This is a genomic window from Paraburkholderia caffeinitolerans, from assembly GCF_902859945.1.
In the GTDB taxonomy this organism is placed as follows: Bacteria; Pseudomonadota; Gammaproteobacteria; order Burkholderiales; family Burkholderiaceae; genus Paraburkholderia; species Paraburkholderia caffeinitolerans.
In genome coordinates, this window is sequence record NZ_CADIKL010000023.1 from 1 (window position 1) to 57,671 (window position 57,671).

At 65.0% G+C, this 57,671-nt stretch carries 47 protein-coding genes and 1 pseudogene (1 of these 48 running past the window's edge); 36 read left to right on the forward strand and 12 right to left on the reverse strand.

Annotated elements, in window-relative coordinates; translation table 11 throughout:
* Positions 1-272: 272 nt before the first annotated feature.
* The gene (locus HV773_RS21375) at positions 273-500 is read right to left on the reverse strand and encodes a hypothetical protein (RefSeq protein WP_175196555.1); all 228 of its coding nucleotides are present in this window, start codon (positions 498-500) and stop codon (positions 273-275) included.
* Between the two features lie 215 nt (positions 501-715).
* On the opposite strand from HV773_RS21375, the gene HV773_RS21380 reads away from it, so the two are divergent.
* Both HV773_RS21380 and HV773_RS21385 read left to right on the forward strand, forming a co-directional pair.
* Positions 716-1,552: a fused MFS/spermidine synthase gene (locus HV773_RS21380; RefSeq protein ID WP_175196556.1), complete on the forward strand. Its 837-nt coding sequence runs from the start codon at positions 716-718 to the stop codon at positions 1,550-1,552.
* A 29-nt stretch (positions 1,553-1,581) separates the two neighbouring features.
* Complete coding sequence (locus HV773_RS21385; RefSeq protein WP_175196558.1) at positions 1,582-2,349, forward strand: YoaK family protein; 768 nt, start codon at positions 1,582-1,584, stop codon at positions 2,347-2,349.
* 13 nt (positions 2,350-2,362) lie between these two features.
* On the opposite strand, the gene HV773_RS21390 is transcribed toward HV773_RS21385, so the two are convergent.
* Complete coding sequence (locus HV773_RS21390) at positions 2,363-3,763, reverse strand: GntP family permease (protein ID WP_175196560.1); 1,401 nt, start codon at positions 3,761-3,763, stop codon at positions 2,363-2,365.
* A gap of 192 nt (positions 3,764-3,955) precedes the next feature.
* Between HV773_RS21390 and HV773_RS21395 the strand changes: the two genes are divergently transcribed.
* On the forward strand, positions 3,956-4,564 hold the full coding sequence (locus HV773_RS21395; RefSeq protein ID WP_246282349.1) for a BON domain-containing protein: 609 nt from the start codon (positions 3,956-3,958) through the stop codon (positions 4,562-4,564).
* A gap of 88 nt (positions 4,565-4,652) precedes the next feature.
* A complete protein-coding gene (locus HV773_RS21400) occupies positions 4,653-4,931 on the forward strand; it encodes a hypothetical protein (RefSeq protein WP_175196562.1) in 279 nt (92 codons plus the stop codon).
* 69 nt (positions 4,932-5,000) lie between these two features.
* Here HV773_RS21400 and HV773_RS21405 read toward each other — a convergent pair whose 3' ends face one another.
* The gene (locus tag HV773_RS21405) at positions 5,001-6,191 is read right to left on the reverse strand and encodes a helix-turn-helix transcriptional regulator (protein WP_175196564.1); all 1,191 of its coding nucleotides are present in this window, start codon (positions 6,189-6,191) and stop codon (positions 5,001-5,003) included.
* 429 nt (positions 6,192-6,620) lie between these two features.
* Here HV773_RS21405 and HV773_RS21410 point away from each other — a divergent pair, with 429 nt between their 5' ends.
* The 3 genes from HV773_RS21410 (at position 6,621) to HV773_RS21420 (ending at position 9,164) form a co-directional block, all read left to right on the forward strand.
* Positions 6,621-6,848, forward strand: a complete 228-nt coding sequence (locus tag HV773_RS21410; RefSeq protein WP_175196566.1) for a hypothetical protein — start codon at positions 6,621-6,623, stop codon at positions 6,846-6,848.
* A gap of 144 nt (positions 6,849-6,992) precedes the next feature.
* The gene (locus tag HV773_RS21415; RefSeq protein ID WP_175196568.1) at positions 6,993-7,289 is read left to right on the forward strand and encodes an H-NS histone family protein; all 297 of its coding nucleotides are present in this window, start codon (positions 6,993-6,995) and stop codon (positions 7,287-7,289) included.
* Positions 7,290-7,562: 273 nt separating this feature from the next.
* On the forward strand, positions 7,563-9,164 hold the full coding sequence (locus HV773_RS21420; RefSeq protein WP_175196570.1) for a peptide chain release factor 3: 1,602 nt from the start codon (positions 7,563-7,565) through the stop codon (positions 9,162-9,164).
* A 65-nt stretch (positions 9,165-9,229) separates the two neighbouring features.
* On the opposite strand, the gene HV773_RS21425 is transcribed toward HV773_RS21420, so the two are convergent.
* Positions 9,230-10,429 carry a GGDEF domain-containing protein gene (locus tag HV773_RS21425; RefSeq protein WP_175196572.1) on the reverse strand — a complete coding sequence of 400 codons (1,200 nt, stop codon included), beginning with the start codon at positions 10,427-10,429 and terminating at the stop codon, positions 9,230-9,232.
* 240 nt (positions 10,430-10,669) lie between these two features.
* Here HV773_RS21425 and HV773_RS21430 point away from each other — a divergent pair, with 240 nt between their 5' ends.
* Entirely contained in the window at positions 10,670-13,048 is a 2,379-nt protein-coding gene (locus HV773_RS21430) for a GNAT family N-acetyltransferase (protein WP_175196574.1), read from the forward strand.
* 83 nt (positions 13,049-13,131) lie between these two features.
* Here the strand turns inward: HV773_RS21430 and HV773_RS21435 are convergent, their stop codons facing one another.
* Positions 13,132-13,677: a hypothetical protein gene (locus HV773_RS21435; protein ID WP_175196576.1), complete on the reverse strand. Its 546-nt coding sequence runs from the start codon at positions 13,675-13,677 to the stop codon at positions 13,132-13,134.
* 160 nt (positions 13,678-13,837) lie between these two features.
* On the opposite strand from HV773_RS21435, the gene HV773_RS21440 reads away from it, so the two are divergent.
* On the forward strand, positions 13,838-15,895 hold the full coding sequence (locus HV773_RS21440) for an O-linked N-acetylglucosamine transferase, SPINDLY family protein (protein ID WP_175196578.1): 2,058 nt from the start codon (positions 13,838-13,840) through the stop codon (positions 15,893-15,895).
* Positions 15,896-15,915: 20 nt separating this feature from the next.
* Here HV773_RS21440 and HV773_RS21445 read toward each other — a convergent pair whose 3' ends face one another.
* Positions 15,916-16,752, reverse strand: a complete 837-nt coding sequence (locus HV773_RS21445) for an IclR family transcriptional regulator (protein WP_175196580.1) — start codon at positions 16,750-16,752, stop codon at positions 15,916-15,918.
* 284 nt (positions 16,753-17,036) lie between these two features.
* Between HV773_RS21445 and HV773_RS21450 the strand changes: the two genes are divergently transcribed.
* The 9 genes from HV773_RS21450 (at position 17,037) to HV773_RS21490 (ending at position 26,232) form a co-directional block, all read left to right on the forward strand.
* Positions 17,037-18,122: a sugar ABC transporter substrate-binding protein gene (locus HV773_RS21450; protein WP_175196582.1), complete on the forward strand. Its 1,086-nt coding sequence runs from the start codon at positions 17,037-17,039 to the stop codon at positions 18,120-18,122.
* An 8-nt stretch (positions 18,123-18,130) separates the two neighbouring features.
* On the forward strand, positions 18,131-19,732 hold the full coding sequence (locus HV773_RS21455; protein WP_175196584.1) for a sugar ABC transporter ATP-binding protein: 1,602 nt from the start codon (positions 18,131-18,133) through the stop codon (positions 19,730-19,732).
* The gene (locus HV773_RS21460) at positions 19,695-20,801 is read left to right on the forward strand and encodes an ABC transporter permease (protein ID WP_377730396.1); all 1,107 of its coding nucleotides are present in this window, start codon (positions 19,695-19,697) and stop codon (positions 20,799-20,801) included. Before HV773_RS21455 ends, HV773_RS21460 begins: the two co-directional genes overlap by 38 nt.
* A gap of 16 nt (positions 20,802-20,817) precedes the next feature.
* Positions 20,818-21,156: a UxaA family hydrolase gene (locus HV773_RS21465; protein ID WP_246282351.1), complete on the forward strand. Its 339-nt coding sequence runs from the start codon at positions 20,818-20,820 to the stop codon at positions 21,154-21,156.
* 61 nt (positions 21,157-21,217) lie between these two features.
* Positions 21,218-22,525, forward strand: a complete 1,308-nt coding sequence (locus HV773_RS21470; RefSeq protein WP_175196588.1) for a UxaA family hydrolase — start codon at positions 21,218-21,220, stop codon at positions 22,523-22,525.
* A 40-nt stretch (positions 22,526-22,565) separates the two neighbouring features.
* Positions 22,566-23,627 (forward strand): aldo/keto reductase, encoded by a 1,062-nt coding sequence (locus tag HV773_RS21475; RefSeq protein WP_175196590.1) that lies wholly within the window; start codon positions 22,566-22,568, stop codon positions 23,625-23,627.
* Between the two features lie 13 nt (positions 23,628-23,640).
* Entirely contained in the window at positions 23,641-24,501 is an 861-nt protein-coding gene (locus HV773_RS21480) for an amidohydrolase family protein (RefSeq protein WP_175196591.1), read from the forward strand.
* A 48-nt stretch (positions 24,502-24,549) separates the two neighbouring features.
* A complete protein-coding gene (locus HV773_RS21485) occupies positions 24,550-25,302 on the forward strand; it encodes an SDR family oxidoreductase (RefSeq protein ID WP_175196593.1) in 753 nt (250 codons plus the stop codon).
* Between the two features lie 81 nt (positions 25,303-25,383).
* On the forward strand, positions 25,384-26,232 hold the full coding sequence (locus HV773_RS21490; RefSeq protein WP_175196595.1) for an ureidoglycolate lyase: 849 nt from the start codon (positions 25,384-25,386) through the stop codon (positions 26,230-26,232).
* Between the two features lie 94 nt (positions 26,233-26,326).
* Here the strand turns inward: HV773_RS21490 and HV773_RS21495 are convergent, their stop codons facing one another.
* The gene (locus tag HV773_RS21495) at positions 26,327-26,764 is read right to left on the reverse strand and encodes a PaaI family thioesterase (protein ID WP_175196597.1); all 438 of its coding nucleotides are present in this window, start codon (positions 26,762-26,764) and stop codon (positions 26,327-26,329) included.
* A gap of 159 nt (positions 26,765-26,923) precedes the next feature.
* Positions 26,924-28,009, reverse strand: a complete 1,086-nt coding sequence (locus HV773_RS21500; protein ID WP_175196599.1) for an AGE family epimerase/isomerase — start codon at positions 28,007-28,009, stop codon at positions 26,924-26,926.
* Positions 28,010-28,240: 231 nt separating this feature from the next.
* Between HV773_RS21500 and HV773_RS21505 the strand changes: the two genes are divergently transcribed.
* The 5 genes from HV773_RS21505 to HV773_RS21525 all read left to right on the forward strand — a co-directional run bounded on the left by HV773_RS21505 (position 28,241) and on the right by HV773_RS21525 (position 32,068).
* Positions 28,241-28,927 carry an MgtC/SapB family protein gene (locus HV773_RS21505; protein WP_175196601.1) on the forward strand — a complete coding sequence of 229 codons (687 nt, stop codon included), beginning with the start codon at positions 28,241-28,243 and terminating at the stop codon, positions 28,925-28,927.
* Positions 28,928-29,119: 192 nt separating this feature from the next.
* Positions 29,120-30,313 carry a hypothetical protein gene (locus tag HV773_RS21510; protein WP_175196603.1) on the forward strand — a complete coding sequence of 398 codons (1,194 nt, stop codon included), beginning with the start codon at positions 29,120-29,122 and terminating at the stop codon, positions 30,311-30,313.
* Between the two features lie 223 nt (positions 30,314-30,536).
* Positions 30,537-30,692 (forward strand): hypothetical protein, encoded by a 156-nt coding sequence (locus tag HV773_RS21515; RefSeq protein ID WP_167556505.1) that lies wholly within the window; start codon positions 30,537-30,539, stop codon positions 30,690-30,692.
* A 326-nt stretch (positions 30,693-31,018) separates the two neighbouring features.
* The gene (locus HV773_RS21520) at positions 31,019-31,633 is read left to right on the forward strand and encodes a flavin reductase family protein (protein WP_175196605.1); all 615 of its coding nucleotides are present in this window, start codon (positions 31,019-31,021) and stop codon (positions 31,631-31,633) included.
* Positions 31,634-31,768: 135 nt separating this feature from the next.
* On the forward strand, positions 31,769-32,068 hold the full coding sequence (locus HV773_RS21525; protein WP_175196607.1) for a hypothetical protein: 300 nt from the start codon (positions 31,769-31,771) through the stop codon (positions 32,066-32,068).
* Positions 32,069-32,080: 12 nt separating this feature from the next.
* Here HV773_RS21525 and HV773_RS21530 read toward each other — a convergent pair whose 3' ends face one another.
* Positions 32,081-33,259 (reverse strand): porin, encoded by a 1,179-nt coding sequence (locus HV773_RS21530; protein WP_175196609.1) that lies wholly within the window; start codon positions 33,257-33,259, stop codon positions 32,081-32,083.
* Positions 33,260-33,597: 338 nt separating this feature from the next.
* Between HV773_RS21530 and HV773_RS21535 the strand changes: the two genes are divergently transcribed.
* Positions 33,598-36,147, forward strand: a complete 2,550-nt coding sequence (locus HV773_RS21535) for a penicillin-binding protein 1A (RefSeq protein WP_175196612.1) — start codon at positions 33,598-33,600, stop codon at positions 36,145-36,147.
* Here HV773_RS21535 and HV773_RS21540 read toward each other — a convergent pair.
* Positions 36,144-36,578 (reverse strand): HypC/HybG/HupF family hydrogenase formation chaperone, encoded by a 435-nt coding sequence (locus tag HV773_RS21540; protein WP_175196614.1) that lies wholly within the window; start codon positions 36,576-36,578, stop codon positions 36,144-36,146. The two genes, HV773_RS21535 and HV773_RS21540, sit on opposite strands and share 4 nt — an antisense overlap.
* 422 nt (positions 36,579-37,000) lie before the next feature.
* On the opposite strand from HV773_RS21540, the gene HV773_RS21545 reads away from it, so the two are divergent.
* The 11 genes from HV773_RS21545 (at position 37,001) to HV773_RS21595 (ending at position 54,729) form a co-directional block, all read left to right on the forward strand.
* Positions 37,001-37,960 (forward strand): peptidylprolyl isomerase, encoded by a 960-nt coding sequence (locus HV773_RS21545; protein ID WP_175196616.1) that lies wholly within the window; start codon positions 37,001-37,003, stop codon positions 37,958-37,960.
* 217 nt (positions 37,961-38,177) lie between these two features.
* Positions 38,178-38,858: a VIT1/CCC1 transporter family protein gene (locus HV773_RS21550; protein WP_175196618.1), complete on the forward strand. Its 681-nt coding sequence runs from the start codon at positions 38,178-38,180 to the stop codon at positions 38,856-38,858.
* 81 nt (positions 38,859-38,939) lie between these two features.
* The gene (locus HV773_RS21555; protein WP_175196620.1) at positions 38,940-40,604 is read left to right on the forward strand and encodes a Na+/H+ antiporter; all 1,665 of its coding nucleotides are present in this window, start codon (positions 38,940-38,942) and stop codon (positions 40,602-40,604) included.
* Positions 40,605-40,701: 97 nt separating this feature from the next.
* Positions 40,702-42,027, forward strand: coding sequence for a DUF2254 family protein (locus HV773_RS21560; protein ID WP_175196622.1), 1,326 nt, complete (start codon positions 40,702-40,704; stop codon positions 42,025-42,027).
* Positions 42,028-42,671: 644 nt separating this feature from the next.
* The gene (locus tag HV773_RS21565) at positions 42,672-45,491 is read left to right on the forward strand and encodes a type VI secretion system Vgr family protein (RefSeq protein WP_377729822.1); all 2,820 of its coding nucleotides are present in this window, start codon (positions 42,672-42,674) and stop codon (positions 45,489-45,491) included.
* Between the two features lie 118 nt (positions 45,492-45,609).
* Positions 45,610-47,691 (forward strand): T6SS effector phospholipase Tle3 domain-containing protein, encoded by a 2,082-nt coding sequence (locus HV773_RS21570; protein WP_175196624.1) that lies wholly within the window; start codon positions 45,610-45,612, stop codon positions 47,689-47,691.
* Positions 47,688-49,367, forward strand: a complete 1,680-nt coding sequence (locus tag HV773_RS21575) for a type VI lipase adapter Tla3 domain-containing protein (protein WP_246282353.1) — start codon at positions 47,688-47,690, stop codon at positions 49,365-49,367. Before HV773_RS21570 ends, HV773_RS21575 begins: the two co-directional genes overlap by 4 nt.
* A gap of 39 nt (positions 49,368-49,406) precedes the next feature.
* Positions 49,407-50,939: a type VI lipase adapter Tla3 domain-containing protein gene (locus HV773_RS21580; protein ID WP_175196626.1), complete on the forward strand. Its 1,533-nt coding sequence runs from the start codon at positions 49,407-49,409 to the stop codon at positions 50,937-50,939.
* A 51-nt stretch (positions 50,940-50,990) separates the two neighbouring features.
* On the forward strand, positions 50,991-51,254 hold the full coding sequence (locus HV773_RS21585; protein ID WP_175196628.1) for a PAAR domain-containing protein: 264 nt from the start codon (positions 50,991-50,993) through the stop codon (positions 51,252-51,254).
* A gap of 176 nt (positions 51,255-51,430) precedes the next feature.
* The gene (gene tssF / locus HV773_RS21590) at positions 51,431-53,281 is read left to right on the forward strand and encodes a type VI secretion system baseplate subunit TssF (protein ID WP_175196630.1); all 1,851 of its coding nucleotides are present in this window, start codon (positions 51,431-51,433) and stop codon (positions 53,279-53,281) included.
* Between the two features lie 86 nt (positions 53,282-53,367).
* Complete coding sequence (locus HV773_RS21595; RefSeq protein WP_175196632.1) at positions 53,368-54,729, forward strand: hypothetical protein; 1,362 nt, start codon at positions 53,368-53,370, stop codon at positions 54,727-54,729.
* A gap of 84 nt (positions 54,730-54,813) precedes the next feature.
* Here HV773_RS21595 and HV773_RS21600 read toward each other — a convergent pair.
* Positions 54,814-55,038: pseudogene (locus tag HV773_RS21600) on the reverse strand (LysR family transcriptional regulator); the annotation flags it as partial.
* A gap of 115 nt (positions 55,039-55,153) precedes the next feature.
* Between HV773_RS21600 and metE the strand changes: the two are divergent.
* Positions 55,154-57,460, forward strand: coding sequence for a 5-methyltetrahydropteroyltriglutamate--homocysteine S-methyltransferase (metE, locus tag HV773_RS21605; RefSeq protein ID WP_175196634.1), 2,307 nt, complete (start codon positions 55,154-55,156; stop codon positions 57,458-57,460).
* A 26-nt stretch (positions 57,461-57,486) separates the two neighbouring features.
* Here metE and HV773_RS21610 read toward each other — a convergent pair whose 3' ends face one another.
* Positions 57,487-57,671 carry the end of a heavy metal translocating P-type ATPase gene (locus tag HV773_RS21610; RefSeq protein ID WP_175196636.1) on the reverse strand. It continues 2,497 nt past the right edge of the window, so only the last 185 of its 2,682 coding nucleotides appear in the window; its start codon lies off the right edge, out of view; its stop codon occupies positions 57,487-57,489.

Here is a 57,671-nt window from a genome sequence, read left to right on the forward strand (position 1 = left end):
CCACGAGCTTTCTCAGGTGGGCTTGGGTGGCTCCATCCAGTTTTCGGGCATCAGGTTTTGTCTTCATGCCCATATAACGCACCACGCACTATTTGGTGCACACGTCAGTAAGTGCCATCATTCATTTCGAGTGCCGATGAACCGGGTTCATCCACGCATTCCATACGATCCCGCAACTTCCCCATGACAAACGGTCCGGCGCTTTTGCGCCCGGACCGTCAAATCCAGACCCTTCCGCTATACCGCTCGCGCCCTGAAAACAGCATCAGAATCTATTTCTGGCTTTTCAGGTAAGCCCGGCCAGCCGCCGTAATCGAAACACCGGAACGTCCACCTGACGGGAAGGTGATGAAGCCGGCGCTGATCAATTCCCGCGAGACCGACCAGCCGAGCGCTGGCGCGTCTCTCCCATAGCGAACTTCAGAGAGGCGTTCCAGTGCCCATGCCGCGGACGCGGAAACGGACGCGGGCTGGGGATCGGGCATATCGCAGTCGCTCATTGTTTTTCCAAAGGTCGGAGAGTTCCGCGGCAGCGCGCGCTGGCGATCGAAACCGGGCCCATCGGCCCGCAGGTTCGATGGAAGGCGGCAACCATGTGATTATAATATGAAGATAATACGATGTGCATTGTATTATAATGCGCCGAGCGCCATCAGGCACCCGGACGGATGCCGCCAGTTTCATGCGCGTGTTTGACTACCAGGGTATATCGAGAATGGACGGCGACCAGACATCGAGTGATGCACTCCTCGAATTCCCTTCAACGCCGTTGAGCGACAGGCGGCCGTTCGTGCTGGAAACGCAGCACGCGATATCGTTGCACTTCGATCACCTTGCCACCCAGAGTTGCATGTCGCTTCGCGCGCCGGACCGGCTCACGCTCGGCTATACGCGCACGATGATGGGCTTCCTGCTGCTGAAGCCCGACCCTCAGCGCATCTGCATGATCGGGCTGGGTGGGGGATCGCTGGCGAAGTACTGCTATCGGCACTTGCCTGCCGTCGATATCACCGTGGTCGAGATCAACCCCGAAGTCATCGCGCTGCGCGACGTCTTCAGGATTCCTGCAGACGATGCGCGCTTCAAGGTGGTTTGCGACGATGGTGCTGACTACGTCAGGAACGAGGGCGTTGCGAAGGACGTCATTCTGGTTGACGCATACATGGCGGGGGGAATCTCGAGCCAGTGCGCGGATATCGAGTTCTTCTCAGCGTGTCGCGAACGTCTGGCGGACACGGGTGTTCTTGTCATCAACTTTACCGATGACGAGCCGGCGCTGGCCATCTACGTCGATCTGGTGAAGGCCGTGTTCGGTTCTTCGTACGCGGTGGTTCGATGCGCGGACGACAGCAATTTTGTCGTTTTTGCGTGGAACAGCCGATACCGCTTACCGTCCGTACGCGTCCTGCTCGATCGCGCCATCTCATACGCGTGGGCGGATGACCTGAGGCTGTCCTCTATTGCCCGGCGCCTGAAAGGCGGGGAAGACGTGGATTCCGGGCAATTGATCTGGCAAACGCACGGCCATGCGCACTGGGAACTCGACGTTTGAGCCGTCGCCAATGATTGAGTGAAGAATCCATGCCCGCGCAGTACTTTCGAAGCCTGACAGGAAAACATCGTAGTGCGACCGCAAACCGTCAGCTCGGGTTTTCGCTCGCCTTCGTCGCGGGGGCAACCAATGCCGGTGGGTTCCTTGCAGTCAGGCAATACACGTCGCACATGAGCGGCATCGTGTCGGCGATCGCGGACCAGGCGGCGCTCGGGGATATCCGGCTCATGCTTGCCGGCGTCGGTTCGCTGGCATCGTTTCTTCTCGGGGCGGCGTGTTCGGCGGTGCTCGTCAACTGGGGGCGGCGGCGCAGCCTGCAAAGCCAGTATGTCCTTCCGTTACTGGTCGAAGCCGCGCTGCTACTCCTGTTCGGCCTGCTCGGCAGTCATCTCGCGCTATGGGAGGCGTTTTTTGTTCCCGTGACGGTCATTCTGCTGTGCTTCATCATGGGGCTGCAGAACGCGCTGATCACAAAGCTGTCGGGCGCCGAGATTCGCACGACGCACATGACCGGCATCGTGACCGACCTCGGTATCGAACTGGGCAAGCTCTTTTACTGGAACCGGTCGACGGACGCTGCGGATGCCCATGCGGTCATCGCCAACCGCATGAAGCTGCGGATCCACGGCACGATGCTCGCGTCGTTCTTCGTGGGCGGCCTGACCGGCGCCATTGGCTTCAAGCATGTGGGCTACGTATCGACCGTGCCGCTCGCCGGCGCGCTTGTCACACTCACGGTCGTGCCTCTTGTCGACGACGCGCTGACTTACCTCTATCGGCTCGATCGCAGGCATTAGCCTGGCACCTATCTCAAACAACCCCCGTCGCGTAATAAACCGCGATCACGAAAAACACGGCCATCGTCTTGATGACCGTGACCGCGAAAATGTCGCGATACGATTCGCGGTGCGTGAGCCCCGTCACGGCGAGCAGCGTGATCACCGCGCCATTGTGCGGCAGCGTATCCATGCCGCCGCTGGCCATCGCCACCACGCGATGCAGCACATCAAGCGGAATATTTGCAGCCTGCGCGCTCTTGATGAAGAGATCCGACATGGCGGCGAGCGCGATGCTCATGCCGCCTGAAGCCGAGCCGGTAATGCCGGCCAGCGAGCTCACCGAAACGGCAGCGTTCACGAGCGGATTCGGAATGCTCTTGAGCGCGTCGCTCACCACGAGGAAGCCCGGCAGCGCCGCGATCACGCCGCCGAAGCCGTACTCCGAAGCCGTATTGAGCGAGGCGAGCAGCGCGCCCGCCACCGCGGCCTTCGTGCCGGTGGCGAAATGCTCCTTCACGCGCGAGAACGCTGTGATGACAACGAACGCGATGCCGAGCAGCAGCGCGCCCTCGACCGACCAGATGCCGACCAGTTGCTTGACCGTCGTGGTCACGGGCGCGTGAATGCCGGGCAGCATGTCGGGCGTGATCGTGTAGGTGTCGCCGTACCAGCCCGGAATCCAGCGCGTCAAAAAGAAGTTCGACACGCCCACGAGCACGAGCGGCGTGATCGCGAGCAGCGGGTTGGGCAGATGATCGGTTTTCACGCGGTCCGGCTCGTTCACAAGCGAGGTGCCGTAGCCTTCGCCCTTGGCCATCGCGCTGCGGCGGCGCCATTCCAGGTACGCGAGGCCCACCACGATGATGAACAGCGAGCCGATGATGCCGAGCGCCGGCGCGGCCCACGCCGTGGTCTTGAAGAACGTGGTGGGGATGATGTTCTGGATCTGCGGCGTGCCGGGCAGCGAGTCCATCGTGAACGAGAACGCGCCCAGTGCAATGGCGCCTGGCATGAGGCGCTTGGGAATGTCGCTTTGGCGATAGAGCTCGGCGGCGAACGGGTACACCGCGAACACCACTACGAAGAGCGAGACGCCGCCGTAGGTGAGCAGCGCGCACACGGCCACGATCACGGCGTTCGCGCGCGAGCGGCCGATATAGCGGATGGCTGCGTGTACGATCGCCTCGGAGTAGCCTGATAGCTCGATCACCTTGCCGAACACCGCGCCCAGCAGGAACACGGGGAAGTAGAGCTTCACGAAGCCCACCATCTTCTCCATGAAGATGCCCGAGAACACCGGGGCGACAGCGGAGGGATCGGTGAGCAGGACCGCGCCGAGGGCGGCCACCGGTGCGAAGAGGATCACGCTGTAGCCGCGGTAGGCGGCGAGCATGAGAAAGGCGAGGGCGGCTAGAACGATAACAAACGACATGACGTCTCCTGTGATCCCATGCTTCGCGGTCGATCGCGGCCAGCCGTTTTACTGCGTTTTTATTGCGTAGACTGGTGCATGGTGCGTCGCAGCGATTGTATCGAAACACCCAGGTACGGCTTCGCAGACTGCGCAGTCCTGGCTTGACGCGAGCGGGTGGTCATCGTGCGCGATGCCTGGAAGGAGGTGGAGATGCGGGAAATCGAGGCAAGGCGGGAAGGGCGGCAATGCCCTCGCACGCAGCGGGGCGCGTGGTCGGTGGCGTTCGCCGTGGTTATCGCGCAGATCGTTGCGCCGGCAATTGCGGCATCCGGTGTGGCAGCCGGCGCCGCCACGGCAAGCGGCGCGAGCGCGTTGAGCGTCGATCCCGGCGAAATCCGTAACTGGTACAACGATCCGTTCTTCGCTCTATCGAGTGCGCCGGGCGCATGCCCGCAGCCGCTCGGCCCACGCATGACGAAGGCCGAAGCCGACGACGACGCCCACTACCGCGTGGAGCGCGGCACCACCTGCTGGCTCGCGCACAAGTGCACGAAACCGAACTCCTATCTCTATGATGCGGATATCGCCAAGGCGATTCGCGAGAAGTTCAAGGATGCCGCGGCGCTCAATGGCACGAGCGTGTGGATCACGGTGCAGCGGCGCTTCGTCTACGCCGAAGGCTGCGTCCCGGCGGCCTTCGACCGGGCGGCGCTGGAGCGCGGCCTCGCGGCGATCCCCGACGTCGACCAGGTGTTCGTGCGCCTGCGCGCCGATCCGCACACACGTCCCCCCTACAAGACCTTGCCGCCGGCGCGCTGACACTTCGACTCGTTTGCGCGCCGCTCACGCGCCGTCGGGCATGGCACAATCGCAACGTCGAAAAACTAGAAGGCCTTCGGGGTATCCCATGATTCGTTCCGGTTCGTTGTTTTCCCGCTTTAGCAGGCTGTCGTCCACGGCGGGTGTCTGTGCGTTGCTCGCGGCGCTGTCGGCATGCAGCAGCGGTCCGCCGCTGTTCCTCTCGGATGGCCGCCCGACGATTCCGGTCCAGTGCTCCGCCGCCGGCGACCACGATTCGTGCAAGCAGCAGGCTCTCCAGCGATGCGGGGGCGCCAGCTACGACACCGTCGATACGTCCAAAAGCGGCGATACCTACACCCTCGTCTTCGCTTGCCAGGCGAAGTAACGGGCACTCGCGTTGCGCGCCGCCAGACGGTGGCATCGTTTGACCGGCCCTGGTTGTTCTCAGTCGCTCTCAGGAGCTGCCGTCCGCGCCGCCGCTGCGGCAGCGCGTGGGCAGGTTCATCAACAGGCGCAGCAGGTCGGGCTGGCGCCGCGTGGCGGTCTTCAGGAAGATCGACTGTAGTTGCTTGCGCACCGTGTCGTACTGAACGCTCACCTGCGTGGCGATTTCCTTCGGCGTGAGCCCGTCCACCAGCAAATGCACGATCCGGCACTCGGCGGGCGAGAGCTCGAAGGCCGAGGCCAGCACCTGTTCGTTCACCGCCGGCGCCGAGCGCGGGTGGTAGAACGTGAGCGCCGCCATCGCGCGCAGCCCGGCGGCCTCGCCGGTCGTGACCACGTTGTAGAAGGCATAGAGCACTTCCGGGCCGCCCGGCAGCGGCGCGGCCCGGCTGCGCTCGCCGTCCGCGGCAACGGCCTCGTCCACGATGCGCAGCGCGCGAAAGCGCGCCGCGGCGGCCCGCGCGCCGCTCGCGCGGTTTTTCAGCCGCGCCTCGTTGATCGCCACGTCCTCCAGAAAGCGCGCCTGATAAGGCGCTGCGAACACCAGCCGCTTGCCGCGCGCGCGCACGAGCGAAGTGGCGCGCAGCAGCCGTTGCGCGGCTTCGTTGCTGTGCAGGACTTCGCCGCTCGCGTTCACTAGCATCGCGGGCGGGCGCAGGTTGCGGGTGAGCGCGTCGGCGTCGGGCAGGAGGCGGCGCACGCTCAGGCGCAGCGCGCGCACCAGATGCGGCGCCAGCCGTTCGAGCAGCGCGCGCGTGGCTGGCGGCAGGGGGGCGTCTTGCGCGCTGCCCCGACACGCGATCATGGCCGTGAGCGTGCCGCTGTCGATCAGTTTGCAGATGGAAACGAAGCCCCCGCCGGCCGCGAGCAGGTCAGGCTCGAAAACCGGGTGGCCGTCGCAGGTTTGCGGGTTCGCGCCGCAATGGAGCCATTTTCCAGGAGGAAACGTGCGCAGCCATTCGAGGCGCGCATCGCCGCGATAAAGCGGGCGGATGAGTTCCAGCGGCTCCGTTTCCCGCACGCTGAAACCGTCGGCCCATGAAAAGAGTTCGCGCTGACGATCGAATACGCAAAGGTGAACCGAGGCAACGCCAATCGATTTCCTGAATTGCGCGCAAAAATCCTTCCATTCCGCTGGGTGCTCGATTGTTGCGTAAATCGCGTGAAGCAGGCTGTCGTGCTGAAAATCGCTCGAATTCACACCGTTCTCGTTATCAAAATCCAATTCGGCTCGCTTGCCGCGAAAATGCGGCATGCATATTTCCTGCACAAATGAGGAATATACAGGCGCGATTTTCGCCGTTAATCTTCGATTCTTTCGATGGCTTACAGCCTTCAATGTGGACGAGGCGCCCGTTGTCTTCCGTGCGGTAGGCAACCGATAGGGCGCCCTGCGGATCTTATTCTCCGGTGGCAAGACGCGCTGAAATCTCCGCACCGTGAAAAATCGACGCCGGAAATATGGCGGTAATAAAGAGTGTAAAGGCAGAAAAATGAACGGGACGACTGGTGATTAGTCTGGTGGCATTGACGTAATGCAGCGGATCAAGCGCCTTTCGTTATTGGATATTGTGTATGCAGACGCCATGGCAGCGGCGTCTTCCAGAAGTTGAGGTATGCCGAGGGGACCATGAATCATCATCAACTCGAAAAGGACATTGAACATCTCGAGCAGGTCATTGCGCGGCTTTCAGGCAACGATCGCATTCCGCTTTCCTATTGGCGCAACCGCATCGAATCGGTGTCGAACGCGAATCTGGTGCCTTCGCAGATACAGCGCGTGAAGCGTTTGGCGCAGGCGCTGGGCGAGTTGGAGATGCGCGTAAAAGAGGGTTCGTCACACGAAACAGTTCGCTAGGCCAAGACGCCGCCGGGGTATGGAGCGTGTGTTAAAAATCGCAATAAATTGGCTCGCGCCGATGAAAAAAGCCGGTCATTCGGCACTCTTTGACGCCGGAACGGTCACAATACGCTTGTGTGACTGAACTGGAGATCATTGTTCATGGCGAGCTACAAGCAACTGACTGCCCAACTCGAAAAGCTGCATAAGGAAGTCGCGGCCGCGCGCGAGAAGGAAGTTGAGCAAGCGATTGCCGATATCAAGGCAAAGATCGCGGAGTACGACATCACAGCGGAAGAACTCGGTTTCTCCAGCTCGCGTCCCGCGAGCGCGCGCAAGAAGCCGCTACCCGCGCGCTATAAGAACCCGAAAACCGGCGAGACCTGGAGCGGCCGTGGCCGCGCGCCTGGCTGGATGGCGGGCGTGAAGAATCGCGACCGTTTTCTGATCAGCGAGTAAAAGTAAACAGGGTTCAAGCGGATTTCGGGCAGGCTCCCGGCCACTCCCGTAAAACCTCACCTTAGGCGCGCAGTTCACCGCGCTCCGGCGGGCGCTCCCCGTTCGTGCGCGTGGCGATCTCGCCGCGCGCCGCCGTTAACTTTAGTCGTGTGCGGTAATGCCGTGTATCATTCGTCCCCGGCGCCTTGCGCCGCGCACACCGGTTGGCCGCACACGCAACGCCCGCCGCGCGGCTGGTTGCCCGATTTCATCAGCGATACCCCTCCTCCAGCCATGTCAGTAGCCGAACTCAGACGCCGCCGCACGTTCGCGGTCATTTCTCACCCGGACGCGGGCAAGACCACGCTCACCGAAAAGCTCCTGCTATTCTCGGGCGCGATCCAGATCGCCGGCACCGTGAAGGGCAAGAAGAGCGGCCGCTTCGCGACGTCCGACTGGATGGAAATCGAAAAGCAGCGCGGCATTTCGGTTGCGAGCTCGGTCATGCAGTTCGAGTACGGCGACGCCGTCATCAACCTGCTGGACACGCCGGGCCACGAGGACTTCTCCGAAGACACCTACCGCGTGCTCACGGCGGTGGACGCGGCCGTGATGGTGATCGACGGCGCGAACGGCGTGGAAGCACAAACGCTCAAGCTGCTCGAAGTCTGCCGCAGCCGCAAGACGCCGATTCTCACGTTCATCAACAAGCTCGACCGCGAAGTGCGCGAGCCGCTCGACCTGCTCGACGAAATCGAGCAGCACCTCGGCGTGGCCGCGGTGCCGTTCACCTGGCCCATCGGCATGGGCAAGGAATTTCAGGGCGTGTACGACATTCAGCGCGATCAGGTGCGCGTGTTCCGCGCGGGCGAGCAATCGCTGGGCGGTGCGGTGGAAACGCTGCAAAACATCAGCGACGAAGAAGGCGAAGCGCGCTTCGGCTACCACTGGAAGCGCACCAAGGAAGAAGTCGAGCTGATCACGGGCGCAACGCCCGCGTTCGATCGCGACGCCTTCCTCGCGGGCGAGCAGTCGCCGGTGCTGTTCGGCTCGGCGATCAACAACTTCGGCGTGAAGGAAATTCTCGACGCGCTCGTCGATCTCGCGCCGCCGCCCTCGCCGCGCATGGCCGTGCAGCGTCCGGTATCGCCCGAGGAGCCCAAGTTCACGGGCGTCGTGTTCAAGGTGCAGGCCAACATGGACCTCGCGCACCGCGACCGCGTGGCGTTCATCCGCGTGTGCTCGGGCCGCTTCGAGCGCGGCATGCAGTTGAAGGTCACGCGCAACAACAAGACCTTCCGCGCGAACAACGTGGTGAGCTTTCTTTCGCAGCGCCGCGAGACCGTGGCCGAGGCCTACCCCGGCGACATCATCGGCATTCCTAACCACGGCACGCTGAGCCTCGGCGACACGCTCACCGAAGGCGAAGACCTGCAGTTCACGGGCCTGCCGTTCTTCGCGCCGGAAATTTTCCAGACCATCGAAGTGGTCGATCCGATGCGCGCGAAGCAGCTGGGCGAAGCGCTCAAGCAGCTCGGCGAAGAGGGCGCGATCCAGGTATTCCGTCCGCTGCACGGCGGCGCGACGATTCTGGGCGCGGTGGGCCAGCTGCAGTTCGAAGTGGTCTCGCATCGCCTTTCGGCGGAATACAAGGTGGACGTGCGCATCATGCCCGCGCGCTACCGCCTCTCGCGCTGGGTCACCTGCGACGACGCCAACGAGCTGCGCCGCTTCACCGACTCGTACGAGGCGCGCATGGCCTACGACGCATCGAACGCGCCCACCTATCTGGCCTCGCACGTCTCCGAAATCGAAGTCGCGCAAAAGGCGTGGCCGAAGATCGTGTTCAACGAGTTGCGCGAGCATTCGGGCGCGCCGTTCCGCAAGAACATGTAAGTCTTGCCTTGGCCGCTCGCGGCCATCGATGCATTCCGATCGGGCCGCTTTATGCGGCCCGAACTTCATGCGTTCTGGGAACGCTCGGCGCGCCGCGCCAACTCCAGCCGGTTGCCGCCGAGCGCCTTCGCGCCATAGAGCGCCGCGTCGGCGGCCGAAAGCAGGTTGGCCAGCGCGGCCGGCGCGTTGTGCGCTTGCATACCTTGCTGCGGGTCGCTCTGCGCGAGCCCGATGCTGACCGTCGCGCGCACGCCTCTACCGTCGATGTAGTGTGCTGTCGTTTGCGCGAAACGCTCCGCGATGCGCTCGCCGACCATCCGGGCCCGCTCGCTGTCGCGGCCCGCGAGCAAGGCCGCGAATTCTTCCCCACCGATGCGCGCGAACACCGCGTCCGGCCCCATCTCGCCGCGCGCGACTTCGGCGAAGGTCTTCAGCACGGCGTCGCCGGCCTGGTGGCCGTAGCGGTCGTTGATCGCCTTGAAGCGGTCGAGGTCGAACGCCAGCAGCGCCACGCGCTCGCGTGTTCCCGCGCGGTTCAGCACGCGCGCGCCTTCCTCGAAGAACCAGCGGCGGTTGCCGAGCCGGGTCAGATAGTCCGTTTGGGATTCGTGCAAAAGCCGGCCATGCGTTTCGTCGCGCACGAGGCGCAGCAGCGTCATCGGCAGCACGACCGAATACAGCACCCCCTCGTACATCGTGATCGTGCTCACGAGCGGCAGCAGGGCCGGCCCGTAGCGCGTCGCGAGCCACGGCAGCACGCCCGCGCGAAACGCGTAGAGCACGGCGTGAACGCCCGTCACGATCACGGCGATACGGCGTGCCTGCGCCCATTGGAGGCCGTCGTGGCGCAGCAGCTCGCGCGTCGCCATGGCGGAGGCCAGGGAAATGGGGATCGCGCTGAAGTAGAGCCACATGGCGACCTGGCCGCTCGCGCCCGCGATGACCCATGCGAGCGCGAGCAGAACGAGGATGACTGCGGAGGCCGTGCGGTATTGCCGCCCGTTCATGACGGCGAGCCCATGCGCGACCCGCAGATAACCGGTCACGATGACCAGATTGCTGATGGCGCCGCCCCACGCGCCGGGCAGGAGGTGCCGCCAGATGGCGAGTGCGACGCCGACGCCGAGCGTGGCATAGCCGCCGGCAAGGATTTTCAGTTCCTGGCTGCGTTCCGGATGCGCGCGGTGCTCCCAGAGCGTCATGCCGGCGCTGGCGAAAAGCGTTCCGATCGCGAGGGAATAAAGGGTGAGAAGATCGACTTGCATCGCGGACGTTAGGGCGTGTTATTGGCGTGAACAGGCCTTGGGGTGCTGCGCCGGCGAATTGCGGCGGCGTCGCGCATTCTACGTTGAAAGTCCGCTTCACGATGAAGGGCGTTGGCTGGTGGCTCAGGTGGCGAAATCGGGTAGCGAAATCAGGTGGCGAAATCAGGTGGCGAAATGCGCGCAACGCGGCAGCAGTTCGCCTATCCTGAGCGCACAGTGAACGCACAGCGAGGAGGAGCAGTGACCGTACGCAATCTCGATGCGATATTCCAGCCGAAATCCGTAGCGGTGATTGGCGCTTCGCAGCGACCGGGCAGCATCGGCCAGATGGTGTGGCAGCGTCTCATCGAAGGCGGCTTCGCCGGTCCGCTCTGGGCCGTCAATCCGCGCCACGCGGGCGAACTGGAGAGCTTCGACGGCAAGCCCGTGCTGGCCGATGCCGGCGACTTGCCCGAAGCGCCCACCGTCGCGCTCATCTGCACGCGGCCTTCCACGTGGCCCGCGCTCGTGCATCGCCTCGGCGGCATGGGCACGCGCGCGGCCATCATCGTGGGCGAAGTGCGCACCGAGGAAGACCGCGCCGACCTGCGCCACGCGCTTGCGGCGGCGCGCCCGCATCTGCTGCGCATTCTCGGGCCCGGCACGCTTGGCGCGCTCACGCCCGCGCTCAACGCGCAGCTCGGCGCGGCCGCCACGGTCGCGCGCAGCGGCGGCGTGGCGTGGGTCTCGCAGTCCAACGCGCTCACCAATGCGGTGCTGCGCTGGGCCGGCCCGCGCGGGCTCGGTTTCTCGCACGCAGTGGCGCTTGGCGACGAAGCCGATGTCGATGTCGGCGACGTGCTCGACTATCTCGCGAGCGATCCGTCCACGCGCGCGATCCTGCTCGAAGTGGACAGCATCGGCGCGGCGCGCAAGTTCATGTCGGCGGCCCGGGCGGCGGCGCGCAACAAGCCAGTGCTAGCGCTGCGCAGCGGCCGCGACGATCCGGGCGACGCGCTCTACACGGCGGCGTTCCGGCGCGCGGGCATCGTGCGCGTGGATACGCTCGACGACCTGCTCGACGAAATCGAAACACTGGGCGTGGGGCGCGTGGCCGCGAGCGACACGGCCACGCTCATCACGAGCGACCGCGGCGTGGCCACGCTCGCGCGCGACGCGTTCATGAAGGCCGGCGACACGCTTGCGCGCTGGAACGACGAAGCGCACGCGGCGCTGGAGACGGCGTTGGAAGCGGCGCTGCCGCGCGCGCAGGCCGGCAATCCGCTGGTGCTCGGCGACACCGCCAAAGCCGAGCACTTCGGCCTCGCGCTGCAAGCGCTCGCTTCGCAGCGCTCGACCGGCACGGCGTTTGTCGTACACGCACCCACGCATAGCGCGCCCGTGGCCGAGGTCGCGCGCACGCTCATCGAGAACCAGCGCTTTGCGTATCGCGGCATGCTCGCGTGCTTCTTCGGCGGCGTGGACGACACCACGCGCGACGCGCTGCACGCGCACGGCATCCCCGTGCATACCACGCCGCGCCGGCTCGCGCGGGCGTTCGCGCGTCTCGTCGATTACCGCCTTGGGCGCGAGCTCCTGATGCAAACGCCCGAGAGCATGCCCGCACAAGGCGCGGCGGCCATCGAGGCCGCGCAGGGCGTGGCGCATGCGGCGCTGGCGGCGGGGCGCGCCACGCTGGAAGGCGCAGAGGCGGCGCGGCTGCTGGCCGCGTTCGAGCTACAGACGCTAGAAAGCGCGGAGCAGCGGTCGGCCGAGGCTGTCGTCGACGTGAACGTGGAGTTTCGCGACGACGAGAACTTCGGCCCCGTGTTTCATTTCGTGGCGCCGTCGCCGGACGGCTTCTCGCCGCCGCTGCGCGTCTACAGCCTGCCGCCGCTGAATCCGGTGCTCTCGCGCGACATCGTCGAGCAGTCGCCCTACGTGCGCCATGCCGCGCCCGAGCCCATGCTCGAGGCGCTTACCGGGATTTCGCAGGTGGTGTGCGAGGTGCGAGAGATCGTCGCGATGCAGTTGACGCTGCGCGTGCTGCCGCATGCGGTGATGCTGGTCGCGCCGCGCCTCACGCTCGCGGAAAAGCGCAGCCGCTTCGCGATCGTGCCGTATCCGCGCCGGCTCGAAGAGACGCTCGACTGGCACGGCGAGCGCCTGACGATCCGGCCGATCCGGCCCGAGGACGAGGAGATGCATCGCGCGTTCATCGACACGATGACGCCCGACGACTTGCGTCTGCGCTTTTTCTCGGCCGTGCGCAGCTTCGATCACACGCAGCTCGCGCGCATGACGCAGATCGACTACGACCGCGAAATGGCGCTGATCGCGACCGTCGAGGGGGAGGATGGCAAGCCGCGCACGCTGGGCGTGGCGCGGGCGGTGGCCGACCCCGACAACGAGACCGCCGAGTTCGCCGTGGCCATTCAGTCCAATCTGAAGCGGGGCGGCCTTGGCCGCCTGCTGCTCACGCGCATGATCGACTACGTGCGCTCGCGCGGCACGCATTGGCTACTGGGCGAGGCGCTGCGCGAGAATGCGCCGATGATCGGGCTCGCGCGCGCCTGCGGCTTCACAGTGACGCCCACGGAGGACCCGGGCGTGGTGGGGTTCAGGATGCCGCTGGAGTGATGCGGCGTGCCCCGGCGGCGTGCCTGGTGGCGAGGGATTGCGCGGCATGATCATGCCGCGCTGCCGTCAGTCCGATGCCGGAATCAGGCGGCGATTTTCGCGAGTGCGTCGTCCACTTGGGCGCGCGTGACCGCGAGCTCTTCGAGCCAGTCCGCCGCGTATTGCGCGCCGGTTTCCTTTTCCAGACGCGCGATGGTCGCGGCGCAGCGCGCGGCGTCCTTCGGCGTGGCGATGAACGCCTTGACCGACTGGCCGCCCTGGAACGCCTCGAACAGCGGCATGCGGATTTCCTCGGGCAGCGCGCGCGTGGTCCACTGATGCGTCTTGCCGTTGAAGGTCAGCGAGGGCGGCAGCACGCGCTCCTTGCGGGTGGCCGGGATCAGGCCGAAGTTGCGCGCGGCTTCGGCGATCTGCTCGGCCGTGAACAGTTCGTCGGGCGTGATCTCGAACTGCGCGATCGCGGTTTCGACGGTCTTCATCGCGTTCGCGCGGTCGTCGCGCTTTTGCTGCGCGCGCGCGACGATATCGCGCAATTCGTCGGCTTCGCCGCTCGAAATCGTGAAGCTGGCCTGTTTCTGCTGTAGCTCGGAAAAACGCTGGAATTCTTGATCGGTCAGAAGTTTCGCCATGAGGTATGCGTGCACGCCCGGCACGCGTGGCGCACACCGGACGGTATTTTGAGAGGGCCGCCATTCTAACCGTTTTGCGCGCCGGGCTTCCAGTTGCAACCCTGGAACCGGAGCGTGCGCAAGCGGCCGCTGCATGCCACCGCAAACCAGGAACGCTCTGATGGTCGCACCCCATCACGCTTCCTACGATGGCGTGATGAAAATCTCCACACCGACTCCGTCCCCTCGTTCGGACGACTTGCTCAAGCGCGGCATCGATCGTCTGAACGCCGAACAGTATTCGCTCGCCGAGACCCTTTTTCGCGAAATCCTGGCGCAGGATCCGCAGCACGTCGACGCGTGGCATCAGCTTGGTGTGGCGCTCGCGCGCCAGTCGCACTACGCCGAGGGCGAGCAGGCGATCCGCAAGGCGCTGGCGCTGCGCGAAAGCGGGCTGCAGCAGCGCGACCTCGCGTGGACGCTGCTCTGGCAAGGCCGCGACATGGAGGCTATCAACGCCTACTTCGCGGCCATCAACCTGGGCGTGCGCGAGGCGCGGATGTTCAACAACGTGGGCAACCTGCTCAAGAAGCACAACGACATCGAGCACGCCGAGGCCGCGTATCGCGCGGCTATCGAGACCGACCCCGGTTATGCCTTCGCGCACGGCAACCTCGCGGTCCTGCAGCAGGACGCCGGCCAATACGAGGCCGCTGAAGCGAGCTTCAAGCGCGCGCTAGAACTCGATCCGAAGTCGATGCACTTCTGGCAATGCTATGGCGGCCTGCTGGAGCGCCTCGACCGCCTGGAAGAGGCCGACGAAGCCTATTGCCGGGGCGGGCGCTGGGAGTCGGCGCAATACGTGCGGCGGCGCGTGGCGCACTGGCTCGATCTGGACAAGATCGACCGGGCCACCCTGGAGATGGTTGCCGCGGGCGCGGTGGAGAATCTCACGCCGTGGGGGCTGCTCGGCATCCCGGCGCTCACGCCGGCGCTGCACCGCGAAGCTGGGCGGCGCTTCGCGCAGTCGCGCTGGCGCGGCGAGCTGGCCGCGCCGCCGCTGGTCGAGCGCGGCGCGGGGCTGGCCGACGCGCTGGCGGCCTACGAGGCGGGCGCGTGCCTGCGCATCGGCTATCTTTCCGCCGATTTCCACGATCACGCCACGCTGCGCCTGCTCGCGGGCGTGCTCGAACTGCACGACGCCGCACGCTTCGACATTCATCTCTATTCGTATGGCGACGCCGCGCCCGATGCCGCGTGGCGCGAGCGGCTCGCGGCGCTGCCCGCCACGCTGCATGAAATCGGCTCGCTGACCGACGCGCGGGCGGCCGCGAAGATCGCAACCGACGGCATTCATGTGCTCGTCGACCTGAAGGGCTACACGACCGGCACGCGGCTCGGCATCACGGCGCTGCGGCCCGCGCCCACGATCGTGAGCTGGCTCGGCTATCCGGGCTCGCTCGGCGCGCCGCGCCTCGCCGATTACGTGATCGGCGACCCGGTGGTGACGCCGCCCGCCGCCGCATCGTTCTATAGCGAGACACTCGCGCTGATGCCGCATTGCTATCAGCCCAACGATCATCGGCGCCAGTGCGCGCCACGGCCCACGCGCGCCGCGGCGGGCTTGCCCGAGCGCGGCTTCGTGTTCTGTAGCTTCAATCAGACCTTCAAGCTCAATGCGCGGGTAGCGTCGGTCTGGTGCCGTCTGCTCTTGGCGACGCCTGGCAGCGTGCTATGGCTGCTCGACCCTGGCAGCGAACGGGCGCGCACGAACCTGCACGCGTTTTTCGAAGAGAAAGGCGTGGAGCGCGCACGCGTGATTTTCGCGCCGCGCCTGCCGCAGGAGGCGCATCTTGCGCGGCTGCAACTCGCGGATCTCGCGCTCGACACGCTGCCGACCGGCTCGCACACGACCGGCAGCGACGCGTTGTGGGCCGGCGTGCCGATGGTGTCGGCGCTGGGCTCGCTGTTCGCGGGGCGCGTGGGCGCGAGCCTGCTGCACGCGGTCGGTCTCGACGAGCTGGTTGCGCGCGACCTCGACAGTTATTTCCAGATCGCACTCGCGCTCGCGAGCGATCCGGGCTGGCGTGCACAGATCCGCAAACGGCTCGCGGCGGCGAAGACCGATGCGCCGCTCTTCGATACGGCGCGGTTCACGCGCGATCTGGAGCGGCTGTTCGTGGCGATTGTGGCGCGCGAGGTGAAGGGCGGTGAAGGGGCAGTGGTTCTGAAGGAGTGAACTCGCGGGAGGGCGCGCGCTTACCCTTCCTCCTCCCGAAACATCGACAACGCCTGCACGGTCTCGCCCAGCATCCGGGTGGCTTCGTCGAGCGAGGGCGCGACGTATTCGTCGATGCGTTTGAGGAACGGGCAGGTGAGCGCCGCGATTGCCTGCCCCGACGGCCCGAGCACCGGAAACGTCACGTCCGTCACGCCGAAAATCTGCTGGCTGTCCTTGCGCGAAAAGCCCGCACCGCGGATCTGCTCACAGACCGCTTCGAGCGCGGCATGGTCGATGGCGACTTCGCCCTTCACCTTCGTATGCTCCGCGAGCATGTGCGCGCGCTGCTCCGCGTTCTGGTACGCGAGGATCGTGCGCCCCGAGTTCGTGTCGACGAGACCCACGCGCGCGCCCAACCGCACCGCGATGCCCCACGTGCCCGGGCCGTCCACCTGCGCGATCACGAGCAGGTTGCCGCGGTCGTACACCGCGAGGTGGCACGACTGCTCCGCGTCGTTGGCGAAGCGCTGCATGAGCGGCAGCGCCTCGGCGATCAAACGCTCCATCGGCGGATGCCGGTGCGCGAGCGCAAACAGCTTGAGGCTCAGCGCGTAGCGGTCGCCGGCCTCCGAGCGCATCACGTACTGGCGCGCTACCAGCCGCTCCAGCATCCGGTAAATCTCGCTTGCGTTGCGCCCCAGCGCCTTCGTGATCTCCGCACGCGTCAAGCCGCCGCGCTGCTCGGCGAGCAGTTCGAGAATGTCGAGTCCCTTGTCCAGTGCAGGCGCGCGATAGCGGTCGCCGTCGTCCTTCTCGTCCGGCTCCGGCTCGCCCGGCAGCGCATCGGTCCGCGGTTTGCGTGCGTTCGTGTTCATTTTTTCCTTGCTTGTTATCCCGTCCCAGATCCTGAGCAGCCCAGGGAAATTCCGGACCTTTGCTGCATTGCACATTCCTTGACCTTGGATCGTGCGTATATGAATAATAGGTTCACTGGTGAACATATGCCAGCGGCGTGCACATGGATAGGTCAACAACGACAGAACCAGCTTTGCATGGGATCGCACTAAGAGCTTTGCATGGGACCAGAGTAACGCGCTGAAGCGCGAACTCTGATCGACAGCTAAAGCGCCAAGTGCGACCGACAGATTAGGAGACAGACATGGCGTTCGCATCCGGGCTGATCGAGGCCCGCCGCTTCACTGAAACCCGCACGCCGCGCGCGCGCGCTTTCTCGCGCGCTGCCGCGAAGACGCTGTGCGCCGTGGCGGCCTGCGCCGCCGCAATAGGCGCGCCAGCCTCGGCGCAGGCCGCCGAAACCGGCAAGGTGGGTCTCGGCCTGCCGCTGCTGACCTCGCCGTTCTGGCAGTCGTACAACAACTATCTGGGTACGTACGCGAAGCAGATGGGCGTCGATGTGCTCGCGCCCGTCAATTCGAACAACGACCCCGCGCAGCAGATCACCGACATGAACAACATGATCAATCTGGGCGCGAAGGGCATCGTCGTGGGGCCGATCGATTCGGCCGCCATCAGCCGCGCGCTCGAGAGCGCCGCGCAGAAGAACGTGAAGGTGGTGGCCGTGGATGTCGCGCCCACGCAAGGCGCCGTCGCCATGGTCGTGCGCGCGGACAATCGCGCCTATGGCGAGAAGGCGTGCAAATACATCGGCGAACACGTGAAGTCGGGCAAGGTCGTGCAGATCATGGGCGATCTCGCTTCCGTGAACGGGCGCGACCGCTCGGAGGCGTTCCGTGCGTGCCTGAAGAGCTATCCGAATCTGTCGCTGCTGGAGATTCCAGCGGGCTGGAAGGGCGACGTGGCGGCCAGCGCGCTCGACAGTCTGCTCACCGCGAATCCCGATGTGAAGGGCATCTACATGCAGGCGGGCGGCGTCTATCTCTCGCCCACGCTGCAAACGCTGCGCCGCAAACAGTTGCTGTTTCCCGTGGGCGATCCGAAGCATATCGTGATCGTCTCCAATGACGGCATTCCGCAGGAATACGAAGCAATCCGCAAGGGCGAGATCGACGCCACCGTTTCACAGCCCGCCGATCTCTATGCGAAGTACGGCCTCTATTACATCAAGGCCGCGCTGGAGGGCAAGACCTTCAAGCCGGGCAAGACCGATCACGACAGCACGATCATCCAGTTGCAGCCCGGCATTCTCGAAGACCAGTTGCCGGCGCCGCTCGTGACGAAGCAGAACGTCGACGACAAGAACCTGTGGGGCAACACGATCAAATGAGTGATCGGATGAGCAGCGGTTCGGACCTTCAGCAAGCGGGCGTGCCGCCGCGAGGCGGCGCGCCGCACCCGGCGGCACTGGCGCTGCAGCCCGCGGCAGCCGTTGGGCTGCCGCCAGTCGTGGAGGCGAGCGGCGTGACCAAGCGCTTCGGCTCCACGGCGGCGCTCGCGAATGTGAGCCTGCGCGTGATGGCGGGCGAGTCGCACGCGCTCGTGGGCCGCAACGGCGCGGGCAAGTCGACGCTCGTCTCGATCCTCACCGGCCTGCGCAAGCCCGACGAGGGCGCCGTGCACTTCAACGGCGACCCCGCGCCGCCCATCGCCGACCGCGATGCGTGGCGCGAGCGCGTTGCCTGCGTGTATCAGCACTCGACGATCATCCGCGACCTCACGGTTGCGGAGAACCTGTTCATCAATCGCCAGCCGCTCAGGCGCGGCGTGATCGACTGGAGCACCATGCGCCGCGACGCGCGCGCGCTGCTCGATCACTGGCGCATCGACGTGCGCGAGGATGCGCGCGCGGGCGATCTCACGGTGGAAGCGCGCCAGCTCGTCGAGATTGCGCGCGCGCTTTCGTACGGCGCGCGCTTCATCATTCTCGACGAACCCACGGCGCAGCTCGACGGCGACGAGATCAAGCGTCTCTTTCGCCGCATCGACGAATTGCAGCGCGAGGGCGTGACGTTTCTCTTCATTTCGCACCATCTGCAGGAGGTGTACGAGATTTGCCAGGCGGTGACGGTGCTGCGCGACGCGCGCCACATCGTCAGCGCGCCGGTGGCCGAGTTGCCGCGCGAGCGCCTGATCGAGGCGATGACGGGCGAGCACGGCGGCCTGAACGTGGCCGATGCGGCCGCGCGCCCAGCCTTGCCCGCCGACGCGAAGATCGCGCTCGACGTGCGCGGTATTTCGGGCGCCGATTACCGCGACGTGTCGTTCCAGGTGAAGCGCGGCGAAGTCGTGGGCATCACGGGCGCGACCAGCAGCGGGCGCACGAGCGTGGGCGAAGCCGTTGCGGGGCTCGCCGGCCAGCAGGCGGGCGAGATTCGCGTGAACGGCGCGCGGCTGTTGCCCGGCGACGTGCCCGCCGCGCTCGCGCAGGGCGTGGGCTGCGTGCCGAAGGACCGTCATCGCGAAGGGCTCGTGCTCACGCAGTCGGTGGCCGAGAACGCGTCGATGACGATTGCGGGCCTGCTCGGGCGGCTCGGCTTCGCATCGCCCGCGAAGAAAAACCAGGTGGGCCAGCGCATGATCGAGGCGCTCGGCATCGTCGCACAGGGGCCGGACCACGTGGTCTCGGGGCTCTCGGGCGGCAATCAGCAGAAGGTGGTGATGGCGCGTGCGCTCGCGAGCACGCCGCAAGTGCTGGTGCTGATCGATCCCACGGCGGGCGTGGACGTGAAATCGAAGGAGGCGCTGCTCTCGGTCGTGGACCGCGTGCGCGACGAAGGCAAGGCCGTGCTCGTGGTGTCGAGCGAACTCGACGATCTGCGCACCTGCGACCGCGTGCTCGTGATGTTTCGCGGCGGCGTGGTGGCGGAATTCGCGGCGGGTTGGCAGGACCACGAACTGATTGCATCGATTGAAGGAGTCGATCTTCATGAAGCATAGCGTTAATGGTGGTCCAACTGCGGGTGGTGTCCCTGCGGGTGGAGTATTCGCGGCGGTGCAGCCCGATACGGCCCAGGGCGCTGCTGCCGGACGCGGTGCGCGCAGGCGCATCGAATTCGCGCGCCTGCGCGAACTCGCCCTGGTGCCCGCGCTGCTGCTGCTCATCGTGATCGGCGGCTTCGTGAGCCCGAGCTTTCTCACCAGGGCGAATCTCATCAGCGTGCTGGGGGCTTCGGCGGCGCTCGCGCTCGTCGTGCTCGCCGAATCGCTGATCGTGCTCACCGGCAAGTTCGATCTCTCGCTCGAATCGACGGTGGGCATCGCCCCCGCCGTGGGCGCCATGCTCGTGATGCCGGCCGCATCCGCTGGGTTCGGCACACAATGGCCCGCCTTTGCCGGACTCCTTGCGATTGTGGTCGTGGGCGCGCTGATCGGCTTCGTCAATGGTTTTCTGGTCGTGCGCCTGCGTCTGAATGCGTTCATCGTCACGCTGGCCATGCTGATCGTGCTGCGCGGCATGCTGGTGGGCGCGACCAAGGGCGGCACGCTGTTCGACATGCCCAACTCGTTCTTCGCGCTCGCCACCACCATCGTGCTCGGCTTGCCGCTCTCGGTGTGGCTAGCGGCCGCCGCCTTCGCGTTCGCTGCGTTCATGCTGCGCTACCACCGTGTAGGCCGTGCGCTCTATGCGATCGGCGGCAATCCCGACGCCGCGCGCGCTGCGGGCATCCGCGTGGAGCGCATCACGTGGGGCGTGTTCGTGCTGGGCAGCATCCTGGCCGCGCTGGGCGGGCTGATCGTGACGGGCTACGTGGGCGCGATCAACGCGAACCAGGGCAACGGCATGATCTTCACGGTGTTCGCGGCGGCCGTGATCGGCGGCATTTCGCTCGACGGCGGCAAGGGCACCATGTTCGGCGCGCTCTCCGGCGTGCTGCTGCTCGGCGTGGTGCAGAACCTGCTCACGCTCGCCCAGGTGCCGTCGTTCTGGATTCAGGCGATTTACGGCGCGATCATCCTCGGCTCGCTGATGGTGGCGCGGCTGGCGGGCGGCGATGCCCAGAACTGAACGGCGGAGGCGAGACTTGAGTTCTATCGTGAACAGCGATGCACCGCATACCGATGCGCGCCTGATCCTGCTCGCACCGGAGGACAACTGCCTGATCGCGGCGGCGCGTCTGCCCGCCGGCGAGACGCTGGAGATCGAGGGCGAGCGCGTGACGCTCGCGAAGACGATCGACCTCGGGCACAAGGTGGCGCGCCGTGCGCTGGCGAAGGACGAGAAAGTGCTGCGCTATGGCGCGCCGATCGGCCATGTGACGGCGAACGTGGCGCGCGGCGAGCATCTGCACACGCACAACCTCGAAAGCGATTATCTGCCGACTTACACGCACGACACGGGCCACGAGTTCGTATCGCACTGATCGCACTGATCGCACTGATCGCACTGATCGCACTGATGCCGATGAATGCAGGACGAATGCCATGACTGAAACCCAACTCAACGCCAAAGCAGGAAGCGCGGCCGAACCGGTGCTCGAAGGGTGGCTGCGCAGCGACGGACGCAAGGGGATCCGCAATGTGGTTGCGGTGGCGTACCTCGTCGAGTGTGCGCATCACGTGGCGCGCGAGATCGTCACGCAGTTTCGCGAGCCTCTCGATGGTTTCGACGATCCGCATGCCGGGCCGCCCGTGCATCTGATCGGCTTTCCGGGCTGCTTCCCGAACCGCTACGCGGAAAAGATGATGACGCAGCTCACCACGCATCCGAACGTGGGCGCGGTGCTGTTCGTCTCGCTCGGCTGCGAGAGCATGAACAAGCACTATCTCGTGGACCAGGTGCGCGCGAGCGGACGTCCCGTGGAGGTGCTCACGATTCAGGAGAAGGGCGGCACGCGCAGCACGATTCAATACGGCGTGGACTGGGTGCGCGGCGCGCGCGCGCAACTCGCGGAACAGCAGAAGGTGCCGATGCGGCTGGACGAGCTCGTGGTGGGCACGATCTGCGGCGGCTCGGACAGCACGAGCGGCATTACCGCGAATCCCGCTGTGGGCCGCGCGTTCGATCATCTGGTGGCGGCGGGCGCGGCGTGCGTGTTCGAGGAAACCGGCGAGCTGGTGGGCTGCGAGTATCACATGAAGAATCGCGCGGCGCGCCCCGAATTGGGCGACGAGATCGTTGCCTCGGTGGCGAAGGCCGCGCGCTATTACTCGATTCTCGGGCACGGTTCGTTTGCCGTGGGCAACGCCGATGGCGGGCTCACCACCCAGGAGGAAAAATCGCTGGGCGCGTATGCGAAGAGCGGCGCGTCGCCTATCGTCGGCATCGTGAAGCCGGGCGATGTGCCGCCCACGGGCGGGCTCTATCTGCTCGATGTGGTGCCCGATGGGGAGCCACGCTTCGGATTCCCGAATATTAGCGATAACGCGGAGATCGCCGAGCTGATCGCGTGCGGCGCGCACATCATTCTGTTCACGACGGGGCGCGGCTCCGTGGTGGGGTCGGCGCTTTCGCCCGTCGTCAAAGTCTGCGCGAATCCGCAGACCTATCGCAATCTCTCGGGCGACATGGATGTCGACGCAGGGCGCATACTCGAAGGCCGCGGCACGCTCGACGAAGTGGGCCGCGAAGTGTTCGACGTCACGCTCGCGGTGTCGCGCGGGGCGCGCTCGAAGTCGGAGATGCTCGGCCACCAGGAGTTTATTCTCACGTACAAGACCTTCGAGCCGGTTGGCCCCGCATGCCTGCCCGCGAGCGCGCGCGTGCCGGTGCCGGTGGTCGCTTCGCATTGATGCGCGCGCTCAAATTCACCGGATCGAGGAGACACTTCGCATGGCGCAGGAGCCGTACCCGCCTCATCAGTACGATCAGCACCGTCCGCAGGTCGCGCAGCGCCGCCGCATTGGGCGCACCGCGCTCGAAGTGAGCGCGCTGAGCCTGGGCACCGCGCCGCTCGGCGGTCTGTATCGCGATCTCACCGACACAGAGGCGCAGGCCACCATCGATGCCGCCTGGGAAGCCGGCGTGCGTTTCTTCGACACCGCGCCGCATTACGGCCACACGAAGGCCGAGCATCGGCTCGGCGCTGCGTTGCGGCGCTATCCGCGCGGCGAGTACGTGCTGTCGACCAAGGTGGGCCGCCGCTTCGTGCCGCGCACGCATCGTTACGACGGCAGCGAAGGCTGGCAGAATCCGCTGCCGTTCGAGGCCATTTACGACTACACGCGCGAAGGCATCCTGCGCTCGTTCGAGGATAGCCAGCAGCGGCTCGGCATCGTCGATATCGACATCCTGCTCGTGCACGATATCGGCCGTCTCACGCACGGCGAGCGCAACGCGCATTACTGGCGGCAGCTCACTGCGGGCGGCGGGTTCCGCGCGCTGGACGAGTTGCGCGCGTCGGGCGCGGTGAAGGCCATCGGCCTCGGCGTGAACGAGCGCGAAGCGGTACTCGAAGCGATGCGCGAGTTCCAGATCGATTGCGCGCTGCTGGCGGGCCGCTACACGCTGCTCGAACAGGGGCCGCTCGACGATCTGCTGCCCGCCTGCGCGGAGCGCGGCGTGAGCATCCTGCTGGGCGGCGCGTTCAATTCGGGCATTCTCGCGCGCGGTCTCGCGGGCGAGCGCAAGTTCAATTACGGCGACGCACCGCCCGAGGTGGTGGAGCGCGTTGCGCGTCTCGAAGCGGTTTGCCGCGCGCATGACGCGCCGCTCGCGGCGGCGGCGCTGCAATTTCCCTACGCGCATCCGGCCGTGGCGACGGTGCTAACCGGCGCGCGCAGCGCAGCCGAGTTGCGCGAGAACGTGGCATCGTTCGAGACGACGCTGCCGCCCGGGCTCTGGCGCGCGTTGCGCGACGAGGGTCTCGTCGATGCGCGCGCGCCGCTTCCTTGAGAGCGCCCATACCATGACCCGGCCAACCGCAATCGCGCGGATCGACGCGCATCAGCACTACTGGGACCCCGCGCGCGGCGACTACGGCTGGCTCACGCCCGCGCTGGCCGAGCTCTATCGCCCGTTCGGCCCCGCCGATCTCGCGCCGCTGCGCGCGCGCTGCGGCGTCGCGCGCACGGTGCTCGTGCAGGCCGCGCCCACCGTCGACGAAACCTGGTATCTGCTCGATCTCGCGCGTCACGACGACTCGATCGCGGGCGTGGTGGGCTGGGTGCCGCTCGACGACCCGCTCGCGCCGGAGCTGATCGCCGAACTTGCGCGCGAGCCGAAGCTGCGCGCGGTGCGCCCGATGCTCCAGGACCTGCCCGACGACGACTGGATCGCGACAGCCGATACGGCGCGCGCCGTCGAGGCCCTGATCGCCCACGACCTCGCATTCGATGCGCTGATCTTCGCGCGCCACGCACGCGCGCTCGAAACGTTTCTCGAGCGCCATCGCGCATTGCGCGTGGTGATCGATCATGGCGCGAAGCCGCCCATTCGCGAGGGTGCGGAGGGCGCCCCGGGTTTCGACGCGTGGTCGCACGCCATCGCGCGGCTGGCGCACTTTCCGCAGGTTTATTGCAAGGTGTCGGGTCTCGCGACCGAGGCCGCGCCGGACTGGAGCGACGCCACGCTGAGCCCCTGGATCGAGCATCTGCTTGCGAGCTTCGGCGCGCAGCGGCTCATGTGGGGCAGCGACTGGCCCGTGCTCAATCTCAACGGCGACTATGAACGCTGGTACGCGAGCGCCGAGCGCCTGTTCGCGCACCTCGGCGAACGCGAGCGCGCCGCTGTGTTCGGCGGCAACGCGGCGGCGTTTTATCGAATCTAAACGCGGTTCTGAATACGGCAAGCCAATTCGAATCAACGGGAGTGGCCGATGGTACAAACGACACAAAGACTGGCCGGCAAGACGGCCTTGATCACGGCGGCGGGCCAGGGCATCGGCTATACCGCCGCCGAATGGTTCGCGCGCGAGGGCGCACGCGTGATCGCCACTGACATCCGCATCGACGCGCTCGCGTCCCTGCCGGTCGAGGCGCGCAAGCTCGACGTACGCGACGGCGCGGCCATCGCGGCGCTCGCGCGCGAGCTCGGCGCGATCGACGTGTTGTTCAACTGCGCGGGCTTCGTGCACGCGGGCTCGATTCTCGAGGCGAGCGAGGAAGACTGGGACTTCGCGTTCGACCTCAACGTCAAGGCGATGTACCGGACCATCCGTGCTTTTTTGCCCGCGATGCTGGAGGCGGGCGGGGGCTCGATCATTAACATGTCGTCGGCGGCGTCGAGTGTGAAGGGCGTGCCCAACCGTTTCGTGTACGGCGCATCCAAGGCTGCTGTGATAGGGTTGACCAAGGCCGTGGCCGCCGATTTCGTGACGCGCGGCATCCGCTGCAACGCGATCTGCCCCGGCACCGTGGCCTCGCCCTCGCTCGAAGAGCGCATCGCCGCGCAGGCGGTGGCGCAGGGCACGAGCGTGGACGCGGCGCGCGCGGCCTTCGTCGCGCGGCAGCCGATGGGGCGCGTGGGCACGACCGACGAGATCGCGGCGCTCGCGCTCTATCTCGCGTCCGACGAGTCGGCGTTTACGACCGGACAGACGCATGTGATCGATGGCGGGTGGTCTAACTAGTTAGACCCATGCGATGATGGCCGCAGTGCTGTACTGCACGCGGCCGTACGCATCACACAAGACTGACAAGGAATAGAGACAATGAAATTGCTTCGCTATGGCCCCAAGGGTCACGAAAAGCCGGGCCTCCTCGATGCCGAGGGCCGTATTCGCGCGCTCTCGGGCGCCGTTGCCGACATCGCGGGCGATGTGCTTTCCGACGCGGGCCTCGCGCAACTGCGCACGATCGATCCGGAAACGCTGCCACTGGTTGAGGGCAACCCGCGCCTCGGGCCTTGCGTGGGCCATGTCGGCAAGATGGTGGCGATCGGCCTGAATTACGCCGATCACGCCGAAGAGGCGGGCATGCCGGTGCCGAGCGAGCCGGTGGTCTTCAACAAGTGGACGAGCTGCATCGTCGGACCGAACGACGACATCGAAATCCCGCGCGGCTCGAAGAAGACCGATTGGGAAGTCGAGCTTGGCGTGGTGATCGGCAAGTATGCGAAGAACGTGAGCGAGGCCGATGCGCTGAACTACGTGGCGGGCTACTGCGTGATCAACGACGTATCCGAGCGCGAGTGGCAGATCGAGCGCGGCGGCCAGTGGGACAAGGGCAAGGGCTTTGACACTTTTGGCCCGATCGGCCCGTGGCTCGTCACGCGCGACGAGGTGGCCGATCCGCAGAATCTCGCGATGTGGCTCGAAGTGGACGGCCACCGCTACCAGAACGGCAGCACGCGCACGATGGTCTTCACGGTCGCGAAGCTGGTGTCGTATCTCTCGCAGTGCATGAGCCTGCAACCGGGCGATGTGATTTCCACGGGCACGCCGCCGGGCGTGGGCATGGGCGTGAAGCCCGAGCCGGTGTATCTGAAACCGGGTCAGACCGTGCGCCTGGGCGTCGAAGGGCTCGGCGTGCAGACGCAGAAGACGCGCGCAGCGGACTGAGGACTGAGCGCGGTTTTTTCGACCCCGTCGCAATGAACAAACGGCCGCGCATTGAATGCGCGGCCGTTTGATTTTGTGCCTTTATCCCACTGCGTTATGCGTGCGCGTCGGCCGTGCCCCCGTTTTCGCCCATCCGGCTGACCGTGCCCTGCGCGAGCGCCACGAGCCGCTCGTCGCCGTTTTCCATCACGAACACGCTGCATTGGCAGGTGGCCTGCTGGCGTCCCGCGTGCACCACACGTGCCCGCGCGACCAGCGTGCCGGACATGGCGGGCCGCAGGTAATTGATCTTGTATTCGCTCGTCACCACGCGCGGGCCGAGCGCCAGCGCGCCCGCGAACGTGAGGGCGTTGTCGGCGAGATAGCTGATCACCCCGCCGTGCACGAAGCCGTGCTGCTGCTTGAGTTCGTCGCGCACGGGCAGTCGCAGCGTCAATTCATTGGCCCCGACGCTCATGAGTTCGGTGCCAAGCAGCATGCTGAACGGTTGCGCATGAAGCGCGCCGCGCGCGCGATCCACCAGATCGGTCATGTTCGGATTCCCCAGGGCCACGCCCGCATAGTTGCCTAACCACTCTAGGAAGAGCCGTGCGGCGGCGCAAGGTGAATCGTCAGGCTGCTGTGCCTGAATTTTTGCGAAAAATGATGGGAATCGCGCAAGGCCCGAGGGGGCGGCGGATTCCCCGGCACGTCAGGGCAGCGCGCGGTACGCCGTCAACAGGTGATACGGCGTGGTCGAGGGCATGTCCGCGCGGGCGATTTCCCCGCTCGCGCTTCGACACTCCACCCAGCCTTGCGGCGTGAGAAAGCGTTGCGCGAACTTGCCGATTTGCGCCTCCAACGTTGCGCGCACAACCGTATCGCCATGCGTGGCGAGCGCGCGCAGATACTCGGTCTGCGCCCAGATGCGTTGCGTGGCGTCGGTCACGCGGCCCTGTTCGTCGAGAGCCGCCGCCACGGCGCCCGTGGCCGGATCCACGCCGTGCTTCACTGCGAACGCGAACGCGCGCGCGAGCGCATCCTGAAGTCCCGAAGCGCCGAGCCGTTGCGCGCCCGCCTGCTGCACGAGCCAGAACCACTCGAATTGATGCCCGGGCTCGAGCCGATTGTCCGGCGCACCGAGCGGCAACTCGGCGATGCAGCCCGTGGGCGCGTGGAGGAAATTGCGCGCCACAGCTTCGGCGAGCGCGGTGATGGCCGTGTCGAATGCGGCGTCGCCGGTTGCCTCGCGGGCCACGAGCCACGCTTCGGTCAGATGCATCAGCGGATTTTGCAGCGGCCCGCTCGTGACGCTCGCAAATGACGCATCGAGCGCGGCGTTCAGCAAGCCGTCGCGCGCCTTGAAGCGCTCGACGATCAGCGCCGATGTCTCGCGCGCGGTGTCGAGCGCTTCCGGTACGCCAAGACGCTGGCCGTATGCCGCGCACGCGAACACCACGAACGCGTGCGTATAGAGATCCTTCGTGGTGTCGAGCGGCGCGCCTTGGGCATCGACGCTGTAGAACCATCCGCCCTGCGTGCGATCGGCGAAGGTCTGGCACAGCGATGCGTAGAGCGTGTGCGCATGCTCGGCCTCGCCGGCCTGCGAGAACACGAACAGCTGGCGGGCGCAGGCCATCGCGCGATAGCGCACGTCGGGCAGCGGCGTCGTGCCCGACGCATCGAGCGCTTCGTGCGCGAGGCGCAGCGCCGCGTTGAAGCCGGGGCCGCGCCACAACGCCAGGATCGTGCGGTCGAAATGATCGCGCAGGCTCGCTGCGCTGGTGAGAGCGTTCATGGGTGACTTGGGCGCACTAGGCGCCGGCACGAGAAAACGGAGTGCCAGCGATTGTACGCTGGGGCCAATCCATCTCTGTTATGCGGCGTACGATGCAAACATGCGCTGGCACGTTGCGTCTGGCACAGCACATGCGGGGGTGGCGTGGGGGGCGCTTGGCCGCGGCAATTCCGGCAACTGGGTGGCCTGCGCAAGCGGTGCATATCCACGAAAACAAGGAGCGCGAGAACGATGCTTGGCAACTGGGAACTCATTTCGCGGCTGGTGCTGGCCGCCGCGCTTGGCAGCGTGATTGGCTTCGAGCGCGAGCGTCTGTCGTGGGCGGCGGGGTTGCGCACGCACATGCTCGTTTGCGTGGGATCGGCGCTCATCATGATCGTCTCCGCGTTCGGCTTTGCCGATGCGCTCGGCGGCGAGCACGTCGTGCTCGATCCTTCGCGGATGGCCGCCCAGGTGGTCTCCGGCATCGGCTTTCTGGGCGCCGGGTCGATCCTGCTGCGCGGCGAGATCGTGCGTGGCCTGACGACGGCCGCGAGCCTGTGGTCGGTGGCTGCCATCGGCCTCGCGGTGGGCGGCGGTCTCTATACGGCGGCGATCGCGGCCACCATCATCATTCTCATCATTCTCGCGGGCATCAAACCGCTCGAGCGGCGCTTCATCACGTTTCGGCAGCGCCGGCGCATCTCGCTGCTCGTCGATCGCGGCGCGCTCACCTTCCATTCGCTGCACGACGCGCTGGGCACGTCCAGCCCACGCGTGAAGCAGTTCGTGGTGCAGCAGAGCGACGACTCGCCCGAGCTCGACGTGGTGATGATCGTGCTGAGCCGCGTCTCGTCGATGGAGTACGAGGCGATCTGTGCAGCATTGCGGCGTCTGTCCGTCGTCAAGGAGTTTCGCGAGGATGACGAACAAGGTTGATGCGTCATCCATGGTTCGCATTTGAGGGGGCTCTCAGGTTTAACGTTTGCCGCTAAGATGCCTGACCAGCGGCGCGCTGCTTTCGGGTTTGAAGGACGCGCGCCCAAGGAGCGAAACGCGGCGGTCACGCTGCGGCCAGGCGTGACCGACGTGCGACGCGAGTTCACCTGAAGCGAGTCTCATCGTCGATCCATGGCCGAACACGTAGAACACGCACCCTCGAATACCGGACGCGCCGCACGCAGCGCGTCGTCGCGGCGTCGCTCGCCGACGCCACCCGCCGATACCGACGCCACACAGGCGGCGGACGCCCAGCCGGGCGCGCTGGGTGGCGAACCCATGCTCGATCTTTTTGGCAAAGAGCCCGAACCGGCGCTCGAACTCGAAGCGGCCGGTGCGGCGCAGGACAGTCAAGCGACGCCGGCGCGGCCTGAGGCGCGCACGAACGCGACCGAGCCCACGGCGGATGCCGTGAGCACCGGCGGCAACCTGGACGAATCGAGCGATCCGACCGATTCGAACGCCCGTGCGGCGGCGGATGGCTTGCCGGGCGAGGCGCAGGAATCCCCGCAAGAATCTCCCATTGCTGCCGGGATCGAAGCGCCGGAGCCTCATGGGCCACCCGGCACGCAAGCCTCGGAGCTGGCGGCTACGGCATCCGATCTGCCGGCGCCGCAGGAGCAGGGTGAGGCGATTGCGACCATGGTCGCTTTGGCGGCCACCCAGGCCGAAGCGCCGCCGCAATCCGAAGCAACGGCTGCGCCGAAGCAACCCGAGCCATTGCCCGACGCCCCATCTGGCGCGCTCGCCAGCGGCCATTCCTACGCGCCGACCAGCGCCACGGGCAACGCGGCGCGCATGATTTCGGCGGTGCACGCCGCCGATGTCGGCGCGGTGGTCCACGGCCAGGCGCCCGAGCGCGCCACGGCGGCACTGCCCGCCGAGATCGTCGCGACCATGACGGCCCAAATGGCGGCCCAGACGCGCAGGACCAAGTGGCTGCTGACGGCCGCCGTTGCCGCGCTGGTGGTCACGGCGGGCGTGGCGATCGCCCAGACCCTGGTGCTCGCGAGCCTCTCGGCCGATGCGACCGCGCAGCAGCAACGCCTGGACGTGCTGATGCAGAACCAGCAGGCCGCGCTCGACAATATGGCGTCGCGCGTTGCAGCGTTGACCGTCGCTGCGCCGGTTGCAGCGGCCATGGCGCCGGCAACCGCTGCGACCAGCACGGCCCGGGAGCCGGAGAACCCGACGCCGCCACGCCGTCCCGCGCGCGCCGCCAAAACGCCGAAATCGACGGAAAAGCCCGCAACCCATACGACGGGCAGCAAATCGTCCAAGGCTCACTCGCAGCCGTCCACCCGCCAGGCGGCGACAAAAAGCTGACGCCGCTCTCCCTCTCCCCCGGCCCCTCTCCCTCAAGGGAGAGGGGAGGTCGTGCAGGCTATCCATGTGTTGTGTTGATGCAACGCATGGATAGCCTGCGGCCAAGCTGCGACACGACGTCGCAAATTTCTTGTTGCACTGCACTGGCGTTCATCTAGGGAAAACCCTATAATCGTCTCATTCCTAGGGAAAACCCTAGATTCATGTCTAACCGGGAGTCGCCATGAGCTTTATCCTTGCCATTCTTCAAAAGGTGAACGACCTCTTCGCCTCGCCGTACCTGCCGATGGATGCCGAATACTCGTACGCAGCGCGTCATCGCGAAGCAGAACGCATCCGCCGCTCGCACTACAAGCCGTTCCACCTGCCGCGCGACTAATCTCGCCGCAGCTGCCAGGGCCACAAGTAGCCGGGGCGGCTTCAGCAAGGGTGACATCGAACAAAGCCGGTTCTCGCAAGAGAACCGGCTTTGTTGCGTCTGGGCCCGGCCTGGCTTCCCGGGCGGCGTGGAGCAGTGCGAAACCGCCTGCCGAGGCAGCCTCTGCGCACGAAGCAGTCTTCCTTTGGCAACAAACACTTGGGTGAATCGCCCAGAGCTTGTCCACAGGGCTCTCAACAAAATCTGTGGATAAGCGCCCGTGCCGCGTCAGCGCTTTCCAGCGCCCCGTGCCATAGTGTGAGCCGCAAGAACCTCCATCGCTCACCATGTCCGACACCTACTTCTACGATCCCGCCACCGGTCACGGCTTGCCGCACGACCCGTTCAAGGCGATCGTCGCGCCGCGCCTGATCGGCTGGATCTCGAGCCGCTCCGCGCAAGGCGTGCTGAACCTCGCGCCATACAGCTTCTTTGGCGCGTTCGCCACGTCGCCGGCGGTGATCGGCTTTTGCAGCGAGGGCCGCAAGGACAGCATTGTCAATATCGAGGCAACCGGCGAGTTCGTCTGGAATCTCGCGTCGCGCCCGCTGGCCGAGCAGATGAACCGGAGCTCGGCGCCCGTCGCCGCCGATGTCGACGAGTTCGCGCTGGCGGGACTCACGCCCGCGCCGGGCCGCAACGTGGCGGTGCCGCACGTGGCCGAGGCGCCGGCCGCGCTCGAATGCAAGCTGTTGCAGATCGTGCGGCTCAATGGGCTCGACGGCGCGCCCATGAATAACTGGCTCGCGCTCGGCCAGGTCGTGGGCGTGCACATCCAGCCGCAGTATCTGAAGGACGGGCTGTTCGACACCCATGCCGCGCAGCCCATCATGCGCGCGGGCTATCGCGCGGACTACGCGCAGATCGGCGAGATGTTCCAGATGGTGCGGCCCACGGCCTGAGTGCATGACACTCGCGGCCGCGTTGCCGCTGCCGGCTTGCGCGCCGATAATGGCCCGCAAATCGCCTGCGAATGCGCCACACAGCGACCCGCACGGTGACCCACACAGCGCGCGGCGCGCGAGAGGAGACAGTCAATGCAATCTCCGACCGGATCGGTCGTAGCGCTCAGCTCGGCGGCATCGACAATGTTTTCCATCGGCATGATCTTTCTCGGCTACTGGGGCCTGCACGAGCCCGTGCCGTGGCACCTCGGCGACCGCGTGATCGTCGTGCTCGCGCTGGCGGGCTTCGCCTGTCTCGGCAGCGTGCCCTGGCTCGCCACTTCACCCGCGAAGCCCGGCGACGAGTCGCGCTTCCTGCTCGCGCGTCGCTGCTTCCTCGCGGGCGCGTGCTCCGTCTGGATCTCAATCGCGCTGTCACTCGTCCTCGTTTAGCGCCGCGCGTCGTCAGAAGCGCGCGCGCAGCCCCACCGTGCCCACCACCTGGTTCGCCGTCGACGAGGCGCCGCCCGCCGTGTTGATGAACGCCACGTAGTTGTGGCCCGTGGCGTGCTGGTACATCGCTTCGCCGTAGAGGTCGGTGCGTTTCGAGAGGCGATACACCACCTGCACATTCACCTGCTGCCACTTCGGATCGGCGCCCCAGGCCGTGCGGTCCACGTGGCCATCGGTGTAGGTGTAGGCGAGTCCGAGGCTCCAGGCCGGGTTCAACTGATACTTGCCGTTCACTTCATAGTTGTTGAAGCTCATGTCGCCGCCCTGCGAGCCGAACGCGTTCGTGCCCGCATACTCGCTGCGCGTGAACACGAAGCCCGCCGTGGCCGGACCGAAGCTGTAGTTCAGGCCGCCGCCGAAGGAGCGCAGGCGCTGCGCGCCGAGCGAGAAGCCGCCCTTGCCGTTGGCCGCAGACTCGGCGAGGTCCACCGCGCCCGGGCTGCTCGCGTTCGCGCCTTGCGTGCCGTTCAACTGCAGATAGCCGGCGGCCACGGCGAGCGGGCCGTTGTTGTAGCTCGCGCCGAAGCTGTAGGCGCGGTTGGCCGCGAAGTCGGGCTGGTTCGAGAACGCGTACAGCGCGCCGAACTTGAAGCCGCCGTAGCTATTGCTCGTGTACTTGACGGCGTTGCTGATGCGCAGCGAGTGGTTGAGGTTGTCGTTGTCGAACGGATGCGCGAAGCCCGCGTCGCCGAAGGTGCCCGCCGTGGCCGAGAGCGGCGCGACGAAGTCCACCAGCGAGTCGTACTGGCGGCCCAGCGTGAGCGTGCCGAACCGGTCGCTCGCGAGTCCCACCCAGGCCTGGCGGCCGAACATGCGGTTGTCCTGGCCGAGCTTGCCGTTCTGCACGTTGAAGCCGTTTTCGAGCACGAACACGGCGCGCAGGCCGCCGCCGAGGTCCTCGCCGCCGCGCAGGCCGAAGCGGCTGCCGTTGATGTTGCCGCTGGTCGCCTGCCAGAGCGCGCCGCCCGTCTTGCCGCCTGAACCGGCCACGTTGTTCGTGTACATGATGCCGGCGTCGATGAGGCCGTACAGCGTAACCGAGCTTTGCGCGTGCGCGACGCCAGGGGCGAGCGCGCCGGCGAGTACGACGGCGGTGGTGACGGTGGCAAGCGGGGGGACGTTCTTTTTCACGTGTGAAGCTCCTGATGCGGTGTTCTCGTAGCGTTTGGAAAAGGCCTGCTGCGGGCGAAGGCCGGCAAGCAGCGTCAGGAGTGTAGGGATCGATGACCGCCGGAAAATCGGCCTGCGGTGGAGAAGATTCTTCCGTGCGCCGGAATGAATTTTTCATCGCAATGTCATGAAGCAGGGCAGTGGCGCGGTTCGCGCGGCCATCGGCGCGATAAAAGCCGTGCCCGGCAGTTTTGGTACGATGCACGCTTTGCCAGCCGATCCTTAAGTCCCGCGTGAAGCGTTCCGTGTCGTTGATCCGCGCTCAAGCCGCGAAATGGTCCTCCCGCCTGAAGCCCCTCATGTCGCGCCTGTGCGCGTTCGTGCGTCCGTGGCTCGGCAAGGGGCTACATCATCTGCGCCATCCCACCCGGCGCGGCATCCTCATCGCGATCGGCGCGCTGCCCGCGGCGCTCGTGCTCTACGTGATCGTGCTGATTCCGTTCACGCCGGGCATCGGCGACATCCGCAAGGCGCGCGTGGACCAGCCCGCGCGGATTCTTTCCGCCGACGGCAAGCTGCTTGCCGAATTCAAGCCCTCGAACCGCGAGTGGGTGCCGCTTTCGCAGATCTCGCCGCACATGGTCGACGCGCTCATCTCGACCGAGGATCATCGCTTCTACGAGCACCACGGCATCGACTTCAAGCGCACGGCGGGCGCGGCGCTGCATACGTTCTCGGGGGATCGCCAGGGCGGCTCGACCATCACGCAGCAGCTCGCGCGCAATCTCTACCCCGACGAGATCGGCCGCGCGCCCACGCTCACGCGCAAGATCAAGGAGGCGATCACCGCGTTCAAGATCGAGGCCGTCTATAGCAAGCCGCAGATTCTCGAAACCTATCTGAACACGGTGCCGTTCCTCTACAACGCGTTCGGCATCGAGATGGCGGCGCGCACCTACTTCGGCGTTTCCGCGGATCAACTGACCGTGCTGCAGGCCGCGACGCTCACCGGCATGCTCAAGGGCAACGCCTACTACAACCCGGTGATCAATCCCGAGCGCGCGCTCGCGCGGCGCAACACCGTGCTCGCGCAGATGGTGAAGTACGGCAAGCTGACCGACGCGCAGGACGCAACGCTCTCGAAGAAGCCGCTGCGCCTGGATTTCGAGCGGCAGACCGAGCCGCCCGGCCCCGCGCCGCATTTCGCGCAGCAACTGCGCAAATGGCTGATCGCGTGGGCCGACCGCAACGACTACAACATTTACTCCGACGGTCTGGTTGTACGCACAACGATCGATTCACGTCTGCAGGCGATGGCTACCGCCGCGCTCAAGCAGCAGGCCAATCAGTTGCAGGGCAGCGCGAACGGCGTGTGGAGCGGGCGCAACGGCTGCACTGTCGGCAACGACCTGTTCAAGACCTTCATGCGCGAGACGCCGGACTACAAGAGCGCGCGCGACGGCGGGGCAAGCGACGAAGACGCGCTCAAGAAACTCGCCGCCGACCGCACCTTCATGCGCGCGCTGTGCAAGGACAAGACCACGGTGCAGGCGGGCTTCCTCGCGATCGACCCGCGCAGCGGGCAGATCAAGGCGTGGGTGGGCAGCCGCGATTTCGCCGGCGAGCCGTTCGATCACGTACAGCAGGCGCGCCGCCAGCCGGGCTCGACGTTCAAGGCGTTCGTCTATGGCGCGGCATTCGCGGCCGGCGCGAAGCCCAGCGACACGATCGTCGACCAGGCGGTGGAAATGCCGCTCGAAGGCGGCGAGATCTGGCGTCCCAACGACGACGTGCCGCCCAGCAACAAGCCGATGTCGCTGCGCGACGCGCTCGCGTTCTCGCGCAACCGCATCACGGCGCAGGTGATGCAGGCGGTGGGCCCGGACAAGGTCGCGCGCCTCGCGCGCGCGATGGGCGTGCGCGACAGCGAGCTGAAGCCGGTGCCGTCGCTCGCGCTCGGCACGAGCCCGGTCACGTTGAAGGAGATGGTGTCGGCGTATAGCACCATCGCCAACGACGGCGAGTACATGGAGCCGCGCATGGTCACGCGCATCGAGAACAGCAAGGGCGACGTGCTGGCGGAATTCGCGAGCGCCTCGCCCGAGCGCGCGCTGTCGGCCTCGGCGGACCGTACGCTGCTCGACACCATGCGTGACGTCGTGAATCGCGGCACGGGCGCAAGCATCCGCTCGCGCTTCGGCATTCGCGCCGACGTGGCCGGCAAGACCGGTACGACCCAGGACAACGCGGACGGCTGGTTCATCCTCATGGACCCGCAGCTCGTGGCGGGCGCATGGGTGGGCTTCGACGACGGGCGCGTCACGCTCCAGACCGAGGGCGCGCGCAGCGCGCTGCCGATCGTCGGCGACTTCTTCTCGCGCGCGTTGCGGGCGCGCATCGTCGATCCGCGCGCGCGCTTCGACACCGAAGTCCAGCCGGGCGCATTCGAGACCTTCCGCGACCGGCTCAAGACGTGGATGGACGGCCTGTTCGCTTCGAAGACGCCCGCCGTTGCGCCGCGTGCGCCGGCTCATGCACCGGCGTCGCGAGCGGCCGGGCCCGTGGTCGCGCCCGCGCCCGAACCGGCCGAAGTGCCGCCTTCGAGCGGTGTTGCGCAAGCGGGCGCGGCAGCGGCGTCGGGGGCATCAGCGGCGGCATCGGGAGCGTCGGCGGCTGCCGTGCCGCCGGATATCGCGCGCATGTTCGGCCAGCCGCCGGTGCTTGGGGCTTCCAGTAGCGCTGGCGCTTCGGCGCCGCCGCCCGCGCATCAGGATCAGGCGCCCCAGCAGGCACCCTACCCGCCGCAAGAGCCGATGCTCGCGCCCACGCCCACGCCCGACGATTCCGCTGGCGGGAATAGCGCGGGCGCGCAATACACGCCGCCGACGCCGCAGCCGCAAGGCAACTAACCCGGCGCGCGGCGCTTACCGTTCCCAGCCGCGCGTTCCCGACCGCGCTCCTGAACGGAACGGCAAGCGCCGCCGTGACGATTCACGGCCGTGAAGTAATGCGCGAGCCCCAGCGAGGCATGTGCGCCGTCGAGCTCGCCGCTGGCGATGGCTTCGAGCGTATCGAGTGTCGCGTCGATGTCGCGGGCGCGTTCGGCGTCGATGACCGCGCGCGCCACGCCGCGAAACGCGAGCACCCAGGCGCCAGCCGGCAGCGAGCCGGTGCGTGCGAGATCGATCGCGCAGGCGCCGTGGCGCGTCACGGCCTGGGCGGCCAGGCCTTCCGCGCAGACGATGCGGGCGGGAAGGCCGATCGACATCGGCCGTTCGGCCTTCGATGATTGCGGCGTGCGCGTGGCCGCGAACGTGTGCGGACGAGTGAATCGGGTCATGGCAATCCTGAATACGGTGAATCTGCGGCTTGATTGACGGCTTGGCCAGCAACGACGGCGCACGGTAGCAGCGTCTCATTGGCCTGCGGCCAGGCGGCATCGGCACGATTGATCGCGCACAAGCGACCTTGGGTGCGGAGGGTTATCCCCAGATTTCGTGGAAAGGGCTGTGGACAACCTGTCCGCATTTGTGCCAAGGCGTTGATCTTGAAAAGAATTATCGTGGCGGCCACGAAGCAGGCCGATTTTTGTGCTGAGTTGCGTCAAAGCCGGGTTTGTCGGCCCGTGATTTTGACAAGAATTGACGGTTTTCTGTTGAAACATCCGCTAGATTGCGGCGGATCGGCTTTTTGGCTCAAGCAGGCGATAATGCGCGGCGGGCCAGCCGGCCTGACCCATTGGAGTGAATCGAGATGTCCCGCATGTCCCCCCTGTTCCGCACGCTGCGCAAGAGCGCCTTCGTCCTGGTCGCGCTGAGCGTGGCGCTGCCCCGCCTCGTGCAGGCCCAGCCGCTTCCTGCCGACGTCGTCACCACGCCCGCGCCGCCGCCGGCGCTCTCGCTGGCGCCGGCTTCCACGCCGGCAACCGCGCCCGCGCCGGCATCGACCTCCCCGGGCGTGCCCGCCGGAGCGATCGCCGTGGTCAACGGCGTGGCGATTCCGCAGTCGGCGATGGACAGCGCGGTGAGCACGGCGGTGAGCCGCGGCAACGACGTCGATACGCCCCAGTTGCGCGCGGCGCTCAAGCAGCAACTGATCATCCGCGAGGTGGTGCGCCAGCAGGCGGCGCGCGCGCACTATGACCAGCGCCCCGAGGTGCAGCAGGCGAGCGATGCCGAGAAGGTGGACGTCGAGATCCAGTCGTGGCTGCAGGACAACGTGCATGCGCAGGAGCCGACCGAGCGCCAGATCCGGGCGCGCTACAACAACGTGAACGCCGAATTAGGCAAATACGAGTACAAGCCGCAGTACATCGTGCTGGCCGATCAGGCCGTGGCCAAGGGCGTGATTGCGCAGGCGAAGGCCGGCAAGCCGTTCGACGCGCTCGCGCGCAAGTTCAGCATCGTCCCCTCGAAGGAAAACGGCGGCGAAATGCCGTGGGTGAGCTTCAAGACGCCGGTGGTCGAGGGCAAGACGCGCGGCGTGCCGGTGGAAGTGGCGCGCGCGCTCGCGAAGTTGCCGGTGGGCGGCGTGGTGCAGCAGCCGCTGCAGTCGGGCCAGGCGTGGGTGGTGGTCAGGCTCGAAGACAAGCGCCCCATGAGCGTGCCGTCGTTCGACACCGTGAAGGATCAGATCCGCCGCCAGATGATCGCGGAGTCCATGGATGCGGGCGCCGCAAAGCTCGTGAAGTCGCTGGTGCAGAGCGCGACCATCGTGCAGTAACGCCCCGCGCGGGCCGATCAAGAAAAAGCCGGACGGCGCATGACGCGCCGTCCGGCTTTTTTGCATGGTTGCTTGCGAACATTGGCGCCGCCCCGGCGCGCCCCATCCGACAAAATAAGGGAGCCAGACTGTCAGCGCTTTTCATATACTGCTCGTACCAGCAGCCCTTATTAACAGCCAGTGCGCCGTCTCGTTCCCTACCTTGAGTCGAGGCCCTATGAGCACGATTATGCCGGCTGGACACGCCCAACCCGAACGGCGTGAACCGGTTCTCAACACGGTCGACCGCGTCTGCGAAATATGCTTCGGTCTGTTTATGGCGCTGACGTTCGTCGGCGCCGTCAAGGCGGTGACCGCGGGTGCGGATGAGGGGAACAAGATGTTCTTCGCCGCACTCGGATGCAATCTGGCTTGGGGCCTCGCCGACGCCGTGATGTATCTCGTGCGTACGCTCGTCGATCGAGGGCAGCGGCTGAAACTCGCCCAGACCATCAAGCGCGAGCAGGACCCGGCGGTCGCTGTACGGGCGTTGCGCGATGCATTGCCCGAGAATCTGGAGCCGCTCGTCGAAGATGCCGACCTCGAGCGCATCCGCGCGCGTCTTGCCGCCGCCGCTACGCTGCCGCCCCGGGCGAATTTTGTGCTCGATGATTTCGTCGGCGCGCTGGGCATCTTTATTCTGGTTGTTCTTGGCACGTTTCCGGTCGCGGTGCCATTTCTCGTCGTCAAGGACGTGACGACGGCGCTCATCGCTTCGCGCGTGCTCACCCTCGCGATGCTTTTCATCGCCGGCATCGCACTCGGGCGCTATACCGGCGCAGGGGCCATGAAGGCCGGTATCGCCATGATCGCGGTGGGCATTCTGTTGACGATGGCCATCATCAAGCTGGGCGGCTGACCTTTACCACGCCCCGCCGCGCCGATCCGGTCGTTCAAGCAGGTTCGATTCAGGTTCAATTCCTCAAGGTTGACGACGCCGATGGATATCGTTTTCACCGTCTTGATCCTGTTGTTCGCGGTCGCCGTATCGGGCCTCGTCATGCGGCTTCTACATGGCGTGGTGCCGTTGCCGCTGGTCCAGATCGCCATCGGCGCCTTCCTTGCCTGGCCCGTGTTCGGGCTGTCCGTCACCTTCGATCCTCAACTGTTTCTGCTGCTCTTCATTCCCCCGCTGCTTTTCGCGGACGGATGGCGCACGCCGAAACGCGAGTTCTTCATGCGGCGCCGGTCGATCCTGGCGCTCGCATTCGGTCTCGTGTTCATGACGGTGCTCGTGGTCGGCTACTTCGTGCACGCGCTCGTGCCGGCCGTTTCGCTTCCCATAGCGTTCGCGCTCGCTGCGGTGCTGTCGCCGACCGACGCGGTTGCGCTGGCGGGCATTGCCGGCAAGAACCGCATTCCCGCGCAACTGATGCATATTCTCGAGGGCGAAGCGCTGATGAATGACGCCTCCGGCCTCGTCGCCCTGAAGTTCGCGATTGCGGCCGCGCTGACCGGCGTGTTCTCGCTGCGCGAAGCGTCGATCAGCTTCTTGATCATCGCAGCTGGCGGCCTTGCGCTAGGCGCTGCGGTGAGCTGGTCGTTCGCCATCGTGATACGGCGCCTGCGCAACGTGACGCGCGGGGGCGATCCGGCGTCCGGCGTGGTGCTGACGTTGCTGATCCCGTTCGCCGCCTATCTGTTCGCCGAACATTTTCATTGCTCCGGCATTCTCGCGGCGGTCGCCGCCGGGATGATGATGAACTACGTGACCATCACCAGCGCCGGTTCGGTATCGACGCGCGTGAGCGCGAACAGTACCTGGGCCATGGTCGAGTTCGTCTTCAACGGCATGGTGTTCATCCTGCTGGGACTGCAGTTTCCGCACATTATCGGCGGCGCGCTGCTCGATGCTCACGAGACCGGTCATGGCGCCGTGTTGCGACTGTTCGGCTATGTCGTGGCAGTCACGCTCGCGCTCTATGCCATGCGCTTCGCGTGGGTCTGGCTGCTGCAATGGTTTGCAAGCCGTGGCGCGGCGAGGCACGGCGTGATCAACGCGGCGCCGGGGCTGCGCACCGTGACGATCATGACGGTCGCCGGGGTGCGCGGCGCGCTAACGCTTGCCGGGGTGTTGTCGATTCCCGTTGCGTTGTCGAGCGGGGAGCCGTTGCCGGGACGCGACCTGGTGATCGTTATCGCTTCCGGTGTGATCCTGACGTCGCTGCTGGTCGCCGTGTTCGCACTGCCGAAGTTGTTGCGCGGCGCGCGCCACGGACACGATGCCCATGCGGGTGAGGAACAGCACGCGCGCAAAGTCGCCGCGCAAGCCGCCATCCGCGCCATCGACGACCTGCATCGAACCATCACCGCGGATATTGGCGAGTCCTCAACCGCGTTCGCCGCGGATGCGACGGCACGCGTGATGGGCCTGTACCGCCGGCGGCTCGCCACGCTCACCCACGACGGCAATGCCGCGGACGAAATGCGCCGCGTGGAAGCACTGGAAGTTCAGATCAGCCTGGCGGCGATACGCGCGGAGCGCGCTGCGCTGCTGGCATTGCGCAACGCCCACGAGATCAATGACGAGACGTTGAGCAAGCTGATGCGGGAAGTCGATTTTTCTGAAACGGCGCTGACCGCCCGCGAACATGCGGGGACGTGAACACCTGGCGTTCTCGTCATCCGCGGCCGGTTCTTCATGCTGATCGCGATGCTCAACCGGTTTGCGCTGCAACGTGAATGCTCAGGGGAGAGCAGACATGGGCTGGAATCGCTGGTACAGCTTGAAGAGCTACATCAGGTCCTCGCTGTGGACGGTGCCGCTCATCGCCGTGGCGATCTACGCCGTGGTGAAGCCGCTGACCGAAATGCTGGGACGGTGGATGATCCAGCAAGGGATCCTCGATCCGGAAACGGGGTTCTTCGGGCTGTCCATGACGGGCGCCCGGTCCTTGCTCGGTGACATCGTTTCCGCGGACCTGGCGTTTCTGGTGTTTACGTTCGGTTCGCTGCTCGTCGCCATCCAGGTGGCCGGCGGGCAATACACCCCGCGCATCATCGCCACGACGCTGCTGCGCGATAACATCATCCGCGGCATTTCGGGGTTGTTCGTTTTTACCTTGTTGTTCGCCAACAGGACGGCGGGCTGGATGGGCGAGGAGGAGGTGCACCAGTTCCAGGTGTTCATCGCCGCGCTATTCGGCTTCGCTTCCGTGGTCGCGTTTCTTTTCCTGATCGACTATGCCGCGAAATTTCTGCGTCCGGTCAGTCTCGTGGCTCGCGTTGGGGAGCAAGGGCTCGCGGTTGTCGACAGCGTTTATCCCGCACCGTCCAGCGGTGTCGCGGTCAACGGCGTGGCGATTCCGCAGTCCGCGATGGACAGCGCGGTGAGCACGGCGGTGAGCCGCGGCAACGACGTCGATACGCCCCAGTTGCGCGCGGCGCTCAAGCAGCAGTTGATTATCCGCGAAGTGGTGCGCCAGCAGGCGGCGCGCGCGCACTATGACCAGCGCCCCGAGGTGCAGCAGGCGAGCGACGCCGAGAAGGTGGACGTCGAGATCCAGTCGTGGCTGCAGGACAACGTGCATGCGCAGGAGCCGACCGAGCGCCAGATCCGGGCGCGCTACAACAACGTGAACGCCGAATTAGGCAAATACGAGTACAAGCCGCAGTACATCGTGCTGGCCGATCAGGCCGTGGCCAAGGGCGTGATTGCGCAGGCGAAGGCCGGCAAGCCGTTCGACGCGCTCGCGCGCAAGTTCAGCATCGTCCCCTCGAAGGAAAACGGCGGCGAAATGCCGTGGGTGAGCTTCAAGACGCCGGTGGTCGAGGGCAAGACGCGCGGCGTGCCGGTGGAAGTGGCGCGCGCGCTCGCGAAGTTGCCGGTGGGCGGCGTGGTGCAGCAGCCGCTGCAGTCGGGCCAGGCGTGGGTGGTGGTCAGGCTCGAAGACAAGCGCCCCATGAGCGTGCCGTCGTTCGACACCGTGAAGGATCAGATCCGCCGCCAGATGATCGCGGAGTCCATGGATGCGGGCGCCGCAAAGCTCGTGAAGTCGCTGGTGCAGAGCGCGACCATCGTGCAGTAACGCCCCGCGCGGGCCGATCAAGAAAAAGCCGGAGGGCGCATGACGCGCCGTCCGGCTTTTTTGCATGATTGCTTGCGAAGCCGCTGCCGGGACGCGACTTGGTGATCGTTATCGCGTCGGGGGTAATCCTGACGTCGCTGCTGGTCGCCGTGTTCGCCATGCCGAAGTTGTTGCGCGGCACTTGCCACGGACACGATGCCCATGACGGCGGATCGGACTCAAACAACCATGGGCGGCAGGTCGGGAAATCACAAGCCTGATGACCTCAACTGCTCCAACCACTCGGTGCGGACCTGCATGCCGGTATGTGGGAGGGGATCGGTCAGGTCAACTGACCGTCCCCTATCCCGTTTTCGCGCGGGGGCGGCCCACTTGTTGAGAAGTAGCAGACCTTGAATGACCGTGTGCTAACTGCGCTTGGTCGACGATGACGACTGGCCAGAATGACAGTATTTTCCGATGAAATGACGAATTAGTTAAATAATGCTTTTAATAAATTCGCACTGTTAAAAATTGACAGTGCATTGGTGTCCTGATAGTTTCACCCGGTTTTGTCTGAGTAATCCGGGTTTAATATCCGCGCATTCCTGGTAGTCCTGGATTATCTATTGCGCACAGCCGCATGGCCTGAATACGGGGAACAGATTGTGAACTACCCAGCCCTCCAGCGCGTTTTCACCGGCGCCCTGCCTTCACAGGATAGCCGCCCGTTTCGCCTGTACTGGCGCAGTTCGCAGAAGGATCTGGCTGGTCTGCTGCTCATCCAGCGGCTCGATATTCGGGAGGGGCTGTGTGGGGGCATCGAAGGCCGCCTGTCCTGCATTTCCACCACGATCGGCGCGCCACTCCAGCTTTTTCTCGGCCAGCCGGTGACGGTCCAGCTGGTCACCGACCAGGGCGCGCTGCACTCGATCTGCGCGATCGTCACGGATGCCCACGAGGGGGAATCCGACGGATCGCTCGCGACATATCAGTTGGTGGTCCGCGACGCCGTGTCGATCATGGAACAGCGCATCAACACGCGTATTTTTCGCACAAAAAGCGTTGTCGAGATTATCCAGACCCTTGTTCAGGAGTGGCGGCGCAAAAGCTCGACACTGGGCGTAACGTTTGATCTCGATATATCGAATCTGGATATGTCGAAATATCCCGTGCGCGAACAGACGCTCCAGTTCGATGAGTCCGATGCGAATTTTTTTCGCCGCCTGTGCCGGCGTGAGGGTATCGCATGGTTTATTCGCGCGGGTGGCGACCAGAATAATACTGACCTCTCGAAGCAGCCGTTCCACGCGCTCGTGTTGTTCGATAACGCCATCAAGCTCAGGCAGGCGGACGCGGGCGCCGTTGCCTATCACTCCGATGCTGCAACGGGGACGCGGGATGCGATTACGCTCCTGACGATGGGGCGCCAGCTCGTAGCGGGCTCGATGCGGCGGGCAAGCTGGGACCTCAAGCCCAGCCGGGTCGACCAGGTGCGCGCACCCACACGGGTCGACCAGGGACCGGCGGGCAATGACCTCGCGGCCCTGCTGTCCGATGCCAGGATCGACTCGCCCCATATCGCCGATACGCCAGATGACTACGAGCGCCTCGGCATGGCTCGGCTGCTGGCCCACGGTGCACGTTCGGCAATCGTCAAGGGTGCGAGCGGCGTGCGCGACCTTGAGGTCGGCTTCTGGATCAGCGTGTCGGGGCATCCGGAACTGGACCAGTTGCCGGAGCAGCAGCGCCGTATCGTCATTACGTCGCTGAACCACGCCGGTGAGAACAACCTGCCCAAGGATCTGAACGAGCGTGCGCAGGTGCTCTTTACGGCCAGCCGCTGGCAGGCCATGGCCACGCCCCTGTCTATCGACACGCCAGCACGCCCGACGGCATTCGACGGCTCGTCCGCGAGCCGCTACGAAAACACGTTCAGTGGCGTTCCGCGCGGCACACCGCTGACACCCACTTACGATCCCCGTGTTGACCTGCCGCGCGTGTACCCCATTACAGGCACGGTTGTCGCGCCCGATGGCGAGCAGGTTCACACCGACGCATACGGGCGGTACAAGGTGCAGATCCAGGGGCTCGACCCGGCCGACCACGAGCACGCCAGTGGCGCGGGCACGAGCAGCACGCCAGCGGACAGTGCATGGGTGCGGATGCTCTCGGGCTGGGCCGGAGACAGCTTTGGCAATCAGACACCGCCGCGCGCCGGCATGGAGGTCCTGCTGGATTTTGCGAACGGCGATCCCGACAAGATGTATATCGCCGGGGTCTTCAGTAATGGCGCCAACATGCCGGCAACGTTCAGCCGGACCGGCAATCTGCCAGGCAACCGCTATCTCTCGGGCATGCGTTCGCAGGAAATCAATGGTCAGCGGTACAACCAGTTGCGCCTGGACGATACGCCGCAGCAGATTAGCGCGCAGCTATCAAGCCAGCATGCCACGTCTGAGCTCAATCTGGGTTTTCTGACCCAGCCTCGTGAGAACGGCCAGGGGGCAAACCGCGGTGAAGGCGCCGAACTGCGAACGGATGCCGCGGCGGCGCTGCGGGCCGCGCAGGGCATCTTGTTGACGACTTACGCGCGCTCCCAGGCGAGCGGCAACCAGCTCGATCGAAAAGAGCTGATCCAGCTACTCGGCGAATGCACCGAGCTGTTCAAGTCACTGGGCGACTATGCCGGACAGCATGGCGGACAGGCGGCCGACACGGGTGGCCAGACAGCCGTTGCGGATGCATTCAAAAACTGGTCGCCCGCCGCCGGAAGCTCAGAGAGCGGGACTGCCCCATCGACCAGCGCAGCGCAGGCGTTGATGGCATTCGGCGCGCAGGCCGGTTCCGTGAACGTCACGCCGAAGACGCATGTGACGTACGCGGGACAGAACATCGATCAGGTCGCCCAGCAGCATCTGCAATTCATGAGTGGGCAGCGCTTTAACGCAACGGCGGGCCAGGGCATGCAGTTATTTGCACGCGGCACCGGCATCCAGGCGATCGCCGGTGAAGGTCCGGTGCTGCTGCAGGCGCAGGCTGATGCACTGACGGCCAACGCGCAGAAGGGTGTGAAGATCAGCAGCAACGAAAACGAGGTGCTGGTCACCGCGCCCACGATCCTGTTCGTCGCGGAAGACGGCAGCTACATCAGAATCGGTTCGGGCATTACGCTCGGCACCAACGGTGACATCAGGCTGCTGTCGGCTTCGCACAAATGGGGTGGGCCATCGACGCAGGGGGCGCCGAAATCCGCCTTCAACAATCAGCCCACGGATCAGCGGTTCCGGCTGCACTACCCAGCCGATGAAGCGGGTGAAACGGTGGCCGCGGCCAACAGACCCTACCGGATCACGCTCGACGACGGGCGCGTGATCGAGGGCAAGAGTGATGCGAACGGCCTGACCGATCTCGTGAAAGACGAGGCCATGCGCATTGCAAAAATCGATATCCTGCAGCCCCCGGCTCCGACCGGCAACGGGTAATAAGCAGGGAAATCACGGCGAATTCCGGCAACGACAGGCGCGCGGCGAGCCAGCCGCGCAGCGGCCGTCAAGACCGAAGTCTTGAAGCCGCCGCTTTGAATACGTAACAGGACGAATCATGGCCAACAGCAGCCAGTTTGATGGACATCATACGATCGCCGAGGGCGCGGGCGTTACGCATTCAAACCGCGCTGGCGACAAACAGATTGCAGTACCGCGAGACAGGCCAGGCGTTGTGATTTTTCTGCACGGCGTCAACGATCCCGGCGCGAATTACGATCATATCGAGCAAGGTCTGTGTGAAGGGCTCAACGAACGGCTCAGCCGCAGGGATCTGAAGCCGGGGGAGTATGGTGCCGCCTTCGCCAAGGCACTGCAATACAACTTCAAAGATCCGGACTTCGACCAGTGGAAGGACACGAAGTACGACCCAGACACGTACCTGTATCAGCGCACGGAAATCACGGAAGGGTCGAATCAGACGCATAGCATGTTCATCCCGTTTTACTGGGGATACCGCGCGGCGCCGGAAGAAATCAAGGGTGGCGAGAAGAACCCGTCGACACTGCGCGGGCAGTACCAGGACATCCACGGCAACCGCCTGAGCAAGCATTTCGCGAAGGGCGGTGGCATGTTCAACAACGCGACCACCAACATCCCCGCGATGTTCGATCCTGGCTGGACAGATAACCCGCTGAACCAGGTTGCCGGAATGATGATGAGCGATTATCAGTACAGCAGCAACAGTCCGAAGCGTCATTATTTCGTGCTGGCTGCCAAACGCCTGGCCATGCTCGTGCACGAGATCCGCAAGGTCGATCCGAACGAAACGGTCACCATCATGGCGCACAGCCAGGGCACCCTCATCACGCTGCTGGCGCAGGCCTTTCTCGCAGAAGACAAAAAGCCGTGCGCGGATTGCGTGATCATGGTCGATTCGCCTTACAGCCTGACCGAGCCGATCGCGGCACAACTGGTTCAACCGAGCGCCACGCCATACACGTTGCGCGGCAAGCTCAACACGCTGATTAACATCGTCCAGGCCGTCACGTCGTCTCCCAATCCGAATCCGCCACTCGATCAGTTGGAGCCGACCAATCCTTTGCATGGTGGCCGTACCGGTAAAGGATGGACCCATACGCAGGCGACTCGCCTCGACAAGGACGGCTCCACTCACGTGTTTGCGGAGCGCGACAATCGCGGCAAGGTCTATCTGTATTTTTGTACCGACGACACCACGGTCGACCTGCCGAATGTCCAGGGCATCGGCACGCATGGGGTGCCGGATACGGTCGAGGAAACATGGCAGGGGACGAAGAAAGTGCTCGGAATGCCGAAAAAATCGACCACCCAGCTCAAGGCGATGGACGCGCTGAAGCAGCACCGCTTCTATCAACGGCTATGGAGCAAAAATCCGACCGAATATCTTGGCGGGCGGCGGCTCGTTGGCAAGCCGCCTGCGTATTACGACGGGACCATCGTGGGCAGCGACCGCAAGTTCGAGCAAAGACTGATCAATGCCGAGGCCATAGTGCCGCCCTACGCTCCGAACCTGTACGGCGATGAGGGCGTCAAGGGTGACGTCACCCATGCGGGCAAGGACAAGCCCGATTACGTGTCACGCAACACGTTGATCGGCAATCCGAACGCCACGGCCATCCGCGGCCATCCCATACTGGACATACCGGCTTCGCTGATTGGTGCCGATCACAAGAAGATTGTCGACTGGTACAACAGCAAATCGCCAGATCCGGAAGACCATATAGATTCCGTGGAACTGTCCAGCGGTGGCGCACTCACCTACTGGCGACCGGAAACGCCGAATGAAATACGGGAGCGTCTCGAGACGGACAAGAAGGCGTGGGACAAGAACTCGTATCACTCGGCGATATTGCGTGACGCCAACAATATCCGCCGCGTGGCGGCGTTGGATGTGGCGATCGGGCAGGCTAGAAGCCTCGATGATCCTGATATGCGTAGGTTGTTGATTGCGATTGCTGACTGGAAGATCGATCTCAAGTCATTGGATAAGTTAGTCAGTAATCCATTTTATGATCCGCTTGATAAAGACTCCAAAGCTTTGATCGAGAATGGCGCATGGTACTACTCCAGGGGAGAGTTTCCGCAAAACCTGGTGCCGTCAACACCTCCCAAAATGGTCGATGCCGAAACCTTCCGGGATCGCGAGAAACGCCAATGATTAACTATCTGAAGGAAACCACGCGCCCCAGGTTGCGGCTCTATCTGCTGGCAATGACAGTGCTCGTGATAGTCTGGGCGTCCTATATTTTGTTTGGCTCTTACCAATACCGGCAAAGTACCGGCCTTGAGGTTCCACATATGGGCAGTACGATTCGTAATGGCGTGTTGATCATCGTTGGCGTGCTCGCAGTGGTGTTCGCCGGACACTGGATGTGGCGCGCGTCACAGGAACAGAAGGGCACGGCCCCTCTTTCCGCCGCAATGGCTTCCGAAGTATCGGTCCCATCGACCTTGAATGGGGAAAAAGCGCGTGTTCTCTCTGGAACCGGGCCGCAGTATGCGCTGGAGATTCGCGCCATTGGACTGGCGGTTACTGGCCGGCATCAGGATACGGTCTGGAAGCAGATTGAGGCGAAAGGCGATAACTATTCGTCGATTCTGTCGGACGACCCGAAACGGTATGGAGAAAATCCGGACGAGCGCCAGATTTTCTCGAAGATTGCGACTGGAGCCGCGTTCCGCTACGTTGCCGGCGAAGCCGTCGATCACTGGCCTGTACCGGTGATCATGCTGGGACCACCAAAGGGTAACGACAGTCCGTACCGCGCTGCCTTCGAAATCGCAGATGCACGGCAGAATGCGGGACTGGGGGTCACGGAGTTCCTGTGGCTGGATGATCACAACACAAGCAGCGCGGCGCCTGCGCTCACCGAGCTTTTCGACTTCTTCGACAAACATCCCGACGTCCCCGCAGCGCTGATCGTGAGCCAGGACGGGATGCAGTACCGCTGGGCTGCGAGGACGCCCGGAATGCCAAAGGATCCGCGTGGCGCGTTCATTCCACCGGTGCCGGACAGCATGGGCGGATTGCTGGTTGCCCGCACGGATCGCGTGGACCGTCTGGTGCGCCCTTACGCCGTCCCGGTTCCTGGTGACATCGACAAGACCAAAACCCAGTACGACATCGTCAAGTTGTGGAACTTCTACTGGGCTGAGGAAAAGAAATTTCAGGTCGAAACCGACAAGGCATCTGGTGGACATTTTTTCGGCGCCTACACCATGAAAACCGACTGGTGGATAGCGAAGTTGCCGGAGCTCTGGAAGCAGATCGACAACAAGGGACCGGGCGAATTCAGGCCGAGCCCGTTCCTGCCCGTGCGATGGGCCAACTGGCAGCTCGAGGAATTCGATGAAGCGCCATTGCTGGGTTATCTGCATCGCCCGGTGGACATCAAGCTGACGGACGACCAGGGCAAGCCGCTCAAGCGGGCGGATCAGGTGAAGGCGTTGCAATCGGGCTGGACGGACGCCATGGCGACGTTGCCGGCAGGCGCGAAACCTGCCCGCGTGTTCTATGACACGACGCTCAACCGGGAATGGGCCATACCGCTGACGCAGGCATTGCATGGCAACGCGCAGGGCATCGATATTGGTGAGGTCAAGGAGGGTTACGACATTGGTCGCCGCATCGGCAACACGGGCGTGAGTTCGGCGCTCGTGCAGCTATGCCTGGCGACGATCGCGAACTACCAGAAGGGTGGGGCAAGTGCAACGGTCAACCTGATGGACAACGGCACGGCCAGCATCGTGATGGTGAGTCCACCCGACGAGGCGAGCAAGGCGGACAACGCGGAGCACCGCGGTGCTGATCCGTTCAAATATCGCTCGCCCTGATGGTGGTGAATGTCGTTGGTAGAAGAATACGTTCCGCATATGAGCAGTACGATTCGTAATGGCGTGTTGATCATCGCTGGCGTGCTCGCGGTGGTTTTCGCGGGGCACTGGATGTGGCGCGCGTCACAGGAACAGAACGGTGCGGCCCCCCTTTCCGCTGCAATGGCTTCCGAGGCATCGGTCCCATCGACCTTGAATGCGGAAAAAGCGCGTGTCCTCTCTGGAACCGGGCCGCAGTATGCGCTGGAGATTCGCGCCATTGGACTGGCGGTTACGGGCCGGCATCAGGATACGGTCTGGAAGCAGATTGAGGCGAAAGGCGATAACTATTCGTCAATTCTGTCGGACGACCCGAAACGGTATGGAGAAAATCCGGATGAACGCAAGATTTTCTCGAAGATTGCGACTGGTGCTGCTTTCCGCTACGTTGCCGGCGAAGCCGTCGATCACTGGCCTGTACCGGTGATCATGCTCGGACCGCCAAAGGGTAAGGACAGTCCGTACCGCGCTGCCTTCGAAATTGCATCTGCGCGGCAGAATGCGGGACTGGGGGTCACGGAGTTCCTGTGGCTTGACGACCACAACACCAGCAGCGCGGCGCCGGCGCTCACCGAGCTTTTCGACTTCTTCGACAAACACCCCGACGTCCCCGCTGCGTTGATCGTGAGCCAGGACGGGATGCAGTACCGCTGGGGGCTGGATACGCCTGGTATGCCTAAAGATCGGCGTGGCTCTTTTATCCCACCGGTGCCGGACAGCATGGGCGGATTGCTGGTTGCCCGCACAGATCGAGTGGACCGTCTGGTGCGTCCTTACGCCGTCCCTGTTCCTGGCGACATCGACAAAACCAAAACCCAGTACGACATCATCAAACTCTGGAATTTCTACTGGGCCGAGGATGACAAATATCAGGATGAAGTAGATAAGGCTGCGGGCCGCATATACGGCACCAGTACCATGAAAACCGACTGGTGGATATCGAAGCTCCCCGAACTCTGGAAGCAGATCGACAACAAGGGGCCGGGCGAATTCAGGCCGAGTCCGTTCCTGCCCGTGCGATGGGCAAACTGGCAGCTTGAGGAGTTCGATGAAGCGCCATTGCTGGGTTATCTGCATCGCCCGGTGGACATCAAGCTGACGGACGACCAGGGCAAGCCGCTCAAGCGGGCGGATCAGGTGAAGGCGTTGCAATCGGGCTGGGCGGACGCCATGGCGACGTTGCCGGCAGGCGCTAAACCTGCCCGAGTGTTCTATGACACAACGCTGAACCGGGAGTGGACCATACCGCTAACGCAGGCATTGCATGGCAACGCGCAGGGCATCGATATTGGTGAGGTCAAGGAGGGCTACGACATTGGCCGGCGCATCGGCAATACGGGCGTGAGCTCGGCGCTCGTGCAGTTGTGCCTGGCGACAATCGCGAACTACCAGGAAGGCGGTGCGAGTGCGACGGTCAACCTGATGGATAACGGCACGGCCAGCATCGTGATGGTGAGTCCGCCCGACGAGGCGAGCAAGGCGGGCAACGCGGAGCACCGCGGTGCTGATCCGTTCAAATATCGCTCGCCCTGATGGTGATATGGCGGCCGAGCCGGTGGTGAATATCATGAATGGGAGAAGACCGTGCGTGGTGTGATTCGGATAGGCGATGCGACCAGTCACGGCGGTCGCGTGGAAACGGGCCGTGAACAATCGACAGTCATGGGGCGGGCCGTCGCCGGTGTGGGCGACCATTGCTCCTGTCCGATGGCGGGGCACGAGAACTGTGTGATCGTTGAAGGCGACCCCAACGTGACCGTCGATGGTGTTGCGGTGGCCTTCGACGGCCACAGGACGTCCTGCGGAGCGAAGCTTATTTCAAGCCTGCCGACGTCCGGGCGTGAATAGCGTCGCTGGACAGCCTGGCTAAGCCGATATCACGTTTGCGTTCGCCCGGTAATCCTCGATGAACCTTTAATTTCGGTCACGTTCCTGTCTTCTTTCATCCCGCTCTGATAGTGAATGAGGAGGTCTGTTGCGTACACTCGCGCGTTGTTACGGCTCCATTCCCGATCCAATCCACGATGGACGACCTGATCGCATTTTACGAGCGCGAACTCGGGCAGCTACGCGCTTCGCTGGCGGAATTCGCTGAGCGCTATCCCAAGGTCGCAGCGCGCCTGTCGCTCTCCGGCCAGCGCTCGGAAGATCCACAGGTCGAGCGGATGATCGAGTCGGCAGCACTGCTCAACGCGCGCGTGAGCGCGCGTCTTGATGACGACGTTCCCGAGTTCACCAAACCGCTGCTCGAACTCGCATACCCGGAATACCTGCGGGCATTTCCTTCCTGCACCATCGCCTGTTTCGAAAACAGCCCGGCGCTCGCGCAACTGAAGAAACCTGCGATCGTCAGCCGGCGCACTGACCTGAAGACCCGCACCGGCGAATATCGCTTCAAGACCGCGTACGACGTCACGCTCGCGCCGCTGCGGATTGCCGACGCCGGGTATCGCCTCCCGGCAATCGCGCCCGCCGGCGTGCGCCTGCCTGAAGGGACGACCGGCATCATGTCGATTGCGTTCGATGCATTGATCGAAGGCATGGACCTGCGGCGTATCGTACCGGACACGGTTCGGGTATTCGTGGATGACACCCCGCCGGTTGTGGCCGCCACCATGGACGCGCTGCTACAACGCGCGCTGGGTGCATTTGTTGAACTCGACGCAAGCGGGCAATGGACAGCGTTGCCGCAGGTGCCGGTCAGCCCCGCCGGCTTCGATGACGACGATGCGCTGATCGAACGTGCCGACGGCAGGCGTTCTTCATTTCGCCTCTTGCTGGAGTATTTCGCGTTCCCGCAGAAATTCGATTTCCTCGACATCGACCTGGTGACCCTGCTGCGCGGCGCCGGTCCGCACAGTCGCGTCAGCCTGCACGTTCCGGTGCGTGGCCTGCACCCGGATTCGTTCGCCGCTCGCGCGCTGGCTCAACTGCGATCCGCCAGTTTCCGGCTGTCGTGCACGCCGGCGATCAACCTCTTCCCGTGCCCAGCCGAACCCGTTGCGCTCAAGGACATCGCGGCGCCGCTCTATCCGCTCGTGCCGCAAGCCCTTGCGTCCGGGCAGATCGCGGTCTGGACCGTCGACGCCGTCCGGGCGGTCGTGCAGGGCGCGGGCGGCACGTCGACGATGACGGTTCCAGGCTTCGAATCGCTGGCGCACCACGATGGCCCACGCGGCCCCGGCACGCGCGAGCCGTTTTTCTGGACCGTGGAGCGTGACGAACGGCTGCCGGAACTCCTTGCAGGGCAGGACACGCTGCTCTCGTTCATGGGCCTGGACGGCCGCCTCATCGAGCTTGACGGCGTCGAACAGATCGAGGCGGATCTGCGATGCACCAACCGTAGTTTGCCAGCGGCGATCGACCCGGGCGCCCCGGCGGGCGATTTTGCCAAGATAGATGGCGCGCCTGGAAGCCGCGTCGTCATGCTGCGGCGGCCAACGGCTAGCCTGCCCCGGCCGGAAAAAACAGGCCGCTACTGGAACCTCGTCAGCATGCTTTCTCCCGGAACGTTTCTCCTGAACCAGGCGGGGCTGCCGGCGCTGAGGGAACTGCTCTCGGGTCACGTGCCCCAGGTGTCGCAGCCCGCGGCCAAACAGATCGATGCGATCGTGGGACTCGCGAGCGAAACCGCGATGGAGTGGATCGTCGAAGAACCGCTGTCGCGGCTCGAACGTGGACTGCGTGTTCGCCTGAGCGTTGATGATTCAGCACTCGCGGGTTACGCGCTCAGCACATTCGCGCGTGTGCTGGAAAGCGTGTTCGTCCGGTACGCCTGCGCGAACAGTTTTGTGCAACTCGTGTTCATTTCGGCCCACAATGGCTCGGAGCTGGCGCGTGGCCGACTGCTGCGCGGCACGTCGCCGCTGGTCTGAGCATAGATACGGATTCCTTACCGAATGCACCCTTCCCCTGTCGATCTGTCCGGGCGCTCAGTTCAGGTTCCCAGCTGCGCAGTGCGATGGACAAGCATGGCCTCGTCTTCCTGGACGAGACCTGGCTGGGCATCAAGGTCAAACACCGGTTCGCGTGCGTGCATGGGCACGACACACACATCAGTGCACGCAACCTGATCCGGCAGCGCGAGATTGGCTGCCGCGAATGCGCACGGATCGTGGCGAACGGGCGCATGCACACGCAAGCCGCGGCGTCAGGCTCGACTGTGCTGGATCGCTCGTGGCGGGGCACGGCGGCACGCTACCGGCTGCGATGCGCCGCCGGACATACGTGGTCGTGCCTGGGTCAGTCGTTGCTGCGTGGAGCGCGCTGCAACGTTTGCGCTGCCATGACGGGTGCGCAGCGCGGTGTCCCCCTGTCCGACGGACTGGAGCGGCTGCGCGCGATCGCCGCGCGCCACGGCGGAGCGTGCCTGTCGACGGACTACGCTGGTTCGAGCGCGTTCTACCGGTTCCGGTGCGCCCAGGGTCATGAATGGCAAACCCGGGGTAGCGTAGTCCTTTACCACAACAGCTGGTGCAAGAGCTGTGCGCGCAAGCGCGCGCGGCTCCTGCCAGACGGGCTGGCACGCTTGCAGGCGGCGGCCGCGGTGCATGGCGGGCGGTGCCTGTCTGAAAGCTTCCGGGGCACTGCGGCGAGGCATACGTTCGAATGCGCCGCCGGGCATGTGTGGGAAGGATACGCGGGCAGCGTGCTGTATTCCGGCGGCTGGTGCCGCCGCTGCGGGCGCGATGGCCAGCGATCGGCGGATGGCCTTGCGCGATTGCAGGAAACAGCGCGTCAACATGGCGGCCAGTGCCTCGCCGGTCGCTACGACGGCCGGGTGGCGCGCTACCGGTTTCGGTGTGTCGAAGGGCATATCTGGGAAACGACCGGGCAGATCGTTCTGCGTGGCGCATGGTGCCCGGCGTGCGCGGCCAGCACGGCGGGCCAGTCGCTGCTGCATGCGCACGGGCTGGCCATGCTACGCGAGCGCGCCACGGCGCGGGGCGGTGTCTGCCTGGAGGAGACCTACCTCGGCACCGCGCGTGGCCACCGGTTTCGCTGCAGCGAAGGCCACGAATGGACTGCAAAGGGCTCGGCAATTCTGGCTGGCCGGTGGTGCTGGATGTGCGCGGTCGAGGCGCAACGCTGCACAATCGACGACGCCCGCCGGGTGGCGCATGAGCGCGGCGGCGAGTGCTTGTCGTCACACTATGCCAACGCCCGCAGCCACCTGACCTGGCAATGTCATCGGGGCCACGTGTGGCAGGCGAATTTCGACAATGTGCGCAACAAGGGCAGATGGTGTCCGGACTGCAAGAACCTGAACCAGATATCGAATCGGCGATCAAAAGCGCACGTGAAGTTAATGCCGAAGAACTGAGCAAGTCCTGGGTTTTTGGTGTGCCCGGTCTCATTTACTCCCGCGCCCTACGGGGGACGTGAACGCGCCGCGCCCGGCCCGCCATCATCGGCCCCGCACGCGCGGGGCCTGCCAGTTCGACTCACGCGCGAATTCGACGAATGAGCTCAGGTAGTCGACCACGGCATCGCCTTCGCGCGTGCCGAGGAAAATCTGCTTGGCGATGCCTTGCTTGCCGAGCTTCACGATCGCGAGCGGCATGCGGTCCGCGTACTCCTCGGCGAGCCATCTCGGCAGCGCCGCCACGCCGCGCTGGCTCGCGACCATCTCGGAGCGATGAATGAAAAAATCTAATGAATGAATGAAATAATGCCATTTTTCTTCATCCTCAGTAGGCCCTATCATCGCTGCCAGTTCTGACACTTTTCATCGGATGGCAGCGCACATGGTCACGACACACAACCTCGGCTTTCCGCGCATCGGCGTAAAACGCGAGCTGAAATTCGGCCTGGAAAAATACTGGAAGGGCGAGTCTTCGCGCGACGAACTGAAGGCGCTGGGCGCAGAACTGCGCGCGCGCCACTGGGCGAACCAGCAGGCGCTCGACCTCGTGCCGGTCGGCGACTTCGCGTTCTACGACCAGGTGCTCGACATGAGCTTCACGCTCGGCAACCTGCCGGAGCGCGTGCAGGGCTTTCACGGCGACAAGCTCGACAACTATTTCCGCGTCGCGCGCGGCCGCTCGGCAGCGGGCGCGCAAGAGCACGCAGGCTGCGGCGGCGGCGTGGCCGCCGGCGAAATGACGAAGTGGTTCGACACCAACTACCACTACATCGTCCCCGAGTTCACGGCCGACACGCAGTTCAATCTCGACTTTTCGCGCCTCTCGGAGCAACTGCGCGAAGCGCAGGCGCAGGGCGTGAAGGCCAAGCCGGTCATCATCGGCCCGTTGACCTACTTGTGGCTGGGCAAGGCGAAGGACGGGGTTGGCAAACTCGCGGACAAGCTCGCGCTGCTGCCGCGCATCATGCCCGTGTACCGCGCGCTGCTCGACTACTTCAAGGTGATGGAGGTCGAGTGGGTGCAGATCGACGAGCCGGTGCTCGTGACCGAACTCGATCCAGCATGGCGCGAAGCGTTCGTGACGGCCTACGAGGGCTTCGAAGATCGCGGCGTCAAGCTGCTGCTCGCGACGTATTTCGGTCAACTACAGGAAAATCTCGACCTTGCGTGCAAGCTCCCGGTGGACGGCCTGCACATCGACGCGATCAATGCCCGCGCTGAAGTCGCGCTGGCCGCGCAGAAGCTGCCCGCGCAGAGCGTGCTGTCGGTAGGCGCGATCAACGGCCGCAACATCTGGAAGACCGACCTGAACGCCGCGCTCGAATGGCTCGCGCCGCTCGCGCAACAACTGGGCGAGCGTCTCTGGATTGCGCCGTCGTGCTCGTTGCTGCACGTGCCGGTCGATCTCGCGAGCGAGGAAAAGCTCGACGCCGAGATCCGCTCGTGGCTCGCTTTCGCGCTGCAAAAGCTCGACGAAGTGAAGGTGCTGGCGACAGCGCTCAACGAAGGCCGCGACGCGGTGGCCGCGGAACTCGCCGCCAATGCCGCTGCGATCGACGCTCGCCGCAAGTCGCCGCGCGTGAACAATCCGGCGGTGAAGGCCGCCATCGCGCGTATCGACGCGAATCTCGGCAATCGCCAGCACGCGTATGCCAAGCGCGCGGAGAAGCAGGCCGCGCTGCTCAAGCTGCCCGCGTTTCCGACCACGACGATCGGCTCGTTCCCGCAGACCGGCGAAATCCGCCAGGCGCGCAGCCAGTACAAGAGCGGCGCGCTCGACGACGCCGGTTATCAAGCCGCGATGCGCAAGGAAATCGAGCGCAGCGTGCGCGAGCAGGAAGCGCTGGGGCTCGACGTGCTCGTGCACGGCGAAGCCGAGCGCAACGACATGGTCGAATACTTCGGCGAGCAACTCGACGGCTACGCGTTCAGCCAGTTCGGCTGGGTGCAGTCGTACGGTTCGCGCTGCGTGAAGCCGCCCATTCTGTTCGGCGACATCAGCCGCCCGAAGGCGATGACGGTCGAGTGGATCGCCTACGCGCAATCGCTCACCAACAAGCCGATGAAGGGCATGCTCACGGGCCCGGTGACGATCCTGAACTGGTCGTTCGTGCGTGACGACCAGCCGCGTTCAGTGTCGTGCCAGCAGCTCGCGCTGGCGATCCGCGCAGAAGTGCTCGACCTCGAAAAGGCCGGCGTGCGCGTGATCCAGATCGACGAAGCCGCATTGCGCGAAGGTCTGCCGCTGCGCCGCGCGCAATGGGGCGAGTACCTGCGCTGGGCGGTGGAATCGTTCCGCATCACGGCGAATGGCGTGGCCGACGAAACGCAGATTCATACGCATATGTGCTATTCGGAGTTCAACGACATCATCGCGTCGATCGCCGATATGGACGCCGACGTCATCACGATCGAGACCTCGCGCTCGGACATGGAACTGCTCGACGCGTTCGACCACTTCAAGTATCCGAACGAGATCGGCCCGGGTGTGTACGACATTCACTCGCCGAACATCCCGACGCAGGAGCACATCGTGCAACTGATGCAGAAGGCGGCCGAGCGCATTCCGGCGCAGCGGCTGTGGGTGAATCCCGATTGCGGCCTGAAGACGCGTCAGTGGGCCGAAGTGATTCCCGCGCTGACCAACATGGTGGCGGCCGCGAAGGCGCTGCGCAGCCAGGCGCACTGAGTCAGCACCCGGGCGCCGGGCCGCATTTAGTCAGTCTCGCGGCGTTCGCGCCATGTGCGCAGCAGCAGCGCATTGGTCACCACGCTCACGCTCGAAAACGCCATGGCGGCGCCCGCGAGCATGGGGTTCAGGAGCCCGAGCGCCGCGAGCGGAATCCCGATCAGGTTGTAGAAGAACGCCCAGAACAGGTTCTGCTGGATCTTGCGCCACG

What these genes read in the sequence shown, in the direction of transcription:
- HV773_RS21375 (WP_175196555.1), bottom strand. Translation starts at nt 500, where the DNA reads ATGAGCGACTGCGATATGCCCGATCCCCAGCCCGCGTCCGTTTCCGCG.
- HV773_RS21380 (WP_175196556.1), top strand. Translation starts at nt 716, where the DNA reads ATGGACGGCGACCAGACATCGAGTGATGCACTCCTCGAATTCCCTTCA.
- HV773_RS21385 (WP_175196558.1), top strand. Translation starts at nt 1,582, where the DNA reads ATGCCCGCGCAGTACTTTCGAAGCCTGACAGGAAAACATCGTAGTGCG.
- HV773_RS21390 (WP_175196560.1), bottom strand. Translation starts at nt 3,763, where the DNA reads ATGTCGTTTGTTATCGTTCTAGCCGCCCTCGCCTTTCTCATGCTCGCC.
- HV773_RS21395 (WP_246282349.1), top strand. Translation starts at nt 3,956, where the DNA reads ATGCGGGAAATCGAGGCAAGGCGGGAAGGGCGGCAATGCCCTCGCACG.
- HV773_RS21400 (WP_175196562.1), top strand. Translation starts at nt 4,653, where the DNA reads ATGATTCGTTCCGGTTCGTTGTTTTCCCGCTTTAGCAGGCTGTCGTCC.
- HV773_RS21410 (WP_175196566.1), top strand. Translation starts at nt 6,621, where the DNA reads ATGAATCATCATCAACTCGAAAAGGACATTGAACATCTCGAGCAGGTC.
- HV773_RS21415 (WP_175196568.1), top strand. Translation starts at nt 6,993, where the DNA reads ATGGCGAGCTACAAGCAACTGACTGCCCAACTCGAAAAGCTGCATAAG.
- HV773_RS21420 (WP_175196570.1), top strand. Translation starts at nt 7,563, where the DNA reads ATGTCAGTAGCCGAACTCAGACGCCGCCGCACGTTCGCGGTCATTTCT.
- HV773_RS21425 (WP_175196572.1), bottom strand. Translation starts at nt 10,429, where the DNA reads ATGCAAGTCGATCTTCTCACCCTTTATTCCCTCGCGATCGGAACGCTT.
- HV773_RS21435 (WP_175196576.1), bottom strand. Translation starts at nt 13,677, where the DNA reads ATGGCGAAACTTCTGACCGATCAAGAATTCCAGCGTTTTTCCGAGCTA.
- HV773_RS21440 (WP_175196578.1), top strand. Translation starts at nt 13,838, where the DNA reads ATGGTCGCACCCCATCACGCTTCCTACGATGGCGTGATGAAAATCTCC.
- HV773_RS21445 (WP_175196580.1), bottom strand. Translation starts at nt 16,752, where the DNA reads ATGAACACGAACGCACGCAAACCGCGGACCGATGCGCTGCCGGGCGAG.
- HV773_RS21450 (WP_175196582.1), top strand. Translation starts at nt 17,037, where the DNA reads ATGGCGTTCGCATCCGGGCTGATCGAGGCCCGCCGCTTCACTGAAACC.
- HV773_RS21455 (WP_175196584.1), top strand. Translation starts at nt 18,131, where the DNA reads ATGAGCAGCGGTTCGGACCTTCAGCAAGCGGGCGTGCCGCCGCGAGGC.
- HV773_RS21470 (WP_175196588.1), top strand. Translation starts at nt 21,218, where the DNA reads ATGACTGAAACCCAACTCAACGCCAAAGCAGGAAGCGCGGCCGAACCG.
- HV773_RS21475 (WP_175196590.1), top strand. Translation starts at nt 22,566, where the DNA reads ATGGCGCAGGAGCCGTACCCGCCTCATCAGTACGATCAGCACCGTCCG.
- HV773_RS21480 (WP_175196591.1), top strand. Translation starts at nt 23,641, where the DNA reads ATGACCCGGCCAACCGCAATCGCGCGGATCGACGCGCATCAGCACTAC.
- HV773_RS21485 (WP_175196593.1), top strand. Translation starts at nt 24,550, where the DNA reads ATGGTACAAACGACACAAAGACTGGCCGGCAAGACGGCCTTGATCACG.
- HV773_RS21490 (WP_175196595.1), top strand. Translation starts at nt 25,384, where the DNA reads ATGAAATTGCTTCGCTATGGCCCCAAGGGTCACGAAAAGCCGGGCCTC.
- HV773_RS21495 (WP_175196597.1), bottom strand. Translation starts at nt 26,764, where the DNA reads ATGACCGATCTGGTGGATCGCGCGCGCGGCGCGCTTCATGCGCAACCG.
- HV773_RS21500 (WP_175196599.1), bottom strand. Translation starts at nt 28,009, where the DNA reads ATGAACGCTCTCACCAGCGCAGCGAGCCTGCGCGATCATTTCGACCGC.
- HV773_RS21505 (WP_175196601.1), top strand. Translation starts at nt 28,241, where the DNA reads ATGCTTGGCAACTGGGAACTCATTTCGCGGCTGGTGCTGGCCGCCGCG.
- HV773_RS21510 (WP_175196603.1), top strand. Translation starts at nt 29,120, where the DNA reads ATGGCCGAACACGTAGAACACGCACCCTCGAATACCGGACGCGCCGCA.
- HV773_RS21515 (WP_167556505.1), top strand. Translation starts at nt 30,537, where the DNA reads ATGAGCTTTATCCTTGCCATTCTTCAAAAGGTGAACGACCTCTTCGCC.
- HV773_RS21520 (WP_175196605.1), top strand. Translation starts at nt 31,019, where the DNA reads ATGTCCGACACCTACTTCTACGATCCCGCCACCGGTCACGGCTTGCCG.
- HV773_RS21525 (WP_175196607.1), top strand. Translation starts at nt 31,769, where the DNA reads ATGCAATCTCCGACCGGATCGGTCGTAGCGCTCAGCTCGGCGGCATCG.
- HV773_RS21535 (WP_175196612.1), top strand. Translation starts at nt 33,598, where the DNA reads ATGTCGCGCCTGTGCGCGTTCGTGCGTCCGTGGCTCGGCAAGGGGCTA.
- HV773_RS21540 (WP_175196614.1), bottom strand. Translation starts at nt 36,578, where the DNA reads ATGACCCGATTCACTCGTCCGCACACGTTCGCGGCCACGCGCACGCCG.
- HV773_RS21545 (WP_175196616.1), top strand. Translation starts at nt 37,001, where the DNA reads ATGTCCCCCCTGTTCCGCACGCTGCGCAAGAGCGCCTTCGTCCTGGTC.
- HV773_RS21550 (WP_175196618.1), top strand. Translation starts at nt 38,178, where the DNA reads ATGAGCACGATTATGCCGGCTGGACACGCCCAACCCGAACGGCGTGAA.
- HV773_RS21555 (WP_175196620.1), top strand. Translation starts at nt 38,940, where the DNA reads ATGGATATCGTTTTCACCGTCTTGATCCTGTTGTTCGCGGTCGCCGTA.
- HV773_RS21560 (WP_175196622.1), top strand. Translation starts at nt 40,702, where the DNA reads ATGGGCTGGAATCGCTGGTACAGCTTGAAGAGCTACATCAGGTCCTCG.
- HV773_RS21570 (WP_175196624.1), top strand. Translation starts at nt 45,610, where the DNA reads ATGGCCAACAGCAGCCAGTTTGATGGACATCATACGATCGCCGAGGGC.
- HV773_RS21575 (WP_246282353.1), top strand. Translation starts at nt 47,688, where the DNA reads ATGATTAACTATCTGAAGGAAACCACGCGCCCCAGGTTGCGGCTCTAT.
- HV773_RS21580 (WP_175196626.1), top strand. Translation starts at nt 49,407, where the DNA reads ATGAGCAGTACGATTCGTAATGGCGTGTTGATCATCGCTGGCGTGCTC.
- tssF (WP_175196630.1), top strand. Translation starts at nt 51,431, where the DNA reads ATGGACGACCTGATCGCATTTTACGAGCGCGAACTCGGGCAGCTACGC.
- HV773_RS21595 (WP_175196632.1), top strand. Translation starts at nt 53,368, where the DNA reads ATGGACAAGCATGGCCTCGTCTTCCTGGACGAGACCTGGCTGGGCATC.
- metE (WP_175196634.1), top strand. Translation starts at nt 55,154, where the DNA reads ATGGTCACGACACACAACCTCGGCTTTCCGCGCATCGGCGTAAAACGC.